General features: G+C 70.0%; 52 protein-coding genes and 1 tRNA gene (1 of these 53 cut by a window edge). 17 read left to right on the plus strand and 36 right to left on the minus strand.

What is annotated here, in order from left to right:
- Window positions 1–254 precede the first annotated feature (254 nt).
- On the minus strand, window positions 255–914 hold the full coding sequence (gene nucS / locus ACFQV6_RS03150) for an endonuclease NucS (protein ID WP_378025775.1): 660 nt from the start codon (window positions 912–914) through the stop codon (window positions 255–257).
- Window positions 915–974: 60 nt separating this feature from the next.
- On the opposite strand from nucS, the gene ACFQV6_RS03155 reads away from it, so the two are divergent.
- From ACFQV6_RS03155 to ACFQV6_RS03170, 4 genes are all read left to right on the plus strand, one after another.
- Window positions 975–1,595: a DUF4126 domain-containing protein gene (locus ACFQV6_RS03155; protein WP_378025776.1), complete on the plus strand. Its 621-nt coding sequence runs from the start codon at window positions 975–977 to the stop codon at window positions 1,593–1,595.
- Between the two features lie 8 nt (window positions 1,596–1,603).
- Entirely contained in the window at window positions 1,604–2,950 is a 1,347-nt protein-coding gene (locus ACFQV6_RS03160) for a hypothetical protein (protein ID WP_378025777.1), read from the plus strand.
- 116 nt (window positions 2,951–3,066) lie between these two features.
- Window positions 3,067–5,685 carry an FtsK/SpoIIIE domain-containing protein gene (locus ACFQV6_RS03165; protein WP_378025778.1) on the plus strand — a complete coding sequence of 873 codons (2,619 nt, stop codon included), beginning with the start codon at window positions 3,067–3,069 and terminating at the stop codon, window positions 5,683–5,685.
- Window positions 5,672–6,424 carry a hypothetical protein gene (locus ACFQV6_RS03170; RefSeq protein WP_378025779.1) on the plus strand — a complete coding sequence of 251 codons (753 nt, stop codon included), beginning with the start codon at window positions 5,672–5,674 and terminating at the stop codon, window positions 6,422–6,424. Before ACFQV6_RS03165 ends, ACFQV6_RS03170 begins: the two co-directional genes overlap by 14 nt.
- Window positions 6,425–6,585: 161 nt before the next feature.
- Here ACFQV6_RS03170 and ACFQV6_RS03175 read toward each other — a convergent pair whose 3' ends face one another.
- Entirely contained in the window at window positions 6,586–7,434 is an 849-nt protein-coding gene (locus ACFQV6_RS03175; RefSeq protein WP_378025780.1) for a 3-hydroxyacyl-CoA dehydrogenase family protein, read from the minus strand.
- Between the two features lie 119 nt (window positions 7,435–7,553).
- On the opposite strand from ACFQV6_RS03175, the gene ACFQV6_RS03180 reads away from it, so the two are divergent.
- A complete protein-coding gene (locus ACFQV6_RS03180; RefSeq protein WP_378025781.1) occupies window positions 7,554–7,904 on the plus strand; it encodes a hypothetical protein in 351 nt (116 codons plus the stop codon).
- Window positions 7,905–7,914: 10 nt separating this feature from the next.
- Here the strand turns inward: ACFQV6_RS03180 and murA are convergent, their stop codons facing one another.
- The gene (gene murA / locus ACFQV6_RS03185) at window positions 7,915–9,204 is read right to left on the minus strand and encodes a UDP-N-acetylglucosamine 1-carboxyvinyltransferase (protein ID WP_378025782.1); all 1,290 of its coding nucleotides are present in this window, start codon (window positions 9,202–9,204) and stop codon (window positions 7,915–7,917) included.
- A gap of 42 nt (window positions 9,205–9,246) precedes the next feature.
- On the opposite strand from murA, the gene ACFQV6_RS03190 reads away from it, so the two are divergent.
- The gene (locus tag ACFQV6_RS03190) at window positions 9,247–9,825 is read left to right on the plus strand and encodes a cob(I)yrinic acid a,c-diamide adenosyltransferase (protein ID WP_378025783.1); all 579 of its coding nucleotides are present in this window, start codon (window positions 9,247–9,249) and stop codon (window positions 9,823–9,825) included.
- 2 nt (window positions 9,826–9,827) lie between these two features.
- Here the strand turns inward: ACFQV6_RS03190 and ACFQV6_RS03195 are convergent, their stop codons facing one another.
- From ACFQV6_RS03195 to glyA, 14 genes are all read right to left on the minus strand, one after another.
- Entirely contained in the window at window positions 9,828–10,634 is an 807-nt protein-coding gene (locus ACFQV6_RS03195; protein ID WP_378025784.1) for a PhzF family phenazine biosynthesis protein, read from the minus strand.
- Between the two features lie 10 nt (window positions 10,635–10,644).
- A complete protein-coding gene (locus tag ACFQV6_RS03200) occupies window positions 10,645–11,118 on the minus strand; it encodes a DUF2550 domain-containing protein (RefSeq protein WP_378025785.1) in 474 nt (157 codons plus the stop codon).
- Between the two features lie 8 nt (window positions 11,119–11,126).
- The gene (locus ACFQV6_RS03205) at window positions 11,127–11,408 is read right to left on the minus strand and encodes a F0F1 ATP synthase subunit epsilon (protein ID WP_378025786.1); all 282 of its coding nucleotides are present in this window, start codon (window positions 11,406–11,408) and stop codon (window positions 11,127–11,129) included.
- A gap of 79 nt (window positions 11,409–11,487) precedes the next feature.
- Window positions 11,488–12,612 carry an LCP family protein gene (locus ACFQV6_RS03210; RefSeq protein ID WP_378025787.1) on the minus strand — a complete coding sequence of 375 codons (1,125 nt, stop codon included), beginning with the start codon at window positions 12,610–12,612 and terminating at the stop codon, window positions 11,488–11,490.
- A gap of 185 nt (window positions 12,613–12,797) precedes the next feature.
- Window positions 12,798–14,237 (minus strand): F0F1 ATP synthase subunit beta, encoded by a 1,440-nt coding sequence (gene atpD / locus ACFQV6_RS03215; RefSeq protein ID WP_378025788.1) that lies wholly within the window; start codon window positions 14,235–14,237, stop codon window positions 12,798–12,800.
- Window positions 14,237–15,169 carry a F0F1 ATP synthase subunit gamma gene (locus tag ACFQV6_RS03220; protein ID WP_378025789.1) on the minus strand — a complete coding sequence of 311 codons (933 nt, stop codon included), beginning with the start codon at window positions 15,167–15,169 and terminating at the stop codon, window positions 14,237–14,239. The genes atpD and ACFQV6_RS03220 overlap by 1 nt, the downstream gene beginning before the upstream one ends.
- 2 nt (window positions 15,170–15,171) lie before the next feature.
- Window positions 15,172–16,743 carry a F0F1 ATP synthase subunit alpha gene (atpA, locus tag ACFQV6_RS03225; protein ID WP_378025790.1) on the minus strand — a complete coding sequence of 524 codons (1,572 nt, stop codon included), beginning with the start codon at window positions 16,741–16,743 and terminating at the stop codon, window positions 15,172–15,174.
- Between the two features lie 76 nt (window positions 16,744–16,819).
- The gene (locus ACFQV6_RS03230) at window positions 16,820–17,641 is read right to left on the minus strand and encodes a F0F1 ATP synthase subunit delta (protein WP_378025791.1); all 822 of its coding nucleotides are present in this window, start codon (window positions 17,639–17,641) and stop codon (window positions 16,820–16,822) included.
- Window positions 17,641–18,189: a F0F1 ATP synthase subunit B gene (locus tag ACFQV6_RS03235; protein WP_378025792.1), complete on the minus strand. Its 549-nt coding sequence runs from the start codon at window positions 18,187–18,189 to the stop codon at window positions 17,641–17,643. Before ACFQV6_RS03235 ends, ACFQV6_RS03230 begins: the two co-directional genes overlap by 1 nt.
- Before the next feature lie 26 nt (window positions 18,190–18,215).
- Window positions 18,216–18,446: a F0F1 ATP synthase subunit C gene (locus ACFQV6_RS03240; protein WP_378025793.1), complete on the minus strand. Its 231-nt coding sequence runs from the start codon at window positions 18,444–18,446 to the stop codon at window positions 18,216–18,218.
- A 73-nt stretch (window positions 18,447–18,519) separates the two neighbouring features.
- Window positions 18,520–19,308, minus strand: a complete 789-nt coding sequence (atpB, locus tag ACFQV6_RS03245; protein WP_378025794.1) for a F0F1 ATP synthase subunit A — start codon at window positions 19,306–19,308, stop codon at window positions 18,520–18,522.
- 14 nt (window positions 19,309–19,322) lie between these two features.
- Window positions 19,323–19,484 carry a hypothetical protein gene (locus tag ACFQV6_RS03250; RefSeq protein WP_378025795.1) on the minus strand — a complete coding sequence of 54 codons (162 nt, stop codon included), beginning with the start codon at window positions 19,482–19,484 and terminating at the stop codon, window positions 19,323–19,325.
- 288 nt (window positions 19,485–19,772) lie between these two features.
- On the minus strand, window positions 19,773–20,288 hold the full coding sequence (locus ACFQV6_RS03255; protein WP_378025796.1) for a hypothetical protein: 516 nt from the start codon (window positions 20,286–20,288) through the stop codon (window positions 19,773–19,775).
- Between the two features lie 81 nt (window positions 20,289–20,369).
- Entirely contained in the window at window positions 20,370–21,659 is a 1,290-nt protein-coding gene (glyA, locus tag ACFQV6_RS03260) for a serine hydroxymethyltransferase (RefSeq protein ID WP_378025797.1), read from the minus strand.
- A gap of 132 nt (window positions 21,660–21,791) precedes the next feature.
- Here glyA and ACFQV6_RS03265 point away from each other — a divergent pair, with 132 nt between their 5' ends.
- The gene (locus tag ACFQV6_RS03265) at window positions 21,792–23,282 is read left to right on the plus strand and encodes an SDR family oxidoreductase (protein ID WP_378025798.1); all 1,491 of its coding nucleotides are present in this window, start codon (window positions 21,792–21,794) and stop codon (window positions 23,280–23,282) included.
- On the opposite strand, the gene ACFQV6_RS03270 is transcribed toward ACFQV6_RS03265, so the two are convergent.
- The 4 genes from ACFQV6_RS03270 to prmC are packed head-to-tail and all read right to left on the minus strand — an operon-like array spanning window position 23,241 to window position 26,348.
- A complete protein-coding gene (locus tag ACFQV6_RS03270) occupies window positions 23,241–24,200 on the minus strand; it encodes an L-threonylcarbamoyladenylate synthase (protein ID WP_378025799.1) in 960 nt (319 codons plus the stop codon). The two genes, ACFQV6_RS03265 and ACFQV6_RS03270, sit on opposite strands and share 42 nt — an antisense overlap.
- Window positions 24,197–24,793: a phosphotyrosine protein phosphatase gene (locus ACFQV6_RS03275; RefSeq protein WP_378025800.1), complete on the minus strand. Its 597-nt coding sequence runs from the start codon at window positions 24,791–24,793 to the stop codon at window positions 24,197–24,199. The genes ACFQV6_RS03270 and ACFQV6_RS03275 overlap by 4 nt, the downstream gene beginning before the upstream one ends.
- Window position 24,794: 1 nt before the next feature.
- The gene (locus ACFQV6_RS03280) at window positions 24,795–25,439 is read right to left on the minus strand and encodes an L-threonylcarbamoyladenylate synthase (protein WP_378026249.1); all 645 of its coding nucleotides are present in this window, start codon (window positions 25,437–25,439) and stop codon (window positions 24,795–24,797) included.
- Between the two features lie 36 nt (window positions 25,440–25,475).
- Complete coding sequence (gene prmC / locus ACFQV6_RS03285; protein ID WP_378025801.1) at window positions 25,476–26,348, minus strand: peptide chain release factor N(5)-glutamine methyltransferase; 873 nt, start codon at window positions 26,346–26,348, stop codon at window positions 25,476–25,478.
- Between the two features lie 86 nt (window positions 26,349–26,434).
- Here prmC and ACFQV6_RS03290 point away from each other — a divergent pair, with 86 nt between their 5' ends.
- From ACFQV6_RS03290 to ACFQV6_RS03300, 3 genes are read left to right on the plus strand one after another with little or no spacing between them, the layout of a single operon-like run.
- Window positions 26,435–27,931: a diguanylate cyclase domain-containing protein gene (locus tag ACFQV6_RS03290; RefSeq protein ID WP_378025802.1), complete on the plus strand. Its 1,497-nt coding sequence runs from the start codon at window positions 26,435–26,437 to the stop codon at window positions 27,929–27,931.
- A gap of 1 nt (window position 27,932) precedes the next feature.
- Window positions 27,933–29,255, plus strand: coding sequence for a hypothetical protein (locus ACFQV6_RS03295; RefSeq protein ID WP_378025803.1), 1,323 nt, complete (start codon window positions 27,933–27,935; stop codon window positions 29,253–29,255).
- A complete protein-coding gene (locus tag ACFQV6_RS03300) occupies window positions 29,252–30,601 on the plus strand; it encodes a PQQ-binding-like beta-propeller repeat protein (protein WP_378025804.1) in 1,350 nt (449 codons plus the stop codon). Before ACFQV6_RS03295 ends, ACFQV6_RS03300 begins: the two co-directional genes overlap by 4 nt.
- On the opposite strand, the gene prfA is transcribed toward ACFQV6_RS03300, so the two are convergent.
- Together prfA and rpmE are read right to left on the minus strand one after the other, a co-directional pair.
- A complete protein-coding gene (prfA, locus tag ACFQV6_RS03305; RefSeq protein ID WP_378025805.1) occupies window positions 30,588–31,676 on the minus strand; it encodes a peptide chain release factor 1 in 1,089 nt (362 codons plus the stop codon). The two genes, ACFQV6_RS03300 and prfA, sit on opposite strands and share 14 nt — an antisense overlap.
- Before the next feature lie 152 nt (window positions 31,677–31,828).
- Entirely contained in the window at window positions 31,829–32,053 is a 225-nt protein-coding gene (gene rpmE / locus ACFQV6_RS03310) for a 50S ribosomal protein L31 (RefSeq protein ID WP_378025806.1), read from the minus strand.
- A 151-nt stretch (window positions 32,054–32,204) separates the two neighbouring features.
- Here rpmE and ACFQV6_RS03315 point away from each other — a divergent pair, with 151 nt between their 5' ends.
- From ACFQV6_RS03315 to ACFQV6_RS03325, 3 genes are read left to right on the plus strand one after another with little or no spacing between them, the layout of a single operon-like run.
- On the plus strand, window positions 32,205–33,287 hold the full coding sequence (locus ACFQV6_RS03315; RefSeq protein WP_378025807.1) for an RNA ligase: 1,083 nt from the start codon (window positions 32,205–32,207) through the stop codon (window positions 33,285–33,287).
- A 12-nt stretch (window positions 33,288–33,299) separates the two neighbouring features.
- Window positions 33,300–34,196, plus strand: coding sequence for an AAA family ATPase (locus ACFQV6_RS03320; protein ID WP_378025808.1), 897 nt, complete (start codon window positions 33,300–33,302; stop codon window positions 34,194–34,196).
- On the plus strand, window positions 34,197–34,814 hold the full coding sequence (locus ACFQV6_RS03325; protein WP_378025809.1) for an RNA ligase family protein: 618 nt from the start codon (window positions 34,197–34,199) through the stop codon (window positions 34,812–34,814).
- On the opposite strand, the gene ACFQV6_RS03330 is transcribed toward ACFQV6_RS03325, so the two are convergent.
- From ACFQV6_RS03330 to ACFQV6_RS03355, 6 genes are all read right to left on the minus strand, one after another.
- Window positions 34,798–35,190 (minus strand): VOC family protein, encoded by a 393-nt coding sequence (locus tag ACFQV6_RS03330; protein ID WP_378025810.1) that lies wholly within the window; start codon window positions 35,188–35,190, stop codon window positions 34,798–34,800. The genes ACFQV6_RS03325 and ACFQV6_RS03330 overlap by 17 nt on opposite strands.
- A gap of 263 nt (window positions 35,191–35,453) precedes the next feature.
- Window positions 35,454–36,623, minus strand: a complete 1,170-nt coding sequence (locus tag ACFQV6_RS03335; protein ID WP_378025811.1) for a nitric oxide synthase oxygenase — start codon at window positions 36,621–36,623, stop codon at window positions 35,454–35,456.
- A 133-nt stretch (window positions 36,624–36,756) separates the two neighbouring features.
- A complete protein-coding gene (rho, locus tag ACFQV6_RS03340) occupies window positions 36,757–38,943 on the minus strand; it encodes a transcription termination factor Rho (protein ID WP_378025812.1) in 2,187 nt (728 codons plus the stop codon).
- Window positions 38,944–39,263: 320 nt separating this feature from the next.
- On the minus strand, window positions 39,264–40,208 hold the full coding sequence (thrB, locus tag ACFQV6_RS03345; RefSeq protein ID WP_378025813.1) for a homoserine kinase: 945 nt from the start codon (window positions 40,206–40,208) through the stop codon (window positions 39,264–39,266).
- 70 nt (window positions 40,209–40,278) lie between these two features.
- Window positions 40,279–41,505: an MFS transporter gene (locus ACFQV6_RS03350; RefSeq protein ID WP_378025814.1), complete on the minus strand. Its 1,227-nt coding sequence runs from the start codon at window positions 41,503–41,505 to the stop codon at window positions 40,279–40,281.
- A gap of 73 nt (window positions 41,506–41,578) precedes the next feature.
- Window positions 41,579–44,836 (minus strand): efflux RND transporter permease subunit, encoded by a 3,258-nt coding sequence (locus ACFQV6_RS03355; RefSeq protein ID WP_378025815.1) that lies wholly within the window; start codon window positions 44,834–44,836, stop codon window positions 41,579–41,581.
- Window positions 44,837–44,875: 39 nt separating this feature from the next.
- Here ACFQV6_RS03355 and ACFQV6_RS03360 point away from each other — a divergent pair, with 39 nt between their 5' ends.
- Window positions 44,876–45,499: a MarR family winged helix-turn-helix transcriptional regulator gene (locus ACFQV6_RS03360; protein ID WP_378025816.1), complete on the plus strand. Its 624-nt coding sequence runs from the start codon at window positions 44,876–44,878 to the stop codon at window positions 45,497–45,499.
- 83 nt (window positions 45,500–45,582) lie between these two features.
- On the opposite strand, the gene thrC is transcribed toward ACFQV6_RS03360, so the two are convergent.
- From thrC to argS, 4 genes are all read right to left on the minus strand, one after another.
- Entirely contained in the window at window positions 45,583–46,632 is a 1,050-nt protein-coding gene (thrC, locus tag ACFQV6_RS03365) for a threonine synthase (protein WP_378025817.1), read from the minus strand.
- Window positions 46,633–46,867: 235 nt separating this feature from the next.
- Window positions 46,868–48,166, minus strand: coding sequence for a homoserine dehydrogenase (locus ACFQV6_RS03370; RefSeq protein ID WP_378025818.1), 1,299 nt, complete (start codon window positions 48,164–48,166; stop codon window positions 46,868–46,870).
- Entirely contained in the window at window positions 48,163–49,548 is a 1,386-nt protein-coding gene (gene lysA / locus ACFQV6_RS03375; protein WP_378025819.1) for a diaminopimelate decarboxylase, read from the minus strand. The genes ACFQV6_RS03370 and lysA overlap by 4 nt, the downstream gene beginning before the upstream one ends.
- A gap of 2 nt (window positions 49,549–49,550) precedes the next feature.
- Window positions 49,551–51,221: an arginine--tRNA ligase gene (argS, locus tag ACFQV6_RS03380; RefSeq protein ID WP_378025820.1), complete on the minus strand. Its 1,671-nt coding sequence runs from the start codon at window positions 51,219–51,221 to the stop codon at window positions 49,551–49,553.
- 85 nt (window positions 51,222–51,306) lie between these two features.
- Between argS and ACFQV6_RS03385 the strand changes: the two genes are divergently transcribed.
- The 3 genes from ACFQV6_RS03385 (at window position 51,307) to ACFQV6_RS03395 (ending at window position 52,929) form a co-directional block, all read left to right on the plus strand.
- Window positions 51,307–52,116: a DUF3105 domain-containing protein gene (locus ACFQV6_RS03385; protein ID WP_378025821.1), complete on the plus strand. Its 810-nt coding sequence runs from the start codon at window positions 51,307–51,309 to the stop codon at window positions 52,114–52,116.
- Entirely contained in the window at window positions 52,113–52,769 is a 657-nt protein-coding gene (locus tag ACFQV6_RS03390; RefSeq protein ID WP_378025822.1) for a DUF305 domain-containing protein, read from the plus strand. Before ACFQV6_RS03385 ends, ACFQV6_RS03390 begins: the two co-directional genes overlap by 4 nt.
- Before the next feature lie 88 nt (window positions 52,770–52,857).
- Window positions 52,858–52,929 (plus strand) — tRNA-Arg (locus ACFQV6_RS03395).
- 267 nt (window positions 52,930–53,196) lie between these two features.
- Here the strand turns inward: ACFQV6_RS03395 and menC are convergent.
- The 3 genes from menC to ACFQV6_RS03410 all read right to left on the minus strand — a co-directional run.
- The gene (gene menC, locus ACFQV6_RS03400; protein WP_378025823.1) at window positions 53,197–54,654 is read right to left on the minus strand and encodes an o-succinylbenzoate synthase; all 1,458 of its coding nucleotides are present in this window, start codon (window positions 54,652–54,654) and stop codon (window positions 53,197–53,199) included.
- On the minus strand, window positions 54,651–55,502 hold the full coding sequence (locus ACFQV6_RS03405; RefSeq protein ID WP_378025824.1) for a GNAT family N-acetyltransferase: 852 nt from the start codon (window positions 55,500–55,502) through the stop codon (window positions 54,651–54,653). The genes menC and ACFQV6_RS03405 overlap by 4 nt, the downstream gene beginning before the upstream one ends.
- A 372-nt stretch (window positions 55,503–55,874) precedes the next feature.
- Window positions 55,875–56,473 carry the 3' portion of an SCO2521 family protein gene (locus ACFQV6_RS03410; RefSeq protein WP_378025825.1) on the minus strand. Its footprint extends 349 nt past the window's final position, so only the last 599 of its 948 coding nucleotides appear in the window; its start codon lies beyond the right edge, outside the window; its stop codon occupies window positions 55,875–55,877.

Consider the following 56,473-nt stretch of genomic DNA (forward strand, 5'->3'; position numbering starts at 1 on the left):
CAGCACGGAGAAGCTACACAGTGGATGGTGAACTCAGCCCTCGGCCCACTCCAATCACGGAAAGTGGGCCAGAACCCATCCCTGCCCCCAAACCGTTCCGGCCGCGAGGGTGAGAGAAACCGCAGGTGGGGGCCACGGGAGGGTGGGCGCGAGCGGGGAGGGCGCACGAGCGGGGAGGACGCACGGGCGCGGGGAGGGCGCACGGGCGGGAGGGCGCGGCGGGAGGAGAGGGCGCGGCGGGAGGAGAGGGCGGGTTAGAAGAGGGTTAGTTCGTTGCGTTCCATGCCGCGGAGTTTGTCGTAGTCGATCACGACGCAGCGGATGCCGCGGTCGGTGGCGAGGACGCGGGCCTGGGGTTTGATCTCCTGGGCCGCGAACACGCCCTTGACCGGGGAGAGGAGCGGGTCGCGGTTCATCAGTTCGAGGTACCGGGTGAGCTGCTCGACGCCGTCGATCTCGCCTCGGCGTTTGATCTCGACGGCGACCGAGCCGCCGGTGGCGTCCTTGCACAGGAGGTCGACGGGCCCGATCGCCGTCATGAACTCGCGGCGGACGAGTGTCCATCCTTCACCGAACGTCTCCGGGTGCGCCGCCAGCAGCTCCTGCAGGTGTGCCTCCACACCGTCTTTCTGCAGGCCTGGGTCCACCCCGAGGTCGTACGAGTAGTCCTGGAAGATCTCCTCGAGCGTGATCCGCAACTCCTCGCCCGCCTTGTTCACCACTTTCCAGACGCCCGGCGCCTCCTGCAGCTTGCAGGGCGGGCTCATCCAGTTCAGCGGCTTGTAGGCACGGTCGTCGGCGTGGATCGACACCGAACCGTCGGCTTTGACCATCAGCAGCCGAACTGCCGGGGGCAGGTGGGCGGAGAGACGGCCGACATAGTCCACGGAGCACTTCGCGATGACCAGGCGCACCGGGCGACACTACCCGACTGCTGACGGGCGGCGTTCGCGTGCCGGTGCCATGCTGGATTCGTGTTCGAAGTATTGACCGGTACCGGCCTGGCCGCATCAGCCGGCCTGAATGCCTACATCCCGCTGCTCACGATGGGTCTGCTGGCCCGCTACACCGAGGCGATCAACCTTCCGGCCGGCTCGGCCTGGTTGGAGAACGGCTGGACACTGGTCATTCTCGGTCTGCTGCTCTCGATCGAGGTGGTCGCGGACAAGGTGCCGATCGTGGATCACATGAACGACATCGTGCAGACCTTCGTCCGGCCGACCGCCGGTGGTCTCGCGTTCGGTGCCGGTTCCGCCTCGGAGACGGTGACCGTCGCCGACCCGGGTTCGTTCTTCACCTCGCACCAGTGGGTGCCGATCCTCGCCGGCGGGCTCATCGCGCTGGGTGTGCACGGCGTGAAGGCCGCCTCCCGGCCGGTGGTGAACGCCACCACTGCCGGTTTCGGCGCTCCGGTCGCCAGCACGGCTGAGGATTTCGGCAGTGTGGTGATGTCGGTTCTGGCGATCCTGCTGCCGATCCTGGTGCTGTTCGGCCTGGTCATCATGCTGTGGGCCGCGTTCTGGGTGCTGCGGCGCCGGCGGCGGCGCAAGCGCGAGCGGATCTCCGGTGTCGAGACCCGCCAGTTGTTTGGTTGACTCTTCCGGTGCCCGCTGTCGCCGTACCCGCTTTTGCCCTCGCCTGGTGGCTGGCCTGTTACCTGATCGGGCGTGATCCACGGCGGTGGGTGCTCCGGTGGCCGGCGGCCGCACTCGGGTCGTACGCGATCGGTGTCGCCGCCTGGACCCTCGCCCCGGGTGGCATGGCCGCCGAGGTCCTGCTCTGCCTGCCGGCCCTCGGTTTCGCCGGTGCGGTGGTCGCGTTGCTGCCGCTGACGCCGCGGGAACGGCGCCCGGTGGACCGCGGCGCCCTGGTGCTGGGCCTGCTCTTCCTGGTGATGGTGATCGCCCTGCCCGGTCTCGGCCGGCTGGTCGCGCTGAGCCCGCTGATCGGCGGGTTGACGCTGCTGTGGCGCCTGCGGTCGCAGGTGACACCGCGGATGCTTCCGGCCGCGCTGACCTTGATGGCGGTGCTGTACGCGGCCGGCCTGGCCCTGCTGCTGTCCCCGGCCGACGTGGGCGGCGGCGCGGCGCTGATCGGCGCGATCGGCGTGGATCTGCTGGTGGTCGGCTATCTGATGGCGGTGGCGCACGCCACGGAGGCGGGTGAGCGGCTGCGCCCGGACCTGCGCCGCTCGCTGGCCGCGGGGATCACCGCTCTGCTGCTCACGGGCGTGCCGGCGGCGGCGACCTTGATGATTGTTTCCGGTCACGATGTGGTGGCGGCTCTGCAGTTCGGGATCGTTGCGGTCGCGGCGGCGCTGGCCGGGCTGGGCGGTCAGGTACGCCGCCTGCTGGACCGGGTGGCGCTGTACGACGATGCTCCGCTGCGCTCCGACCGCGATTCGCTGTTCCTGAACGCGGACGCGCTGTTGCGGCGGCGGGAGCCGAGGCGGCTCAGCACGATCGGCGAGCCGGAGTTCCTGCGGCTGACCCGGCGGGCGCTCAACGACTTCGGTGATCTGGACCGGCTGGCACGCAGCCCGCTGACCGATCTGCCCATGGTGGAGCGGCGGCTGGCGGGACGTGAGGATCAGCCGCGGGCCCGGGCCCGGGAGTTGCGGGCGGTGTTGCGGGAGAACGTCTCGGCGCTGCGGCCGCCGGGCCAGTTCGACACCTCCGACGACTGGCGGTACTACAACGTGCTGCAGTTCTGCTGCGTGCTGGGCCTCAATCCGTACGTGCGGCGGCCGCGGAGCGACGGGATGAGCCGGGAGGCGCGGCAGGCGGTCGACTGGTTCCGGCGGTACGTGCCGCGTGACGTGAACCGGCAGTGGCAGCGGGAGGCGGCGATGATCGTGGCCGAGGCACTCTGGACGGAGGTGGGTGGACGCCATCGTGTCGCGCCAGCACCGCGGACCCCTACGGACGAGATCACAACACGCCAGAGCTAGCGGAGCCCGGCGGACGAGATCACCACACGCCAGAGCCAGCGGAGCCCGGCGGATGAGATCACGACACGCAAGGGCTAAAGGCCCAAACGGGTCGGAAATGGTTAAAATCGCCCACCATGGGCAGTCACCGCAACGCGCTGGTCGCCGCGGTCCGGCAGGAACTCGCCGAGGCACGCGGGACTGCTCGGGCGGTCCTGGCCGCCGCCGAGACCGCGCGTGGTGAGGCGGAGCACCGGCGGCGGCTGGTGCGTGACGCGTACGCCATGTGCCTCAGCCAACTGTCGGCAGCCAGAGAGGCCGCCCGCGACGACATCGAGCGGCGGTTCCGGGGCGAGGCGGGCCGGCTCTCCAGCCACCTGCGCGGCCTGGCCACGGTCAGCGCCGGAGGGGCGGCCGGAGCGCCGTGGCGGCTCTGGGCACCGAGCGAACCGGAACCCGGCGACCGGCCCGGGCTGCTGCGGATCGGCGGCATCACGTTCGACGAGCGCACCGCGCTGCCCGGCCTGATCCCCCTGCTCGACGCGGCCCACCTGCACCTGGACGGGCCAACGGCGGCACTGGACGAAGTGATCACCGGTGTGCTGCTGCGGGTCCTCGGCAGTACGTGCCCCGGCGACGTCCACCTCACCATCTACGACCCCGAGCACCTCGGCGGGACGCTCGCACCGTTCGTACCCATGGGCCCGTCGTTCGTGGGGCCCGGCGGGCTCGGTTCCCTGCTGGACGAGCTCGTCGAGCACATCTGCCGGGTGAACGAGACGGTCCTGGCCGGACGGCACAGCTGCCTCGCCGACCTGGTCGCCGCGACACCGGGACCGCGGCCGGAACCGTGGAAGCTGGTGGTGCTGCTCGCCGACCGGGCCACCGCCGCCGAGCTCACCGGTGCGCAGCGGGCCCAGCTCAACCGGGTCGTGCGTACCGGGGTGTCCTGCGGGGTGCACCTGGTGATCCGCGGGCTCGAGGTGGAGGACGACCCGACGGTGGAGCGGATCACGGTCCGGGACCGGGGCGCCGCCACCTGCACCTCGTTCGGCAAGCTCCCGATCCGGCTCGACCCGCCGCCCCCCGCCGAGCGGATCGCGGCGTTCTGCCAGAGCACCGCCGACCGGATGCGGACCGCCCGGGCACCGGCCCGGCTGGCCGACCTGGAGCCGGCCAAGTACTGGACCGAGTCTTCCCGGCACGGCCTCGTCGCTCCGATCGGGGACAGCACCGACGGCACCCTGATCGAGGTGCCGCTCGGCGACGACCCGCCGCACGCGCTGATCGGCGGGCCGTCCGGCTCCGGCAAGACCAACCTGATCTACGCGTGGCTCGGCTCGCTCGCCACCCGGTACGGACCCGAGGAACTCGCCCTCTACCTGCTCGACTTCAAGGAGGGCGTGTCCTTCGCCCGCTACGCCCCGGGCCCGCGCGACCCCAGCTGGTTGCCACAGGTACGCCTCGCCGGCATCAACGTCAACGGCGACCGGGAGTTCGGCCTCGCCATGCTCCGGCACCTCGGTGAGGAGTTGCGCACCCGGGCACAGGCCGCGAAACGGTGCGACGCCGGGAAGCTGGCCGAACTGCGTGCCGAGGACCCGGACGGGCACTGGCCACGGATCGTCGCCGTGATCGACGAGTTCCAGGTGCTGCTCGACGGCCGGGACGCGGTCGCCGACGAGGCGGTCGCGCTGCTGGAGGACCTGGCCCGGCGCGGGCGCTCGCAGGGCATCCACCTGATCCTCGCCTCGCAGGAGGTGAGCGGCATCCAGGCGCTGTGGGGCCGCCCCGGGCTGATGGGCCAGTTCACGCTCCGGATCGCGCTGCCCAAGGCCCGCCGGATCCTCGCCGACGACAACCTGGCTGCGGCGGTCATCCCCCGGTTCCACGCGGTGGTCAACACCGAGTCGGGGGTGGCCGGGGCCAACCGGGTCGTCCGGCTGCCGGACGCCGGCGACCGCAGCGCGTGGCGGACCCTGCAGCGCAGGCTCTGGCGAACCCGGCCGGCCGGCTGCGAGGAACCGCGGCTCTTCGACGGCGACGCGGTACCCCGGCTGCCGGGCGTCTACCGGCCGTCGGGGCGGGTGCCGACGGCGGACACCCCGGTCGGATCGTCGCCGGGAGCAGTTCTGGGGGAACGGATCGACGTGGCGGCGCAACCGGCGCGGCTGCGGCTCGGGCGGATGCCGGGCCGGAACCTGGCGGTGCTCGGTACCCGTACCGAAGAAGCCTGTGATGTCCTCGCCGCCGCCGCACTCTCCCTCGCCGCGCAGGGTCCCGCCCACTTCAGCGTCGTCTGCCTGGCGCCGGAGGCGGAACGCGGCGCGGCCCGGCTGGTCGCCGAACTGCCGAGCGCCGACTGGTACGACGCGTCCGACGTCCACTTCGACCTGCCCGGCACGGACGTCCCGCACTACGTGCTCGGCTATGCCCTCGACGCCGCCGGCATCGAACACCGGACCGCGCTGCGGACGCTGCTCGCCGAAGGGCCGGAGCGGCGCACGCACGTGCTGGGCTGGTGGCGATCGGTGGCCCGGCTCCGCGACGACCTCGGCGGGGTGGGCGCCCGCTTCGACACGATCGGTGCCTGGGTGGCACTCGACGTCCAGGGTGCCGATCTGGCACCGCTCCATCCGCAGCCCGGCGGGCCGGTCTGGTATCCGCGGGCCCGGCGGGCGCTGTTCTTCGACCGATCCGTGCACCGCACACCCGAAGTGATCATCCCGTACGAGGTGAACAGTGACCACACGTGACCGGCAGCCCCTCGGCCGCGACTACCAGCTGATGGTGAGCGCCCTCGCGGACGTGACCCGTCGCCGCGACGCCGAACTGGACAACGCGGAGCAGGCGTACCAGGACAGTGCCGCGCGAGCGGCCGGCGAGCTGGCCCGCGCCGAGAGCGATGCCATCGCGGCGGACCGCTGGGCGGGTGCGGCGGCCGCGCAGGTGCTGGACGTGGACCGTGAGGCTGCCCGCCTCTGGGACCAGCTGCGCCGGGCGCGCGGCATGCGGGTACGGGCGCTCGGCGAGCTGCCGGAGCCGGCACCTGTCGAGGCACTGCCCCGGGTCGCGTTGCAGCGGCGGCCGTCGACGGAGGACGAGCCGGCGCCGGGCCGGCAGTCGCCACGGACCCTGCTGTCGCGTGCGGCGGACCGGATCGACGTGACGGTGCGCCCGGCGGGACGGCGGTCGCTGTCACGGTGGGCACTTCCGCTGCTGCCGCTGGTGGGCGCGGTGGGTGCGGCGCTCACCGGTTTGATCGCCGCGGGCCTGGTGACATTCGGGGGTACGGGAGTGTGGGGCGGTGTGGTCATCCGGGGAGTGGGGTGGCTGACGTTCCTGGTGGCGCCGTCGGCCGGGGTGCCGGTGGCGGCGTTGCTGGCGCATCGCCGGTTGCAGGCGCGGCTGGACATCGGCGGGATCGGGCTGACGCTGCTCGGCGGGATGGTGGCGGCAACGCTGCTGTCGTTGTCGTTCGCGGCGTCCCGCTGAGCGGCTGACCCTGCGGAGCGCTGAGGCGGCTGAGGCCGTGCCGGAGGACGGCAGCCGCCGCAGGCGGAGAGCGGGACTGCCGGGTTTGGGGACCGCGCTGACCGTACGTCTGCGGTTGAAGGAAGCCGGCACAGCGCAAAGCCGCACCGGCCCCACCCAGATCAGTACGAATAAAACCCTTTGCCGGTTTTGCGACCGAGGTCGCCGGCCTGGACCATGCGCTGCAGAAGCTCCGGCGGGAAGAACTTCTCATCGGCCGTATCGCGATAGATGTTGCTCGCCGCGTTGAGCATCACATCGAGCCCGGTCAAATCGACGGTGGCCAGGGGCCCCATCGCGTGACCGAAACCGAGCTTCATCACCGTGTCCAGATCCGCGGCGCTGACCACACCGGACTCCACCAGCTGGATCGCTTCGACGAGGATCGCGGAGAAGAGGCGGTTGGAGACGAAGCCGGCGACATCCCGCTTGACCTCGACGCACGTCTTGCCGACCTCTTCGGCGTAGTTACGCGCGGACGCCAAAGTGGCGTCGGAGGTCTGGTAGCCGCGGACCAGCTCGACCAGCTTCATCATCGGCACCGGTGAGAAGAAGTGGATGCCGACGACCGATTCCGGTCGGGAGGTCACGGTGGCGATCTGGGTGATCGGGATGGCGGAGGTGTTGGTGCCGAGGATCGCGCCCGGCTTGCAGATCTTGTCCAGGGCGCGGAAGACCTCGTGCTTGGCCTCGACCTTCTCGAAGATCGCCTCGACCACGATGTCGGCGTCGGCGGCCGCGTCGAGATCGGTGGTGGGGGTGATCCGGGCGAGGGCCGCGTCGACGTCGGCCTCGGCGATCCTGCCCTTGGCGGCGAAGCGGCTCAGCGAGTCCTTGATCGCGGACATGCCGCGGTTGAGCGAGGCGTCGTCGACGTCCCGCATGGTGACCTGCCACCCGGCCTGCGCCGAGACCTGGGCGATGCCGGAGCCCATCAATCCGGAACCGATGACCGCGAGACGACCCGCCATGTTCCCCTCCTTCATTCAGGAGTCAGCAGTCTAACGGCGCTACTTAACGGAGGTTCAGCACGGCTCTCGATCGGGGCAAATACGGAGAATTCAGCGAACAGCGGTGCCACACTGTGCGCATGGCCACGAGCGACGGCTGGTACCTCATCGGACCGTTGATCGCCGTCGGACTGGTCGGCTTTCTGGGCGCGGTGTTCTGGCGTATGGGCCTGCAACCCACCGGCCCGGCCGGCGGGGAACCGGCGCGCGACAGGTATGCGGACGGCCTCACGATCTTCGGCGATCGGGAGGATTACGGCCTGCTGTGGCCGGCGGCGGTCACCGACGACACCGAGGTCGCCGACGAGATCCGGCGGCTGCTCGGCGACGCGGGCATCCGGGCCACCACGGCGATCCGGCGGGACGGCCGGGTGAGCGTCCTCGTCTTCTGCGAAGAGGTGGAAGAGGCGAGACGCCTGGTGTCCAGTTGACGCCCGGAGCCTAGAAGTCGAACGTCGGCTCGGGCACGTCGGTCCGCTCCACGTCCACACCGAGACGCGCCAGGTCGGCGACGAAGTCCGGATAGCCACGGTCGATGTGGTGCACCTCACCCACCTCGGTGATCCCGTCGGCGCAGAGTCCGGCGATCACCAGGCCCGCACCGGCCCGGATGTCGGTCGCGCGGACTGGAGCGCCGGAGAGCCGCTCCTGCCCGTTCACCACGGCGTGGTGCCCGTCGGTACGGATGTCGGCCCCCAGCCGGACCATCTCGTTCACGAACATGAACCGGCCGTCGAAGATGTTCTCGGTGATCAGCGAGGAGCCCTCGGCGACCGCCGCCAGGCCGAGCGCCATCGGCAGCAGGTCGGTGGCGAAGCCCGGGTAGGGCAGGGTGACGATGTCGACGTGCCGGGGCCGGTCGGCCATCCGCACCCGGAACTCGTTGTCGCCCGGCTCGACCACGGCACCCGCGGTCACCAGCTTGTCCAGGGCGATGTCCAGGAATTCGGGCCGGACACCCCGTACGGTCACGTCGCCACGGGTCATCGCCGCGCCGAACGCCCAGGTGCCGCCGACGATCCGGTCGCCGACTGTGGTGTGCCGGACCGGCTTGAGCGGCCCGTCGACGCCCTCCACGATCAGCGTCGACGTGCCGGCGCCCTCGATCCGGGCTCCCATCGAGTTGAGCATCTCGCAGATGTCCACGATCTCCGGCTCACGGGCCGCGTTGTCGATCTCCGTGACCCCCTTGGCCAGCACCGCTGCCATCAGCAGGTTCTCGGTGGCGCCGACGCTCGGGAAGTCCAGCCAGATCTTCGAGCCGCGAAGCCCGGCCGGCGCCGAGGCGATCACGAAGCCGTGCTCGTTGGAGATCTCCGCACCCATCCGGGCCAGGCCGGAGACGTGCATGTCGAGGCCGCGGGAGCCGATCATGTCGCCGCCCGGCAGCGCCACCCGGACGTAACCGCGCCGGGCCAGCAGCGGGCCGAGCACGCAGATCGACGCGCGCAGCCGCCGGACCAGGTCGTAGTCGGCCTCGGCCCCCGGCTCGGAGGGCACGTCGATGATGGCCTCGCTGCCGGACAGGCTCACGTCGCAGCCGAGCCGGCGCAGCACCTCGGCCATGATGGCGATGTCGGTGATGCGCGGCACGTTCGCCACCACGCTGCGGCCCTCGGCGAGCAGCGCGACCGCCATGAGCTTGAGCGCCGAGTTCTTCGCCCCACCGACCACGACGTCGCCGACGAGGCGGGCCCCGCCCTTCACCCTGATCACATCCACGCGGGCCATGGTATGGGCCCGCACCCACCTCCGCTCCGTAGGGTGGGTCGCATGGCTGTGCATCTCACCCGCATCTACACCCGTACCGGCGACGCCGGGCAGACCCGTTTGGTCAACAACGAGGTGGCGCCGAAGACAGCGCCACGCATCGCCGCCTATGCCGACGCCGACGAGTGCAACGCCGCGCTGGGTGCGGCGCTCGCCCTGGGCGATCTTTCAGAGGAGGTACGGGCTGTGCTCTCCACGATCCAGAACGACCTCTTCGACCTCGGCGCCGACCTGGGCAATCCGCTGTCCGAGGAGCCGCCGGCGTACGAGCCGCTGCGGGTCACCGAGGAGTACGTCACCCGGCTCGAGGGCTGGTGCGACGAGTTCAACGACAGGCTTACGCCGCTCGACAGCTTCGTTCTTCCGGGCGGCACCCCCGGCGCGGCCCTGCTGCATGTGGCGCGCACCGTGACGCGACGCGCGGAGCGGACGGCCTGGGCCCTTTACGAGCAGGAGCCCTCACGTACGAGTGTCCTGCCCGCGAAGTACCTGAACCGCCTCTCCGACCTGCTCTTCATCCTGTCCCGCCTGGCGAACCCGGACGGCGACGTCAAGTGGGTCCCCGGCGGCGCCCGGACGTGACGCTAAGCGTGCAGCTCGCCGTCGATGACGGTGACGGCGTGGCCGCTGATCTCGGTGCGGTCGCCGCGCAGGGCCACCCGGACGAGGCCGCCGCGCGGTGACGCCTGATACCCGGTCATGTCGTCGCGGCCGAGCCGGGCGGCCCAGTAGGGCGTGAGAGCCGTGTGGGCGCTGCCGGTGACCGGGTCCTCGTCCACACCGACGGCCGGGCCGAAGAAGCGGGAGACGAAGTCGTAGGCGGCTTCGCCGGCGGCCGCTGTGACGATGACGCCGCGCCGGGAGAGCGGGACGAGCGCGCGCAGGTCGGGGACGATCGCGCGGACCGTCTTCTCGTCGGCCACCTCGACGAGCAGGTCGTCGGTGTTCGGGCCGGTGTGGTGCACGGCCAGGATCTCGGTGCCCAGCGCGGCGGCCAGCGCCGGATCGGCCTCGACCGGTGTCAGCGGCGCGGTCGGGAAGTCCATCGTGAGCATGCCGTCCGGGCCGGGCGCCGCGGTCAGGATGCCGCTGCGGGTGGTGAACCGGACCGGGCCCGCCGCCCGCAGGACGTGGGCGGCGGCGAGGGTGGCGTGCCCGCACAGGGCGACCTCGACAGCGGGGGTGAACCAGCGGAGCGCCCAGTCCGCGCCGGAGCCGGGCGGCAGGGGGTGCAGGAACGCCGTCTCGGCGTGGTTGACCTCCGCCGCGACCCGCTGCATCCAGGCGTTCTCGGGGAAGGCGTCTTCGGCGCGGGCCTCGAGGACGACCACCCCGGCAGGGGCGCCCGAGAAGGGCCGATCGGTGAAGGCGTCGACGATTCGGATCCGCATGGGACCCAGGCTAGGCCTGCGGCTCGGTCGGCCGGGGGCCGAACACCGGCCGGCTGCCGAGCGCACCCGGATCGCGCGGCGGACCGGCCTCCAACCAGGAGAGGAACCCGGTCACGGTGGTCTCCGCCATGGCGATCTCGAGCTGGACGCCGGCGGTCTCGCACCGCAGGACCACCCAGTGCCCCGGCATGGTGAGCCGCTCCGGACCGGCCGGGAGACGACGCTCGCGCACCGCGAGGGTTCGCCGGTCGAGCACCCGCTTGGGGCGGATCGCCAGGCTGAACATGCGGTGGAACCGGAGCTCGTCGCCGACGAACTGACCCAGGCCGGCCGACCATCCGCGCCCGGGGACCATCGTGCTGATCCGGACCTGGACCCGAATGGTTCCGCCGCCCTGCCTGAGCAGACGGCGGCGGAAGAAGACGGCGAAGAGAAGTACGAGCAGCGCGACGACGCAGATTCCGGCAATCTCCAGAACCCGCATCGCCGGTGTCAGTGGGTCTCGGGCGTGGCGGGCGTGGCGCTCTCGGCGAGCACCGTGACGCCGTTCGCGTCGATCGAGAGGAAGCCGCCCGCGACGTCGTAGGTCAGCTGCTCGCCACCGGCGAGCTTGACCCGGACCTGTGAGGGCTCCTTGAGCAAGCCGAGCAGCGGCGAGTGGCCGGGGAGGACGCCGATCTCACCCTCGGTCGTCCGCGCCACGAGCATCTCCGCCTCGCCGGACCAGACCTTCTCCTCGACGGCGACGACTTCGACGTGCAGCTGGTTGGCCACGCTGTCTCCCTTTACGCTGCGGAACCGAACGGGTGAAGTCTAATCGGCGCCCCGTCACACCGTGGTACGGGGTGCCGACTCAGCCGTTCCGGCTCACATACTCCGGATTGTCGAGCAGGAATTCGGCGATCCGGTCCTCCCGGACCGCCTGGAAGAACTCGTCGGTGCCCGGCGCGAGTTGCTCGCCCTGATACCTCCCGCCCTGCATCAGCGCCCCGCCGGGCAGCTTGATCAGGGTCATGTCGTCGGTGCTGACGTTGCGCAGCGCGAGACCCCAGTCGAGGACGCTGTGCCCCTCGCCGAAGAAGGTGAGCGAGTCACCGGCGGCGTCCAGGACCTTCAGCAGCGTGGCCGGGTCGGACACCACGTCCTTGCTCATCGCCTGCTTGGCCATCGCCTTGACGAACTGCTGCTGGTGCCGCTGACGGTCGTAGTCCCCGCCGGGCAGGCCGTAGCGCTGGCGGACGTAGTCGAGGGCCTCCCACGCCTGAAGGTGGTAGGTGCCCTTCCGGTAGGTCTTCTGCGGGCCGACGTACGGGTGGTCGCAGCTGTTGTCGGCGCACTCCGGCCGTTTGGGGCGAGGTTTGCCGTCGGGCTGCAGGTGCTCCGACTTGACGTTCTGGTCGATCGTCATCGTGACGCCGTCCATCGCCTCGACGATCTTCTTGAAGCCGCCGAAGTTGATGATCGCGCCGGAGTCGAACTCGCTGATGCCGGTGAGGTTGCTGACCGTCTTGGCGAGCAGCGTGAAGCCCTGCTTCACGTCGTGCCGGCCGTCGCCGACGGCGCTGCCGAAGGACATCGCCGCGTTGATCTTCGAGCTACCGCCGCCGAAGCCGGTCGCCGGGAAGGGCGGGATCTCCACGTAGAGGTCGCGCGGGATGGAGAAGAGGTAGACCTGGTCCATCGAGGCCGGCACGTGGGCCACGATGATCGAGTCCGAGAGCGGCGCCGTCTTCGTGTCGCGCGGGTCGATGCCGGCGAGCAGGATGTTCACCGGGCCCTTGATGTCCGCGGCCGCCTTGGTCGCGCCGGCCGCCGGGCCGCCGAGGATGCTGCTGCCCGAGTCCATCGCACCGGTGTATTTCGCGATCAGGGTCCGACCGGTCACGAGCACGCCGCCACTGGTCACCATCAGCACCGCACCGAACACGGCGCTGAGCCGCGCCCACCACGGCGCACGGCGCTTTCCAGACTTGCCCACCCGATCCTCAATTCCTGTCGGACCCGTCAATCGACCACGAGTAATCGCAGGTCAGGCCCATGCGGCGCCAAGCATACCCAGACGGGAGGACGACTTCACCAGTCCCTTTTGTCCGTTTCAGGACCGAAAAAGAGCCGCACCGGCAGTATCCGCCGGTACGGCTCTCTCACGATGTGAGGGCTGGATCAGCCCTTCATCAGCTCGTGCGCGTTCTTCTCGAGGTCCTCAAGACCACCGCACATGAAGAAGGCCTGCTCCGGGAAGTTGTCGTACTCACCCTCGGAGATCTTCTTGAACGCCTCGATGGTCTCCTTCAGCGGGACCGTCGAGCCGGGAACGCCGGTGAACTGCTCCGCCGCGTAGGTGTTCTGCGACAGGAACCGCTCGATACGACGGGCCCGGGCGACCGTGACCTTGTCCTCCTCGGAGAGCTCGTCCATACCGAGGATGGCGATGATGTCCTGCAGGTCCTTGTACTTCTGGAGGATCCGCTGGACCTCACGGGCGACCGCGTAGTGCTCGGCGCCGACGAACTCCGGTGCCAGGATCCGCGAGCTGGAGGCCAGCGGGTCCACGGCCGGGTAGATGCCCTTGTCGGAGATCGACCGCTCGAGGTTCGTGGTCGCGTCCAGGTGGGCGAAGGTGGTGGCCGGCGCCGGGTCGGTGTAGTCGTCGGCGGGCACGTAGATCGCCTGCAGCGAGGTGATCGCCTTGCCACGGACCGAGGTGATCCGCTCCTGGAGCTCGCCCATCTCGTCGGCCAGCGTGGGCTGGTAACCCACGGCGGACGGCATACGGCCGAGCAGGGTGGAGACCTCGGAACCGGCCTGGGTGAACCGGAAGATGTTGTCGATGAAGAGCAGCACCTCCTGGTTCTGGACGTCCCGGAAGTACTCCGCCATGGTCAGGGCGGTCAGGGCGACCCGGAGGCGGGTGCCCGGCGGCTCGTCCATCTGGCCGAAGACCAGGGCGGTCTTGTCGAGAACGCCGCCCTCTTCCATTTCCAGGATGAGGTCGTTGCCCTCACGGGTGCGCTCGCCGACGCCGGCGAACACGGAGGTACCACCGAAGTTACGGGCCACCCGGATGATCATCTCCTGGATGAGCACCGTCTTGCCCACGCCCGCGCCACCGAACAGGCCGATCTTGCCACCACGCACGTACGGCGCGAGCAGGTCGAGCACCTTGATGCCGGTCTCCAGCATCTCGGTCTTCGGCTCGAGGTCCGCGAACGCCGGCGGCTTGCGGTGGATCGACCAGCGCTCCTGGATGTCCAGCGTCGACGGGTCGACGTTGAGCACCTCGCCGAGGGCGTTGAACACGTGGCCCTTGGTCACGTCGCCGACGGGCACCGAGATCGGCGCGCCGGTGTCGGTGACCTCGGCGCCGCGGACCAGGCCGTCGGTCGGCTGCATCGAGATCGTGCGGAGCAGGTTGTCACCCAGGTGCTGGGCGACCTCCATGGTCAGCGTCTTGGTGCCGCCGGAGAGGGTGACCTCAACGTGCAGCGCGTTGAAGATCGCGGGCATGGCGTCACGGGGAAACTCGACGTCGACGACCGGGCCGATGACCCGGACGACGCGGCCGACAGCGGTCTCCGTCTTGGGCTGAGCTACAGCAGTCATCACACATCACTTCCCGCCGCGGCCAGCGCGTTGGCGCCGCCGACGATCTCACTGATTTCCTGGGTGATCGCAGCCTGCCGCGCGGAGTTCATCTCGCGCGTGTACCGCTTGAGCAGGTCGTCGGCGTTGTCCGACGCACTCTTCATCGCCCGCCGGCGCGAGGCCGACTCACTTGCCGCCGAGTCCAGCAACGCCGTGTAGAGACGGGTGTTGAGGTACTTCGGCAGCAGCGCGTCGAGCAACTCGTCGGCGTCCGGCTCGAACTCGTACGCCGGGCGCAGCTCGGACTTGTCGCCGTCCTCCTGCGCCTCGACCTGCACCGGCGCGAGCGGCCGCGCGTTGGCGGACTGCGTCATCAGGGACTTGAACTCGGTGCTCACGATGTGCAGCTCGTCCACGCCCGCGATGTTCTCCGGCCCGAACGAGCCGTCCGTTTCCGAACCGGCGGCGAACGCCTCGATCAGCGCGTCGCCGATGCGCTTCGCGTCCTCGAACGTCGGGCGCTCGGAGAAGCCGGTCCAGCTCGCGGCGACCTCCCGGTTACGGAACTTGTAGTAACCGACGCCCTTGCGGCCCACCACGTACAGCGCCACTTCCTTGCCCTCCGACTTCAGCCGGGAAATCAGCTGCTCGGAGGTCCGGATGGCGTTGGCGTTGTAGGCGCCGGCCAGGCCCCGGTCACTGGTGATCAGCAGGACACCCGCCCGCTGGACGCGCTCACGCGCGACCAGCAGCGGGTTGTCGACCGAAGCGTTGGACGCCAGGGCGCTCAGAACCTTGGCGATCGCCTCCGAGTACGGCCGGGAGGCTTTCACCCGCTCCTGAGCCTTGGCGATCCGGCTGGTGGCGACCAGCTCCTGCGCCTTGGCGATCTTCTTGGTCGACTTGACGGTGCGGATGCGCCGCCGCAGCGCCTGTACCTGACCGGCCATGACTAGCTACCGCTTTCGCTGGTCTCGGTCGCGCCGCTCTGGAAGACCTGCTTGAACTCCACGACGCCCGACTTCAGGCTCTCGATGTTGTCGTCGCTCAGAAGGTTCGTCGACTCGATCGAGGTGTAGACGTCACTGCGGTTGCGCTTGACCCACTCGAGGAACTCGCCCTCGAAGCGGCGCACCTCACCGACCGGGATGTCGTCGAGCTGGCCGGTGGTACCGGCCCAGATCACGATGACCTGGTCGACGGTCGAGTACGGCGAGTACTGCGGCTGCTTGAGCAGCTCGACCAGGCGGATGCCCTTTTCCAGCTGCGCCCGCGACGCCTTGTCCAGGTCGGAGGCGAAGGCCGAGAAGGCCTCCAGCTCACGGAACTGGGCCAGGTCGAGGCGAAGGCGGCCGGAGACCGAGCGCATGGCCTTGACCTGCGCCGAACCGCCGACCCGGGAGACCGAGGTACCGACGTTGATGGCCGGGCGCACACCCGAGGCGAACAGGTCCGACTCGAGGAAGATCTGGCCGTCGGTGATCGAGATGACGTTGGTCGGGATGTAGGCCGAGATGTCGTTGGCCTTGGTCTCGATCAGCGGCAGGCCGGTCATCGATCCGCCACCCAGCTCGTCGGAGAGCTTGGCGCAGCGCTCCAGCAGGCGGGAGTGCAGGTAGAAGACGTCACCCGGGTACGCCTCGCGGCCCGGCGGGCGGCGCAGCAGCAGCGACACCGCGCGGTACGCCTCGGCCTGCTTCGTCAGGTCGTCGAAGACGATCAGGACGTGCTTGCCGTTGTACATCCAGTGCTGCCCGATGGACGAGCCGGTGTACGGGGCGATGTACTTGAAGCCGGCCGGGTCGGACGCCGGAGCAGCCACGATCGTCGTGTACTGCAGTGCGCCCTGCGCCTCGAGAACGCCGCGGATGCTGGCGATCGTCGAGGCCTTCTGGCCGATGGCGACGTAGATGCAGCGAACCTGCTTCTCCGGGTCGCCGGACTCCCAGTTCGCCTTCTGGTTGATGATCGTGTCGAGCGCGACCGTGGTCTTACCGGTCTTGCGGTCGCCGATGATCAGCTGGCGCTGGCCACGGCCGATCGGCGTCATGGCGTCGATCGCCTTGATGCCGGTCTGCAGCGGCTGCTTCACCGGCTGGCGCGCCATCACGTTCGGCGCCTGGAGCTCCAGCTCGCGGAAGCCCTCGTTGGCGATCTCGCCGCGGTCGTCGATCGGGTTGCCCAGCGCGTCGACCACGCGACCCAGGAAGGCGTCGCCGACCGGGACCGAGAGGACACGGCCGGTGCGCTTGACCGGCTGGCCCTCCTCGATCTTCGCGAAGTCACCCAGGACCACGGCGCCGATCTCGCGGACGTCGAGGTTCAGCGCGACACCCAGCGTGCCGTCGGCGAATTCCAGAAGCTCGTTCGCCATCGTCGAGGGCAGGCCCTCGACGTGCGCGATTCCGTCGCCCGCATCGGAGACGATGCCGACCTCCTCGCGGGAGACCTCGGGCGTGTAGGACGAGACGTAGCGCTCTAGCGCCCCCCGGATCTCGTCCGAGGAGATGGTCAGCTCGGCCATCCTCTGCCTTCTCTGTCTAGCTCGGGACGTCGCCGCCGCCGAGGGGCTTCTCGATAGGAAAATCGAGGGGAAAGGACTATTTAGCGAACGCCTGCTTGGCCGCGTTGAGCCGCCGCAGGATCGTGCCGTCGTAGAGATCGGAGCCGACCCGGACGCTGACACCGCCGATGACCGCGGGATCGACGCCGACCTTCAGCGAGACCTCCCGGCCGTAGATCGCGGCCAGCTTCGCGGCGAGCGACTGCTCCTCGGTGTCGGTGAGCGCCTTGGCCACCGTCACGTAGGCCACCTCGCGGTCCCGCTTCGCAGCGGTCAGCTCGACCAGCCGCGACAGCGAGGTCTCGAAGCCACGACCGCCGAACCCGACCAGCGCGACCTCGACGAGCCGTCCCGTCGCCACGTGGACCTTGCCTTTCAGCAGGTCCTGTACCAGCTTAACCCGGCGCTCCAGAGACGCACCGGGGTCACTGAGCGTGACGGCAAGGACCGAGTCGCCGGAGACGATCTGGCTGAACCGGAACAGTTCGTCCTCGACCTCGGCCAGCTTGTCGTCCTTGGCGGCCGAGGCCAGCAGGGTGTCGACACCCAGCCGCTCGGTCGCGTCGAGCAGGTCCGCGGGCTTGGAGAACCGGCCGTTCGCCAGGGCCGCCAGTACGTTCACCGACGCCTGGGAGACCTTGCCGGACAGCAGTCCCTTGAGCAGGCCGGCCCGGTCCGGGCCGGGCCGCGACGGGTCGGTGAGCGCCCGGCGCAGCCGCGGCTGGGCCCGGAGCAGCCCGGCCACCGACAGGATCTCGTCGGCGACCGTGGCCAGCTGCGCGGGTGTTGCCGAAGCCGTGTTGGCGGTGAGCTGCTCCGACGCGTCGGCGTAGGCCTCGCGGCTCGCGCTCGACGCCATCAGCGCCGCCCGGCCGAGTCGAGGTCGTTGATGAAACGCTCGACAGTGCCGCGGGTGCGGGCCTCGTCGGCCAGCGTCTCACCGACGATCTTGCTCGCCAGGTCGACGGCAAGCGTGCCGACCTCGGCGCGCAGCTCCCGGACGATGGACTCGCGCTGGGCGGTGAGCTGCTCGTTGCCGGCCGCGATGATGCGGTCCGACTCCTCGCGAGCCTTGGCCAGCACGTCCTGACGGATGCCCTCGGCGTCGGCCCGGGCCTCGTCGCGGATGCGAGCGGCTTCGGTACGAGCCTCGGCGAGCTGGGTCTTGTACTGCTCCAGCAGCTCGTTCGCCTCGGCCTGCGCGGCCTCGGCACGCTTGATGCCGCCCTCGATCGCGTCCACCCGCGCCTGGAACGTCTTCTCCATCTGCGGGAAGACGAACTTGATCAGCACGAAGCAGAGCACGGCGAAAGCGATCGAGCCAACGACGATCTCCTGCCACACAGGAATGATCGGGTTGTGCTCGGTGGCACCTTCCTCGGCTGCCGCCAGATAAAGGTTGATCATGTGAACCTCCTAGTCGAGGTTGAAGATCAGAGCTGGCCCTGCCAGATGAAGCCGAAGGCGATGCCCAGCAGGGCGAGCGCCTCGATGACGGCGAAGCCGATCCAGACGTACGGCAGGGTCAGGCGGGACGACTCCGGCTGACGGGCGGTCGACTGGATGTACGCCGAGAAGACCAGACCGACACCGATACCAGGGCCGATGGCGGCAAGGCCGTAACCGATGGCGGCGGTGCTACCAACAACGTCGGCGACAAGCATTCTCTGTTCCTCCTGTATCTCGCGTGGTTGTCACGCGGGACGACAAACGGGGTGTGACTCGTGCGGGTATTACTCAGTGCTCGTCGGCGAGCGCGCCCTGGACGTAGCTCGCGGTCAGCACCGTGAAGACGTAGGCCTGGAGACAGATCACCAGGAACTCCAGAAGGGTCAGCGCGATGGTGAGACCCCAGGAGAGAACCGCGAACGGCGCGTAGATGGCGTTCGCGCTGATCATCGCGAAGCCGCCGAGCGTGAACACCAGCAGGAGCATGTGACCGGCGAACATGTTCGCGAAGAGACGGACCGCCAGCGAGAAGGGGCGGACCAGGAAGGTCGAGAAGAACTCGATCGGCACCAGCAGCGGCAGGATGAACCACGGGGCCGGCGGCTTGAGGGCGTGCATGATGTATTTGCCGACGCCGTGATGACGCATACCGACATAGATGAACATCACATAGCTGATGACCGCGAGAACCGCCGGGAAAGCGATGTGCGACATCGGGGAGATCTGCACCAGCGGCACGATTCCCCAGAAGTTGTTCAGCAGGATGAAGCAGAAGAGCGTCGTGAGGTACGGCGCGAATCGAACACCCGCCGGACCGATCATGTCGACCGCGATGTTGTTCCGCACGAATCCGTAGAGGCTTTCCGCCATCCACTGCTTCTTGGTCGGAACGAGCTGCGGCTTCCGGTACGAGGCCAGGAAGAAGACGATGATGATCGCTACGGCCAGCCAGACCAGCAGCGTGATCTTGGTGAACCAGTAGTTGTTGTGTTCGCCCCACGGCAGGATGCTGGGCAGGTAGAAGTCCTCGACGCTGGGCGGGAATGCCGCCGCGAGGACCGTCGACTGACCGATCACCGTTGCCCTTCCTGTCAGGCGCCGAGCCGGCGCACGATGAGGTACACACCGCCGCCGATACCGAGGACCGAGCCGATACCGGCGAAGATGCCCCTGGTCCCGACGAAGTGGTCGACCAGCCAGCCGATTCCGCCCCAGACCAACATGCCCGCGAGGAGATAAGAGACAGCGACCATGCCGACTCCCGAGTCGGGAGGCAGGTTGGAACCGTCGTCACCGCGGGGTTCTGGGGGAGGTTTCTGGCCGGTCATGACGGCCCGAACGATATCAGCAGGAAACACGAAGCTAAGCGGGACCCCCCGCACAACCACGGTTGTCCAGGCGTCAGGGGTCTCGCAACTGGAACGACACGGTACTCCTGTCACGCCAAATCGGAACACGGCGCGAGCGGCGAGGTCACCGGATCGTGGTCGCTTGACCGACTTGACCCCGTCTGAGCTGGGGAAAGCCGGTGCTGTAGATCACTATCTGACAGTTCTCCCGTAGAGCCACCAGGCCTGCGCCCCGGTCCATACCATCACGCCGGCCACGATTCCCAGCCCCAGCGCGGTCTTTCCGGACCAATCCGACGACACTCCGTAGGCCAGGATAACGCCCAGCAACGTGTATTTCAGGACATACGTCAGAAGCCCCATCGGCATCAGCAGAGCCGGCCGCACCGTGTCCGCCCAGGCGATGACCAGCGTGGACATCGTGTAGCTGACCGTCACGATCAGCACGCCGACGGCCGCGCCGAGGGCGGCGTCCGAGCCGCCGGTGAAGAAGCCCACCGAGGCGGCACAGGTCAGCAGCGCGAAACAGACCGCGGAGATCAAGGGCAGATGTTCGACCCGCCAGCGTGGGTCTGCGGGCAGGGCGGGCAGGTCCGGCAGGGGAAGCTCGTCCTCATCAAAATCATCGGGTACGGCCGGAGCCGTGCCCGCCGGATCGAGACCGTCCCCCGAGCTGCGCTCGGCTGCCGCCGGTCCTCCACGACTCACGCTGTTCCTCCTCCGGCGCTCTTCCGGCCGCTGCTTCGCCGCGGCTCTCTTCCGGCCGCTGCTTCGCCGCGGCGCGGTCGATCACGCCATAGCCTCTTGCTCCGCGTAGAACGGAAACCGCCTGACCAGTGCCGACACTTCCGTGCCCACCCCGGCGAGCTGATCCGCACCGCCCGCCGTCGCCGGGTCGCTGCGCACCGCCACCCCGATCAGCCCGGCGATCTCCCGCATCTCCCCCTCACGCATGCCCTGCGAGGTGATGCTCGGCGTGCCGACCCGGATCCCGGAGGCCACGGCCGGCTTCTCAGGATCGTACGGAATCGCGTTCTTGTTCAGTGCGATCCTCGCACTCGCGCACCGCGCCTCCGCTTCCTGGCCGGAAACGCCCAGGTCGCGCAGGTCGAGCACGGCGAGATGGGTGTCGGTGCCGCCGGTGACGGGACGCATGCCCTCGGCCACCAGCCCCGCGGCCAGCGCCCGGGCATTACGGACCGTCTGCTGAGCGTACCCCCGGAAGGCCGGCATGCCCGCCTCGCGGAACGCGACCGCCTTCGCCGCGACAGCGTGCATCATCGGCCCGCCCTGCGCGAACGGGAAGACCGCCTTGTCGATGCGCTGCGCCAGGTCGGCACGGCAGAGGATCATGCCGCCTCGCGGCCCGCGCAGCGCCTTGTGGGTGGTGCAGGTGACGACGTCGGCATACGGCACCGGCGAGGGCACCGCCCGGCCGGCCACCAGGCCGATGAAGTGTGCCGCGTCCACCAGCAGGTAGGCGCCCACCTCGTCGGCGATCTCGCGGAACCGGGCGAAGTCGATCAGCCGGGGGTAGGAGGTGGCCCCGCAGATGATCAGTTTCGGGCGGTGGGCCAGCGCGAGGTCGCGTACCTCGTCGTAGTCGATCTCCTCGGTGTCCGGGGACACCCGGTACGCGATGGGATGGAACCACTTGCCGGAGAAGTTGGCCTTGCTGCCGTGGGTGAGGTGACCGCCGTACGGCAGGCCCATCGCGAGCACCGGATCGCCCGGCTCGGCCAGCGCCGCATAGGCCGCCAGGTTCGCCGCCGCACCGGAGTGCGGCTGGACGTTCGCGTGCTCCGCGCCGAACAGCTCCTTCGCCCGCTCGACGGCGAGCTCCTCGGCCCGGTCCACCAGCGCGCACCCGCCGTAGTAGCGCCGGCCCGGATAACCCTCGGCGTACTTGTTCGCCAGCGTGGAGCCGAGCGCCGCCAGCACCGCCGGCGAGGTGAAACTCTCGCTCGCGATCAGCTGCAAGGTCTCCCGCTGCCGGGCCAGCTCCCCGACGAGCACAGCCGCGATCTCCGGATCGTCGCGCTCCAGCGCGCCGAAGTCCGGCCCCCAGAAGGTGCCCACCCCTGGCCTCCCGACCTCGAGGTCCCGCCAGTACAAGACCCTGCGAGAAATGAGCATATGGCTTCAAGGGCCCTGCTCGGGGGCACAGTCAATACGGGGTCGCCCCGGATTTGCACAGCGGGAGGGTGAAGGATGCGAAGCCTCGTCACAGGAGCCACCGGTTACATCGGTGGCCGCCTCGCGCCACGTCTGCTCGACGCGGGCCACTCGGTACGCTGCCTGGCCCGCGACGCCAGGCGCCTGCGCGACGCACCCTGGGCGGACCGCGTGGAGATCGTCCAAGGGGATCTCACCGCACCGGAGACGCTGCCGGCCGCCATGGAGGGGGTCGACGTCGCCTACTTCCTGGTCCACTCGCTGGGGCGCAGCGACTTCGAGGAGGTCGACCGGGTCGCCGCCGCCAACTTCGCGGCCGCCGCTCGCGCCGCGGGCGTACGCCGGATCGTCTACCTCGGTGGCCCCGAGCCGGCACCCGGCGACCGCCCGTCGCCCCACCTGCGCTCCCGCGCCGAGGTCGCCCGCATCCTGCTGGAGAGCGGCGTGCCGACAGCGGTGCTGCGCGCCCCGGTGATCATCGGGTCCGGGTCGGCGTCGTTCGAGATGCTGCGCCACCTGACCGAGCGGCTCCCGGTGATGGTCACACCCCGCTGGGTGCACAACCGGATCCAGCCGATCGCCGTCCGTGACGTGCTCCGCTACCTGATCGGCGCCGCGGACCTGCCGGCCGAGGTCAACCGCGGCTTCGACATCGGCGGCGCGGACGTGCTCACCTTCCTCGAGATGATGCGCCGGTACGCCCGGGTCGCCGGCCTGCCCCGCCGCTTCATCCTGCCGGTACGCGTCCTGAGCCCCTGGCTCTCCGCACACTGGGTCGGCCTGGTCACCCCGGTCCCCAACGCCATCGCCCGCCCGCTGGTCGCCAGCCTGGTGCACGAGGCCGTCGCCCACGAGAACGACCTGGCCCAGCTCCTCCCCGGCCCCGAGCCGCTCGGCTTCGACGAGTCGGTACGCCTGGCCCTCGGCAAGATCCGCGACGCCGACGTGGAGACCCGCTGGACCAGCGCCTCCGGCCGGGACGCCGCCGCCGAGCCGCTGCCCAGCGACCCCGACTGGTCCGGCGGCAGCGTCTACGTCGACGAGCGCTTCCGCCCGGTCGCCGCCCCCGCCGACCGCCTGTGGCGGGTGATCGAGGGCATCGGCGGCGAGAACGGCTGGTACTCGTTCCCCCTGGCCTGGTCGGTCCGCGGCTGGCTCGATCGCCTAGCTGGCGGCGTCGGCCTGCGCCGCGGGCGCCGCGACCGCCACCACCTGCGGGTCGGTGAGGCCCTGGACTGGTGGCGCGTCGAGGAGATGGTCCCCGGCTCCCTGCTCCGCCTGCGCGCCGAGATGAGGGTGCCGGGCCGCGCCTGGCTCGAGATGCGTGCCGAACCCGACGGCTCCGGCGGCAGCGTCTACCGCCAGCGCGCCGTCTTCCTCCCCCGCGGCCTGGGCGGACACCTCTACTGGGCTTCCGTCCTGCCCTTCCACGGCATCGTCTTCAACGGCATGGCCCGCAACATCACCCGCACCGCGGAGACCGAGTCACTTCGCGGCGGCGCGGGAGAGGCGGTCACGCACCGCTAGCCAGTCCTCGGTCTGTGGCGGGTCCTGCACGAGAATGGTGGCGACGGCCGCGTCGTCGAGGCGGTGCAGGGCCGCGTACAGGTCGGCGGCGTACTCCCGCGGGTCGGCCGAGAGAGTTTCGGTGCCGTCGTCGCCGGCTCCCTCGTACGTCAGGACGGCGACCGGACCCGCCAGCGTGGACCGATCCACGTCCTGCACGTCCTTCACCAGGAGGACCGTGGCTCGCGGCGCGTAGTGCCGGCGGCTCATGCCCGGTGCGGGCCGGGCCGCGCCGTCCGCGGTCTCGCTGTCCGGCAGCGCGATCGCGCCGGTGACCTCACGCAGTGCGCGCAGGCTGAGCGCGCCCGGGCGCAGCAGGGTGGGCACGGCGGTGGTCAGGTCCAGGACGGTGGACTCGATGCCCCACGAGCAGGCACCACCGTCGAGCACGAGCGGCACGTCCGGGAGGCTGCGGACCACGTGTTCGGCGGTGGTCGGCGAGATGCTCTCGGAGCGGTTGGCGCTGGGCGCGGCGAGCGGCAACCCGGAGGCCTCCAGCAGCCGCAGCGCGACATCGTGTGCGGGGACCCGGATCGCCACGGTGTCGTTGGCGGCGCCGATGCGTGGCAGGTGCCCGGCACGGCGCACGACCAGGGTGAGCGGGCCGGGCCAGAACCGGGCGGCCAGCTCGTCCGCCGCCGCCGGCCACTCGTCGGCCAGCTCCCGGGCAGCCGCGAGACCGGCCACGTGCACGATCAGCGGATTCCAGCTGGGACGGTTCTTCAGCCGGTAGATCTCGCCGATCGCCGCCTCGGAGAACGCGTCGGCGCCGAGGCCGTAGACGGTCTCGGTGGGGAACGCCACCACCGAGCCGGCGCGCAGGATCCGCACCGCCCGGGCCAGCCCCGCGGCGTCCGGGCCGACGATCGCGCCGGTCACGGGAGCAGGAGGTTGGCGAACGGGACGGTGGTGTCCTCGATCTCGTCGCCGATGCGCTGGAACGTCTGGTCGCCGCGGCCCCACGGGTCGTCCAGGTCGTCGGCGGGCTGGGGCTGGGCGTCGCCGCGGAGGTGGGCGACCGCCTCGACGATGGCGACGCCGCGGGCGTGCACCACGTCGGGCTTCGGATCGGCCGGTGGGAGGGCTTCGGCGTCGACCGCGCCGAGCAGACGGCCGAACTCGCCGAGCACGAAGGTGCGCTCGGCGGCCTCCGGGCGCAGGGCCACCACGTAGTCGTACTGGTCGGCGGTGGCGGTGAGGATCAGGTCGGCGTCGTCGATGAAGTCGCCGCGCAGTTTGCGGGCGAGGAAGCCGTCCGGGTCACCGCGGCGGGCGCGGACCTGGCGGGCGGCGGGCGGGTTCATCTCCTCGCCCTCGTGCCAGCCGCCGGTGCCCGCGCTCAGGCTCCGGACCAGCTGCTCGTCGGCGGTGTCACCGGCCCGGTCGCGCACCGCGCGGGCCAGCAGCCGCTCGGCCATCGGCGAGCGGCAGATGTTGCCCATGCAGACGTGCAGAACGGTGAACGGCGCCACGTCAGCCCTGCCCCTCGACGATGTCCGCAACGACGTCACGCAGCTTCTCGAGGGGGATGGCACCGGCCCGCAGCACGAGCGGCACGTCACCGGTCACGTCGACGATCGTGCTCGGTGCGGGATCGGCGGCGGGGCCGGCCTCGAGGTAGACGCGGACCGCGTACTCCAGCTGGTCGCGGGCCTCCTCGGCGGTGACCGGCGCCGGCGAGCCCAGCTTGTTGGCCGTGGTGACGGCCATCGGGCCGACCTCGCGCAGCACCTCCAGCGCTACCGGGTGCAGCGGCATCCGGACCGCGATGGAGCCGCCGGTGTCACCGAGGTCCCACTGCAGGCTGGGCGTGTGCTCCACGATGATGGTCAGCGGGCCGGGCCAGAACGCGTCGGCAAGCTCGCGGGCCGCCCGGGGCAGCGAGTAGACCAGCCCGTCGAGGGTGTGCCGGGAACCGACGAGCACCGGCGGCGGCACCCGGCGGTCCGAGCCGCGCGCGTGGTGCAGCTGCGTGATGGCGTGCGGGGTGAAGGCGTCAGCGCCCACGCCGTACACCGTGTCGGTGGGCATCACGACGAGCTCGCCGCTCTTGGCCGCCTCAACGGCCGCGGCGATGCCACGATCACGGTCGGCGACGGTGGCGCAGTCGTAGAGCATCACGAGATGCAGTGTGCCATGTGACTATCCGCGGTCCTACCGGCGGCGGGCGGTCGCGTACCGGGGGCGGCCGGTGAGGTCGTCGTGGGCGGTCACCTCGCCGAACCGGCCGTCGGCGCGGAGCAGCTCGGGCACCGCCGCGCCGTGCACGTCGTCGTGCTCGATGCCGACGTGACCGCCCGGCTTCAGCAGGACCGCGGCCAGCCCGATCACCGGGCGGATCACCTCGAGGCCGTCGCCGCCGCCGAAGACCGCCTCGGCCGGGTCGTGCCCGGAGACCTCGGGCGGGACAGCGGTGCCGTCCGGCACGTACGGCGGGTTGCACAGCAGCACGTCGACCGCACCGTGCAGTTCGGACAGCAGCCCCGGATCGGTGACGTCGCCCGCCACCACCTCGACCACCGGGTACGCCTCCGCGTTACGCCGCAACCACGTCAGGGCCAGCGGCGAGCGTTCCACGGCGATCACCCGCCCGGCCCGCGTCTCGTCGGCGACGGAGAGCGCGATGGCACCACTGCCGCTGCACAGGTCGACCACCAGGTCGCCCGGCTCGGTACGGTCGATCCCCCACCCCGCCAGCATCTCGGTCTCCGGCCTCGGCACGAAGACCCCCTCGCCGACGCTCAGTTCCAGATGCCGGAACGCCGCGGTACCGAGCAGATGCTGCAACGGGATCCTGCGAGCTCGTTCCGCCACCAGCGAACGCAATCGTGCCGCCTCGCCGGCCCGGATCGAATCGACGAGCAGGAGCCGGCTCCGGGGCACATCCAGCACGTATGCGGCCAGCAGCTCGGCATCGACCCGCGGCGATGCCACCCCCGCCGCACCCAGTTCCGCGACCGCCGCCGCCAGTTCCGGTGCGAGACGGGTTCGATCCGCGGTTTCGCGGGGGTGTTCCTGTTCCGGCATCACGGCATAATCATGAGACGTCGCGCACGCTGAGGATCGGCCGGGTCACCCGGCGGCGCGCCGCAGAAGGCCGTGGGAGGCGCCTGGTGGGTTGGTTGGACCAGCTCGCGGAACACGTCGAGGACCTGCGCCGGGCCGGCGACCTGCAACAGAACGGGCGGTCCGCTCAGGCACTGCCGATCCTCGACGCCGTTCTGTCCGCCGTCACGGACCCCACCACCCGGGCGTATGCGCTGGTCCAGCGCTTCGGCGCCCTGATCAACCTGGGCCGGGTCGCCGAGCTGGCCGGTGCGATGGCAGCTGCCACCCAGGCCGTCCGCGAGGTGCCCGACCCCTACCTGCGCGGCCAGTTGCACGCGTTCGCCGCGCTCGGCGCGCACCTGCAGAGCAATTTGGACCGTGGGGTCACCCATCTCGTGCAGGCGTCCCGTGCCCTGGCCGCCGTGCCCGACCGGGACTCCGAAACAGCCTGGGGCTGGCACGACCTCGCCATGGCGTACTCCTATCTTGGTTTTCACGGCCAGGCGCTGACCGCCATCGAGCAGGCCCGGGAGGTCGGCGCGAGCGCCGGCGTGGCCGCGGAGATCTTCGCCGCGCCGGGCATCCGGCTGCGCAACGCCGTCGCCCTCGATCACCAGGGCGACACCGACGGCTGCCTGCGGGTGCTGCGCGACATCGACGCCGAGTTGTCGCGCTACGTCGCCACCGATCAGCTGCGGCCCGGCAGCCGCGCCGTCTACGGGTACGCGCTGGCCCGCCGCGCCGCCCTCGGCGAGCCCACCGGTGCGGACGCGGCACAGTGGCTGACCGGCGGCGGCGACAGCGTGCGTACGCGTGACCTGCGCCATCTCGGCTCGGTCTGCCTCACCATCGCGGCCGGCAAGCCGGAGCGGGCACTGACCATGTTGGAGACGGTGCCGGTCTCGGCCGAGGTGCTCGGCGCCCCCGAACCGGCCCGGCTGCGCAGCATCTGTCACGCCAGTGCCGGCGACCACGCCGCCGCGCACACCGCCGACCGGTATGCGTTCCGCCTGGCCGCGCAGCGCATCGACCAGCTCCGTGACGGCTACCTGGACGGGGTCGCCGCCCGCCTGGACGCCCAGGAGACCCACCGCGACCCCGGGCGGTACGGCGACGAGACGCTCGTCGACCCCCTGACCGGCCTGCCCAACCGCCGCCAGCTCGAGCGCTACGTCGACTCCCTGCTCGCCCGCGGCGAGCGGGCCGCCGTCGGGGTCTGCGACGTTGTCGGCTTCACCTCGGTGAACATGCGGCACGGCAGGCACACCGGCGACCTGGTCCTGCAGCGGATCGCCGGCGTGCTGCACCGGGTGATGCGCCGCGGCGACTTCGTGGCCCGGTTCGCCGGCGACGAGTTCGTCCTGATCCTTCCCGGCGCCGGCCCGAACCAGGCGGCCGAGGTGTCGCGCCGCATCGGTGCCGCCGCGACCGCCGAGAACTGGCAGACCCTGGTTCCCGGCAGTCCGATCGGGCTGGCCGCCGGATGGTCCGAAGTGGGCACCAACGGTCGCGGGCTCAGCGCCGCACTCGCCGCCGCCGCGGCGAACCGGAAGCCAACCTGAGATGACCATGATCGAGCTCGGTGACGTGACCCGGGACCGGCCCCCACGGGCGGCCGAGGACCGGATCCGACCCCGGCTCGACCGGTTCCGTCTCCGGCAGATCGCGCTGGCCCTCGCCGCGATCGGCGTGCTGGCCTGCGGTGCGGCCGCGCCCGCCGATGAGCCGGGTGTCCGCCGGCTGTGGAGCGGCGACTACGGGCCGGAGAGCATGTTCGCCGTCGCCGGAACGACGTTGTACGTGCTGAACACCGGCGAGCTGACGGCGTACGACCTGGCCGGCGGCAGTGTCCGCTGGACCTGGCGTACCGCGGAGAACCTCATGGGTTTTCGTCCCACCCAGGACGGCGGCCCGGTGCTCGTCGCCGTCGGCTCGTCCGATCCGGGCGAGGAACCCGAGCCGTACCGCACCACTGTCGCGCTCCGCCCCGACACCGGCGCCGAGATCTGGCAGCGGCCCGGTGTGGTGCGGCTGGACACCGCCGAAAGCGTGCTCCTGGTCGGCCACAGTACGGATGGCACCGACCGGCTGACCCGGGTCCGGCTCACCGACGGCGAGCCGATTTGGACCCACCCCGCACCGGGCCTTCAGGAGGTCGCCTTCGACCGCGACGCGGGCCCGGTCGGCCGGCTGGCGTTCAGCACGTCGAGCGGTGACGTGACGGTCCTGCGGTACTCCGACGCGGCGCAAGTCGCGAGCCGCCGGTTCGAGGGCATCGCACCGGACGAGGCAGGCATCGTGTACGTCTCGCTGTCGGTCGACGGCGGGCGGCTTCTGCTGTTCCACAACGAGATCGCGCTCGCGTACACCACAGTTCACGACATGGCGACACTGCGCGAGGTCTTCCGGAGCGCGGCCGACGACAACCCGGTCTCCGGCTGCCAGGCGGTGCTCTGCCGGTTCACCGGGGACGTGTTCACCGCCGTCGATCCTGCCACCGGCCGCGACCTGTGGCAGGAGTCCCCGGTGATCGGGCTCTCCATGGTCTCCGACGACCGCCTCCTGCTCGACCTGGGTGACAGCCGGGAACGCGTGCTGGTGGACAGCCGCACCGGTCGTGAGCTCGCGTCGCGGCTGAGCGGCATCGCGGTCTTCGACCCGGTGCGGCAGGGTTCCGTCCTGCTCCTGCGCCCCAGCATCAGCCCGCTCGGCCGCACCACCGTCGCCCGGGTGAACCTCACCACCGGTGCGCAGAACGTGCTCGGCGCCCTGACGGTGGTGCCGGACCCGCAGAGCTGCCAGACCGTCCCCGGCTACCTGATCTGCCCCGGAGCGGACCGGTTCGTCGTCACGGCGGTGCCGAGCACCCCGGCGGTGCCGTCGTGAGCGTCATCGAACTGGGCGAGGTGGGCGCCGCCGGGCAGGAGCCGGAGAGCCACTCGGCGGGGCCCTGGTTCAACCCGCGGCTGTGGCGGCGCTGGGCGGCCGCGGGCGTGGTGCTCCTCTGCGTCCTGGTCCTGGGTGCGTCGGGACGGCCGGTGCCCCCGCTGGTGCACCGGGTCTGGGACGCCGAACTCGGCATCAGCTACCAGACGACCGTGCGCGAAGACGGCATCTTCGTGTACCAGCTGAAGGTCGACGGCGCGGAGCTCATCTCCTACGAACCGGCGACCGGGGCGGTGCGCTGGAAACGCGGGCTCGACGGAGCCCCGTCCTACCTGGCTCAGGGCATCGAGGCCGGCCTGCTGCTGATCTCCGGCGACGAGGAGTACGCCGAGATCGAACTCGAGGACGGCGGCCAGGGCACGATCGTCTACGCCGGTGCCACGACCGCCATCGACGCGAGGACCGGCGAACAGCTCTGGAAGCAGCCCGGGGAGGTGCAGGTCACCGCGCCCGACACGGTCCTGCTCGGCGAACGGACCAGGACCGGTGACCTCTCCTCGATCCGGGTGGTCCGCGCCCGTGACGGGTCGGACGTCTGGAAACGGACGGTGGCCGGCGCCGAGCAGGCGTCGGTGCAGCAGGACGGGCCGAGGCCCAGCCGGATCGTCACCGCCGACGCGCACGGCAACGTCACCGTCCTGAGATACGACGACGGCGCGATCGTCACCCGGCGGCGGCTGCCGTGGAGCCCGCCCCGGCCGAGCGCCGGGACCTTCAGCTATCTCACGATCGCGAACGACCTGGCGATCGTCGTCAGCCAGGACAACCTGGAGAGCGGCATCACCGCCTACCGGATCGACAACCTCCAGGAGGTCTGGCAGACCCGGGGCACCTCGTACGCCTTCCCGCAGGACTGCGGCCCCGTACTCTGCCTCGCGGAGAACACCGCCGTCTACGGCATCGACCCGCTCACCGGCCGGCGCCTCTGGAACCTGCCCGGCCGTGGCAGTGTCGTGCAGGTCGCCGACAACCGGCTGCTCGCCTCGACGGCCGGCCCCGAGCCGGCACACCAGGTGCTGCTGGAACCGGCCACCGGCAAGCCCGTCGGCGCCGGCGCACCCGGCTCGCCGCTCTCCAGCGCCCTCGGCCAGGAAGCGATCATCCTGGTGAACCGTTTCTACACCGCGGGTGCCTCCACCAGCTCGGTCACCCGCATGGACGTGCAGACCGGCCGGCTGACCCGGATCGGTATGGCGGAGGACGTCGACACCGGCCAGTGCGGCACCTCGGGGCACTACCTGGCCTGCGACTGGTCCGGCCGGCTGGTCGTGACTACTTTCGGCTGAGGTCCGAGTCACCGGCCAGGCGAGCGGCCCGGTCCGCGCCCGCGAGGGCGTCCAGGACCGCGTCGAGCTCGCCACCGAGCACCAGGTCGAGGTTGTACGCGGTGTAGCCGATCCGGTGGTCGGTGATCCGGTTCTGCGGGAAGTTGTAGGTCCGGACCCGCTCGGAGCGGTCCACCGTACGCACCTGGGCCTTGCGCGAGTCGGAAGCCGCCGCGTTCGCCGCGTCCTGTGCCGCCGCCAGCAGCCGGGAACGCAGGATGCGCATCGCCGACTCCTTGTTCTGCAGCTGGCTCTTCTCGTTCTGGCAGCTCACCACGGTGCCGGTGGGAAGGTGGGTGATCCGCACGGCGGAGTCGGTGGTGTTCACCGACTGGCCGCCCGGCCCGGACGAGCGGAACACGTCGATCCGCAGGTCACCGGGCTCGATCTGCACGTCGACGTCCTCCGCCTCGGGCAGCACCAGCACGCCCGCCGCGGAGGTGTGGATGCGGCCCTGCGACTCGGTGACGGGCACCCGCTGCACCCGGTGCACGCCGCCCTCCCACTTCAGCCGGGACCAGACCCCGTGGCCGCCCTCGGGCAGGCCCTTCGTCTTGACCGCGACCGAGATGTCCTTGACGCCACCGAGGTCCGACTCCTGCGAGTCGATCACCTCGATCACCCAGCCGTGCCGCTCGGCGTACCGGGTGTACATGCGCAGCAGGTCGCCGGCGAAGAGCGCGGACTCCTGGCCGCCCTCACCCGCCTTGATCTCGACGATCACGTCCTTGGCGTCGTTGGGGTCGCGCGGGATCAGCATCTCGCTGAGCTTCTCCTCGAGCGCGGGCAGCACACCGGCCACTTCCTCGACCTCCGAGGCGAACGCGGGATCCTCGGCGGCCAGTTCCTTCGCCGCGGTGAGGTCGGCACGGGCCGCCTCCAGCTCCTGGTTGGCGGCGTAGAGGGGCGCGAGTTCGGCGAAGCGGCGACCGACCCGGCGTACCAGTGCCTGGTCGGCGTGGATCGACGGGTCCTCCATCCGCTTCTCCAGGTCCTCGTACTCGGCGAGGAGCATGGTCAAACGGTCGTTGCTCATCGATCTCTCCCAGAAGCGAACCCAGCGGCGAATCAGCGGCGAAACCCAGCAGCGCAACCCACGACGAACCCGGCGAGGCCGGCGGCGGATGAGAGCGGCTCAAATGCCACGGCGCCCGCCCCGGAAAGCCGGGACGGGCGCCGTTGAAGCAGTTACTTCTTCTTCGCGGCAGTGACCTTGGCGTACTTGGCCTGGAACTTCGCAACCCGGCCCGCGGTGTCGAGGACGCGCTGCTTGCCGGTGTAGAACGGGTGGCAGGCGCTGCAGGTCTCGACGCGGATCTCGTCGCCCTTGGCGGTGCTACGGGTGGTGAAGGTGCTGCCGCAGGAGCAGATCACGTTGGTGGTCGTGTACTCCGGGTGGATGCCGCTCTTCATGTCTTCTCGGTCCCTCTCGATCGACGGGTCGCCGGGTCGCCGTCCGTGTGGAAAGCGTGAACCGGAACCCCTACTGGCCGATGTACCAGTCTGCCATGCCTGACGTACCGCACGGAAATCAGGAGGTGCAACTGGATTCGCCCTGGATAACGTGAGCGCCCCTCCCGGAATTCCCGAGCCGAAAGGCACCGCGATGACCCTGCTCAGCGACGTCCTCGATCCGGCCGAACTGGCCGCGGCGGTCGGCGGCGGGCTCGTCCGGCAGCAGCGGCACCCCACCCGCGACCTGGTCGTCTACAACTACACCGAGGCCTGCCAGTACAGCGGCGCCTGGACGCCGGTGACGCTGGCCTGCCGGGGCCTCGTCGTCGACGCGGCGGGCCGGGTCGCCGCTCGTCCGATGGTCAAATTCTTCAACCACACCGAGAGCCGCGCGCCCGTTCTCGACCCCGGTGCGAAGGTCGTCGTCACCGACAAGCTGGACGGCAGCCTGGGTGTGCTCTATCACGACGGTGAAGGCTACGCGGTCGCCACCCGCGGGTCGTTCGCCTCGGACCAGGCAGTGCACGCGACGAGCATTCTGCGGGCGCGCTATGCCGGGTTCGTCCCGCCGGCGGGCATGACCGTCCTCGTCGAGATCATCTACCCGGGCAACCGGATCGTCGTGGACTACCAGGGCCTGGACGACCTGGTCCTGATCGGTGCGGTGGAGATCGCGACGGGCCGCACCTTCGGCGCCGAGGCGGTGCCGGACTGGCCCGGACCGGTGGTGGAGACGCTCGGCTACGCCACGTTCGCCGAGGCGCTGGCCGCGGCGCCCCGTGACGGGCGCGAGGGCCTGGTCGTGCACTTCGTGGACGCCGACGCGCGCGTGAAGATCAAGTACGCCGATTACGTACGACTGCACCGGCTGGTCACCGGCCTCACTGCCCGTACCGTATGGGACGTCCTGGCCAACGGCGGCGACCTGGACGCACTCACGGCGCCGCTCCCGGACGAGTTCCATGTCTGGGTCAGCGGCATCGCCGCGGAGCTCACCGCGGCCGTCGAGGCCCGGGCCACCGCGGTCGAGGCGGCCTTCGCCGAGATCACCGCGGCGCTGCCGCCCGGCTGGGGCCGCAAGGAGTTCGCGGCGGCGGCGCTGCGTACCGAGTTCCGCGGCGAGCTCTTCCAGCGGCTCGACGGCAAGGACTACCGTCCCGGCCTGTGGCAGCGTGCCCGGCCGGCCGGTTGAGGAGACCTGGGGATGACACGACTACTGATCACGCGAGGACTGCCCGCCTCCGGCAAGACCACGTTCGCGCGCAAGCTCCAGCCGGACGTGGTCCGGGTCAACCGTGACGACCTGCGGCGCATGCTGCACGGGCAACGGCTGTTCACCCAGCGGGCCGAGGCGCAGGTGACGCAGGCGCAGCGGGCCGCCGTGGAGGCGCTGCTGCGGGCGCACGGCAGCGTCATCGTCGACGACACCAACCTGCGCGCCAAGACGGTGCGCGAGTGGGCCGAGATGGCGGCCCGTTTCGGCGCGTCGTTCGAGGTGCACGACTTCACCGACGTCCCGGTGGACGAGTGTGTCCGCCGGGACGCCGATCGGCCGGAGGACGAGCGGGTCGGCGAGGGCCAGATCCGCCGCATGCACGAGCGGTACCTGGCCGGGAAGAACCTGCCGCTGCCGGTGCCGTTCGTGGAGCGGGGCGGCCCGGGCACGGTCTACCGGCCGGATCCGGAGCTGCCGGAAGCGGTGCTGGTGGACATCGACGGGACCGTGGCGCTGATGGCGGGGCGCAGCCCGTACGACTGGGGACGGGTGGGAGAGGACGAGCCGAATCCGGCGGTCATCACCGCGGTGCGGGCGATGCACGCGGCGGGACACGCGATCGTCTTCTGCTCCGGGCGGGACGAGGTGTGCCGCCCGGAGACCGAGGCCTGGCTGGACCTGTTCGTCGGGGTGCCGTACGAGGCCCTGTTCATGCGGCCGGCCGGTGACAGCCGGAAGGACTCCATCGTGAAGCGGGAGATCTTCGACCGTGAGGTCAGCGATCGCTGGCGGATCGTCGGGGTGTTCGACGACCGTCAACAGGTGGTACGCATGTGGCGGGCGCTCGGACTGACCGTTTTCCAGGTCGCGGAGGGAGACTTCTAGGTGAAGTATCCGCGGACGTTCCATCTGCCCGACTCGCCCGGTGCGACCGATGATGATCGCATCCAGAGCGATCTGTCCTGGTTGGACGGCGAGCTCGTGGTGACCGAGAAGATGGACGGCGGGAACCTCACCTTCACCCGCGACTCGATGTACGCGCGCTCGCTCGACTCCGGCACCCAGCCCTGGGACCGGCCGGCGAAGGCGCTGTGGGCGATGACCGCCTATCGAATACCCGACGACTGGCGGGTCTGCGGCGAGTCCATGTGGGCTCGCCGCAGCATCGCCTACTCGGATCTGCCCGGCGTCTTCCTGGTCTTCGGCATCTGGGACGAGACGGACACCCTGCTGGGCTGGGACGACACCGTCGACTGGGCGCGCCGGCTGGAGCTGCCGATGGTTCCCGTCCTCTACCGCGGCGGCAGCCTCTCCGAGGCCCGCGCGGCATGGGCGGCCCAGCGCGACCCGGTGACCTCCGAGGGCTTCGTGGTGCGGGCGGCCGGGCGCATCGCCGCCACCGACTTCTCCCACAAGGTCCTCAAATGGGTGCGCCCCGACCACGTCCGCACCCCGGCCTCCTGGCGGCACCGCGACGACTTCGCCGTCAACGAGTTCGCCTGAGCTCCTCCTCGCTGCGGAGCAGGCAGAATTCGTTGCCCTCGGGATCGTGGAACACGACCCATCCGGTGCCGTCCGCCACCCGCAGGTCGTCGACCGGTTTGGCACCGATCCCGATCAGCCGCTCGTATTCCTCGTCCCGCGATCCCTGAACCGGCCGCAGGTCGAAATGGATCCGGTTCTTGCCCTGTTTCGGCTCCGGCACCTCGATGAAAAGCACCCGGTGCCGGCCGTCCGGCGAGATGATCATGCATTCCTCGTCGCCGGGCTCATTCGGATCCTCCGGATCGCCGGCATAACCCAGGACCTGCTGCCACCAGCTGCTCAACGCGAACGCATCAGTGGCGTCCACAGTCGTGTGCGAAACGAACGACGTCATTGCCTCACCCTATGACTTCGGTCGCGCTCCGTTCTTTCGTACGGCCGGCGAAGGGCTCTCGGAACATCGCGTGACTGCGGTTCCGGGCCGCCGCGCGGCCGCCGGGCTGAAGTGTCGGTGCAGGTCACCCAAACCTTTGCGGGGGCAGCCGCATCGGAAGAGGGTGTCGCTTCAGCCCGGCGGTCGCGCCGCGGCCCGCAATGGCGGGAAGACACCGCCGAGTTCCGAGAGCCGTTCGTCGACCGTACGAGAAAAGGGGTTTCCTAAAGCTTGTGCGGGCAACGGCTCGCACCGATGCTCGCCAGATCGGCCGCCTCCTCGTCCAGATAGAAAGCCGGCCGCAGGTCGAGTTCGTCGTAGTAGCGGTGGAACACCGGCGTGAGACCGCCGGACATCGGCGGAACGATCCAGGTCCAGTCCGCCGGGGTCGGCCGGCCCGCCTTCTCCTCGTTGCGGATGTGGGTCAGAAAGCGCTGCGACTCGGTGTGGTGGTCGCTCATCTTCACGCCGGCCCGTTCGAAGCTGTGCAGGACCGCCACGTTGAGCTCGACGAGCGCCCGGTCGCGCCAGAGGGTCGACTCGCGGCTCGTGTCCAGGCCCAGCCGGCGGGCGATCTCCGGCAGCATGTCGTAGCGGTCGGCGTCGGCCAGGTTGCGGGCGCCGATCTCGGTACCCATGTACCAGCCGTTGAACGGTGCCAGCGGATAGTGCACACCGCCGATGGTCAGGCGCATGTTGGAGATCGCCGGTACGGCGTGCCAGCGCAGGCCCAGCTCGGTGAACCAGGCGTGGTCGGGGTGACTGAGCGGCACCTCCCGGATCGCGCGCTCGGGCAGTTCGTAGAGGCGCACACCCTCGCCGGGCGTCTCGATGACCAGCGGAAGCACGTCGAACGCCTCACCCTTGCCCCGCCAGCCGTACCCCTGGACCGCCTTGGTGAAGCCGGCCAGCCGCGGGTCGCCGACCGCCCGCCCGTCCTCGGTACGGTAACCGGCGTAGCGGATGAGCTGCTCGTTCCAGATGCGCGCGTGCTCCCGGCCGGGCTGCGCCGGTGCGAAGATGCTGATCACCGGGCGGATCTGGCCGCTCCCGGCGGTCTGCAGGTGCTGCACCAGCAGGGAGAAGATCTCGTCCGCGGTCCGGGCCCGCCGCCGGTCCAGCACCATCAGGCTGCGCCAGTAGAGCCGGCCGATGCAGCGGCTCGCGTTGCGCCACGCCATCCTGGCACCGTGCGCCAGCTCGTCGGTGGTGTGCACATAGGTGCCGGTGGCGGCGATCTGCGCACGGACGATGGCGAGCCGGGGTTCGACCGGGCCGAGGCGCGGGTTCTCCGTGTAGCACTGCCGGAGGAAGTCCTCCGCCTCACCGGGGTCGGCGGGCGAATTCGGGTTCCACGGCTCCGTCGGATGGTCCCGGTAACCGGGCACGATCATCGAGGGCCTCCGGATTTTCGAGGGATGGGGATACCGGAGGTTCGCATGACCCCGTACAGGGCGAATCAGACAAGTTGTGCGACAAAAGCGACGCGACCCACCCGATTGGGTGGGTCGCGTCGCTTTTGTACGGTTACTCGCCTGGTGTGGACTTGGCAATCTGCATCAGGAACTCGATGTTGGTCCGGGTCTGCTTGAGCCGGTCCAGCAGGAGATCCAGAGCCGCGCCGGACTCCAGCGAGCTGAGCACCTTGCGGAGCTTGTGGATGATCGCCAGCTCCTCCTTACCCATGAGGATCTCTTCCTTACGGGTACCGGAGGCGGAGACGTCCACGGCCGGGAAGACACGCTTGTCCGCGATCTTGCGGTCGAGCTTGAGCTCGGCGTTACCCGTGCCCTTGAACTCTTCGAAGATCACCGTGTCCATCATCGAGCCGGTCTCGACGAGCGCGGTGGCGAGGATGGTGAGCGAGCCACCGTTCTCGATGTTGCGCGCCGCACCGAGGAAGCGCTTCGGCGGGTAGAGCGCCGTCGAATCGATACCACCCGACATGATGCGGCCGGAGGCCGGCGCCGCCAGGTTGTACGACCGGCCGAGCCGCGTCACCGAGTCGAGCAGCACGACAACGTCGTGGCCCAGCTCGACGAGGCGCTTGGCCCGCTCGATCGCCAGCTCGGCGACGGTGGTGTGGTCCTGCGGCGGACGGTCGAACGTGGCCGCGATGACCTCGCCCTTCACCGAGCGCTGCATGTCGGTGACCTCTTCAGGCCGCTCGTCCACGAGCACGACCATCAGGTGGCACTCGGGGTTGTTGTGCGTGATCGCGTTCGCCAGCGCCTGGAGCACCATCGTCTTACCGGCCTTGGGCGGGGAGACGATGAGCGCCCGCTGGCCCTTGCCGATCGGCATGACCAGGTCGATGACGCGGGTGGTGAGGATGTGCGGCTCGGTCTCCAGCCGCAGGCGCTCCTGCGGGTAGAGCGGGGTGAGCTTGTAGAACTCGGGACGCCGGCGCGCCTCGTCGGGCTCCATCCCGTTGATGGTGTCCAGCCGGACAAGCGGGTTGTACTTGTCCCGGCGCTGGTCGCCGCTGCTGTCACGCGGGGCGGAGCGAACCGCACCGGTGACCGCGTCACCGCGGCGCAGGCCGTACTTCTTGACCTGCGACATCGACACATAGACGTCGTTCGAGCCGGAGAGGTAACCGGTCGTGCGGACGAACGCGTAGTTGTCCAGCACGTCCAGGATGCCCGCCACCGGGACGAGGACCTCGTCGTCGGCGACATGCGGCTCGCGGGTCTCCCGCTGGCCGGTGTCACGCTGGTTGTCGTCACGGTCCCGGCCACGGCGACGGTCCCGGAAACGACTGCGCCGGCTCCGGCGGCCACCGTCACCCGAATCGTTGTCGTCATCGTCGTGACCCTGATCACGGTTCTGGTCCCGACCTTGATCACGGCCTTGGTCCCGACCTTGATCACGGCCTTGGTCGCGACCCTGATCGCGGCCTTGGTCGCGACCCTGATCGCGGCCCTGCTCCACGCGCGGGGCGCGGTCACGGTCGCGATCGTTGGACCGCTCAGTGTCACGCTGCTGGCCGTCACGCTGCTGGCCGTCACGCTGCTGGCTGTCACGCTGCTGGCCGTCACGCTGCTGGCTGTCACGCTGACCATCGCGCTGCTGGCCGTCACGCTGGCTGCGCTGACGGTCGCGGTTGCGCTCGCCCCGCTCGGGACGGTCGCCGCGCTCGGGACGCTGCTCGGTGGTCTCGACTGCCGGAGCAGCCTCCGGCGCCACGGCGGGAACGACGGCGGCAGCGGGAGCCTCCGCACTCTCGCGGGGCGCCGACTCACGCTCGCGGGGTGCCGAATCCCGGGTGCCACGCTCGCGGCGGCTCCGGGACGGACGCTCGGCCGCGGGCGCGGACTGCTCGGCAGCCGGGGCGGACGGTGCGGTTTCGGCCGGGGCGGCTGCGATTTGCGGTGCGGGGGCGGCCTCGACCGGGGCCGCCGCCTGGACCGGGGCGGGAGCCGGGGCGACCGTCTCGGCGTTGTTGGTACGCGGACGCGGCGCCGGCTCGGCAGCGGGCGCAGCAGCGGCAGCTCCGCCGCTCTGGCGCTCGGTGATCGCGGCGATCAGCTCGCCCTTGCGCATCCGGGCGGTGCCGGAGATGCCGAGGGAAGCGGCGAGGCTCTGCAACTCGGGCAGCAGCATCGCGGACAGCCCGGTGCCGCCGCGGCGGCGCTTCGTGGCGGTCGCGGTGGTGCCGGCGCCGTCAGCGACGTCAGAAACACCCGACGTCACGTCGGTGGTGTCGCTCAATGGATTCCTTCCGTCGGAAAAAACCCGAGATCACCCGGAGCTTGCAGCCAGGGCCGGGTGCCCTCGGAACCCGCTTCGCAACAGCGGCGCGGGAGTTTCGTGCAGCACGACAGCTCGACGGTGTCCCTGCCCGTCAGGCTTGACGAGTAGGTCTCGGCGAGTGCAGCGATCCATGAGATTGCTGCCCGGCGTATGCCTTGATGAGAGTTGAGACGGGCCATGACAGCCCAGAAATCTCGGGGGTGCGCCGAACCGCAGAGATCGCATGCTTCGCGGCTGTGCCAGTCCTTGCTTCGCGGCTGTGCTAGGTCAGAGCGTAATCAACTCGTGCGACCTGCGGCAACAGGACCCCGCTCGGCGTGTTCCACCATACCCCCTTTCACACAAGCACCGGCGTCATCCACGCCCAGCACTTCGCTGTGCCAGTGCGCGCCCGGCTGGAAATCGCCCGGGACCTCGGTCAACGCCAGCACGGTGGGCCCGGCACCGCTGACCACGGCGGCGACTCCGGCCGCCCGGAGAGCCGCCACCAGGGACGCCGTACCCGGCATCCCGGCGGAGCGGTAACCCTGATGCAGCCGATCCTCGGTGGCCGGGAACAGCAGGGACGGATCCTTGGTGAGTGCGTGCGTCAGGAGCGCCGCCCGCCCCGCGTTGAACGCCGCGTCCGCGTGCGGCACCTCGGAGGGCAAGGCGGCACGCGCGGTCGCGGTGTACCCACGCTCGGCGGGAACGAAAACCGTGGGGTGTACGCCCTCGGCCGGCGTCAGCCGCACCGCCCGCCCACCCGACTCCTCGGTCCAGGCGACGGTGAACCCGCCGAGAAGACAGGGTGCCACGTTGTCCGGATGACCTTCGATCCGGGCCGCGATTCGCAGCGCGGCCGCGTCGTCGAGCAGCCGCAGGCCGTCCCGGACCAAGCCGCGGGCGAGTTGCACACCACCGACGATGGCGGCCGAGGAACTGCCGAGGCCACGCGCCTGCGGAATCCGGTTCACGCACTCGAGCGCCACACCCGCGGGGCGCTCACCCAGCTCGTCGAAGGTCGCCAGCATGGCCCGGAAGACCAGGTGGCTCTCGTCGGCGGGCAGATCATCCGCTCCCTCGCCACGCACCGTCACCGTGAACGAGTCGCCGGTGACCCGGGCGGTCAGGTCGTCGTGGAGCGTCAGCGCCAGGCCCAGCGAGTCGAAGCCGGGACCGAGGTTGGCGCTGGTCGCCGGTGTACTGACGGAGACCGGTTCGGTGACGAAGGACAGGCCCATCGCCACATGCTAGGGCTTGATCAAATAAACGGAAGCGTCCCGGTACCGGTAAAGGGAGAATTAAGCCAATTCACGGGGTCTCGTGTGCCGGGGCGACCGGAGCCAGCCGGCGGGTCGCGATCCGCCAGCCGATCGCGTAGGTCAGCGTGATCAGCGCACAGGTGGCGATGATGACCTTCGGGTCGACGTGGTCGATCACGGCTCCGGCACCGAGCTGGCTGATCGCGATGGCGAGCGTCGCCAGCATCATGTCGGTGGCGAAGACCCGGCCGCGCAGTTCGTCCGGCACCTCCGCCTGCAACGCGAAGTTGGAGAGCACCCAGTTGGTGCCGCCGGCGAAGTGCGCGACGAAGACCAGCGCGAGCACCAGCGGGAACCACGGGGCGAAGGCCACACCGAGGTAGCCGACGCCGTACAGCCCCATCGACAGGGCCAGTCCGGGCAGCAGCCAGGCGGGCCGGTTCAGCACCGGCCGCATCACCAGCGGCCCGATCAGCGCACCCGCACCGCGCAGCGCGAAGAGCAGACCCGCACCGATCGCTCCCACACCGTGAGCGGCCGCGATCAGCGGGAAGACGGTGAGCACGCCGTTGCCGAGCCCGACCGCGGACTTGACGGTGACCAGGGCCCGCAGCCGCGGGCGCGCGGCGATGTAGCGCAGGGCCTCGAACAGCGCGTGCATCGGCCGCTCCGGCGCCTGCGCGCCGCGGGGCGCCTGCATCGGGCGCCGGATCCCGGCGGTGAGCACGGTCCCGGTGAGCAGGCAGATCGCGGTCACGGCAAAGCAGGCGTACGGCCCGAAGGCGCTGCTGACAACCCCGCCCAGCGAGGCACCCACCACGGTCATCGTGCCCCACGCGGATCCCGCCACGGTGTTCGCCGCGGGCAGATCCTCCGCGTCGACCACGTTCGGCAGGGCGGCCGAGGCGGCGGGTGAGTAGAACGCCTTCGACACCGCGATGGCGCCGACCGCGACCAGGGCGAGCGGGGCGGTGGCCGCCGATCGGACGGCGAACAGCAGCAGGACCGACAGGAACGCCGCCGAGTTCGACAGGATCAGGATCTTCCGCCGGTCCATCCGGTCCGCGATCGTCCCGGTGTACGGCAGCAGCAACGCGATGATCCCGGTGTCAGCGGCCAGCACCAGCGCGCCCCAGACGCCGCTGCCGGTCAGCTCCGGGAGCAGCACCAGCAACGGCACCATCACGAACCAGTCGGCACCGAAGACCACCAGCTCGGCACCGAACAAACGCCGGAAATCACGGTTGCGGGTAAGGACCGAGAAGGCGGATGGCACGTACCGCACCCTACCGGGAACCGGAAACGGCCGATGCCCGGCCGCCAGGGCCGGGCATCGGTATCCGCTTCTTCTAGTCGGCAGGTCTCTCCTGCTTGCGGGGCATCTTCAGCACCTCGAACTGGTCGGTGTACCCGCGGAGGGCACCGCCCGCCGGCTTCGGACCGTCGTCCGGCACGCTGACCGGCTCCGTCGCATCGTCCGCCGCCTCGTCCGCTGCCTCGCCGGCCGGTGCCGCGCTGTCCGGCGTGGCACCGCCGCTCTTGCGGAGACGCTTCGCGGCACGCTTGGCCCGCGACTTCTCCTTGCGGTTCTCCAACATGGTGTAGAGCGCCGGGACCAGGACCAGGGTCAGCAGGGTGGAGCTGATCAGGCCACCGATCACCACGATGGCGAGCGGCTGCGAGATGAAGCCACCCTCGCCGGTGAGGCCGAGCGCCATCGGGATCAGCGCGAAGATGGTCGCGATCGCGGTCATCAGGATCGGCCGCAGCCGGTGCCGGCCACCCTCGATCACCGCCTCCTGTACGCCGTACCCCTGGGCCCGGTAATGGTTGATCAGGTCCATCAGCACGATCGCGTTGGTGACCACGATGCCGACGAGCATCAGTACACCGATCAGCGCCGGGACACCCAGCGGGGTGCCCGTCACCAGCAGCAGGCCGATCGCGCCGGTCGCCGCGAACGGGATAGACACCAGCAGGATCACCGGCTGCAGGATGCTGTGGAAGGTCGCCACCATGATGATGAAGACGATCGCGATGGCCGCGAGCACGGCCAGGCCGAGCTGCGCGAACGCCTCCTGCTGGTCGGCGCTGACACCGGCGATCTCGTACTCCGCGCCGGGCGGCAGGTCGAGCGCCTCGAGCTTCTTCGTCAGGTCCTGGTTGACCTGGGTCAGGTTGGAGCCGGTGACCGCGCCGGTGACGCTGGCGGTGCGGTTGCCGTCAGCCCGGGTGACCGCCTCCGGTCCGCCCACCTCCTTGACGTCGGCCACCTGGTCCAGCGGGACGACACCACTGCTGGTGGTGAGCGGCATCGCACGGAGCGCGGCCGAGTCCGCCGGCGGGCTGCCGAAGGAGATGACGACGTCCTGGCTGGTGCCGTCCACGGTCATCTGGCCGGCCGGTGCGGCGCGGAACCTCGACGCGACGGTCTGACCGATCTGCGCCTCGGTGAGGCCGGCCTTCGCCGCCGCCTCGCGGTCCACCACGACGTCCAGGCGCGGCACGCTGGCGGCCAGCGTGGTGTCCACGTCGGCGACGCCGGTGATCTCGCTCATCGCCTGCCGTACCTGCTCGGTGGCGGCCTTGAGCACGTCGTTGTCGGCGGCGCTGACCGCCACCGAGAGCTCGCTGCTGCCCAGCCCGGAACCCTGCTGTCCGATCGAGATCTCACCGGCGCCGGTGAGCTTGTCGAACTCCGCGTTCAGCTCGTCGGTGACCTTCGCCGCGTCGGCGTCCTCGGCGAGCGCCACGCTGAAGGTGGCGGAGCCCGCGCCGCCGCCACCGGCGAACGGGTTGGCGGAGTTACCGCCCACGGTCACCTGGTAGGTCGTGACGTCGTCGCGCGCGGCGATGACCGCCTCGACCTTCTTGGCCGCCGCGTCGGTCGCCGCCAGGCTGGTGCCGGCCGGCAGCTCCTGGCTGACCGTGACGCTGTCCTGGCCCGACTCGTCCAGGAAGTTGGTTTCCAGCCGGGTGGAGAGGGCGAACGTGCCGATCAGGACCAGGATGCCGATCAGCACTGTGGTCCAGCGCCGGGTGGTGGCGAACCGGATCACCGGCAGGTAGCCACGCTGGAGCGGGCTGCGCAGTTCCTTCGCCTCGGCGGCCTTGCGGATCGCCTCGTTGTCGGCACCAGCGGGCGGCGGCTTGAGGAACCAGTACGCCAGGACCGGCACGATGGTCAGCGCCACGAAGAGCGAGGCCACCAGGGCCACCGTCACGGTGATCGCGAAGGACGAGAAGATCTGTCCGACCAGACCGCCGACCAGGGCGATCGGGGCGAACACGGCGACCGTGGTGAGCGTCGAGGCGACCACGGCGCCGGCCACCTCGCGGACGGCGGTGAGGATGGCGTGCACCTTCTCCTCGCCGTACTCGAGATGTCTCTTGATGTTCTCCAGCACGACGATCGAGTCGTCCACCACACGGCCGACCGCGATGGTCAGGGCGCCGAGGGTCAGCAGGTTGAGCGTGTAGTCGCCGAGCCAGAGGGCGATCAGCGCGACCAGCACGGACAGCGGGATGGAGACCGCGGTGACCAGCGTGGACCGGACGCTCATCAGGAAGACGAGGATCACCACGACGGCCATCACGAGGCCGAGAAGGCCCTCGGTGGTCAAGCTCTCGATCGACCGCTCGACGTACGGCGCCTGGTCCGTGATCACCGTCAGCGTGGCGCCGGAGTCCTTCTCCAGGTCGTCGAGGATGTCCCGCACCTCGTGCGAGATCGACACCGGGTTGCCGTCCGGGCGCGCGGTGACCGCGATGCCGAGGCTGTTGACCCCGTCGGTACGCGTGTACGACTCAGCGGTCGGCAGCTTGCGCTCCACCGCGGCGACGTCACCGAGCCGCACCGGACCGCGTGAACCGGTCAGGTAGACGCCCTTGAGCTGGTCGACGGTGGTGAGCGGTGTGCCCACCTGCACGGTCAGCGACTTGTCGCCCTCGACCACCGCACCGGCCGGGATGGAGACCCCGTTCGCCTGGAGCACTGTCGTCAGCGATGCGGGGTTGACCCCGGCGGCGCCCATCTTCGCGAGATCCGGCGTGATCACCACCTGCTCCTCGCGGGCACCGGTGACCTGGGTGTCGCGAACGCCCTCGATGCCGTTCAGCTCCGGCACGACGGTCTCGTTGAGCCGGTTGAGCAGGTCGGCCTCGTCGTCACCACCGGACGCGGCCAGCACGATCGCCGGGATGTCGTCGGTACCGCCGGCGAAGACAGCCGGGTCGACGTTCTCCGGCAGCTGCGACTGAATCCGGTTCACCGAGGTGGTGACCTGGTTGACCGCGGACTCGATGTCCGTGCCGAACTCGAAGAGCACGACGACGCTCGACACGTTCTCGCGGGAGGTCGACGTCACGGTGTCGATGCCGTCGATCCCCTTGACGGCATCCTCGATCGGCTTGGTCACCTGCGTCTCGACGGCCTCCGGCGAGGCACCGGGAAGCACCGCGCTGACGAACGCGGCGGGCAGCTCGATCGAGGGAAAGAGCTGCTGCTTGAGAGATGGGATCGCGTAAAGGCCGAAACCGCTGATCACCAGGGCGATCAGGGCGACGAGACCTCGATTGGCAAGGCTGAGCCGTGTCAGAGCTGACATGGGCACTCCCCCGAGAAAAGTTCGGTCGATACTGATAGTTTGCCTGACACGAACAAATGGTTTTCGATGGGGGTCCCCTGGTACCGTCCCTCATCAGGTGGAAGCCACCACGCCACCGGCACGTCACCGAAGGAGCGGGCGCTGAGCCAGGAAGAAAAGCTCATCGCGGATATCATGGGCGCGCAGATCCGGCTTGAGCATTTGTTCGCCGACGACCGCTCCGACCCGCTCTTCTCGTCACACCTGACGATGTCGCAGCTCAAGATCATGCTGCTGCTGTCACGGCGCGGCACCCTTGCTGGTGGAGAGCTGGCCCGCATGCTCGGCGTCGGCGCGGCAACGCTCAGCGGCATGATCGACCGCTTGGTCGTGCAGGACCTGGTCACGCGCACGGAGGACCTGAACGATCGGCGGGTGCGCCGGATCGGTCTCACGAAAGCGGGCACGGAACTCATCGAGGGCATCATCACGGCAGGCGTGGCCAAACAGCGGGAACTCCTCAGCCGGCTCTCAGCCGAGGAACTGACGATCGTGGCCCAGGCGATGGAACTGCTGGTGCGCGAGGCGGGATGCCAGGCGGCAGCCGCGGCCGAAGCCAGTCTTTCAGACCCGGCCGCGATAACCCCGGCTTCCGGGGAAGCCCAGCGCGATCAGAGCGACTAGCGACTCCCCAGGCGATCAGCATTCGCCTTGCGCGACCCCGCCTCGGCGATCGGCTCCCGTCTCACTCACCCGTGAGGCAGGCGCTACGCCAGGTCGAGGGCCTTCGCGGCGATCAGGGCGTCGTTCGCGATGACGGTCGGGGACGGTGCGGTCGAGATCGCCCACTCCGGGTCCTTCAGGCCGTGACCGGTCACCGTGCAGACCACCCGCGAGCCGGCCGGGATCTTGCCGGCCGCGGCCTGCTGGAGCAGGCCGGCGACACTCGCCGCGCTGCCCAGCTCGACGAAGACGCCCACCTCGCGGGCGAGCAGCCGGTACGCGTTCAGGATGTCCCGGTCGGTGACCGCCGAGATCAGGCCGTCCGAGGCGTCCCGGGCGTCGAGGGCCTTCGTCCAGCTCGCCGGGTTGCCGATCCGGATCGCGGTGGCGATCGTCGACGGGTTCTCGACGACCTTGCCGTTGACGATCGGTGCGGCGCCGGAGGCCTGGAAGCCGTACATCTTCGGCAGTTTGGTGGAGTTGCCGTCGGCCTTGTCCTCGAGGTAACCCATCCAGTACGCGGAGATGTTGCCGGCGTTGCCGACCGGCAGGCAGTGGATGTCGGGAGCGTCGCCGAGCGCCTCGACGATCTCGAAGGAGGCGGTCTTCTGCCCGTGCAGGCGGAAGATGTTCACCGAGTTGACCAGGGAGACCGGGTAGTCCTGGGAGAGCTTGGAGGCGAGCGCGAGGCAGTCGTCGAAGTTGCCGTCGACCTGGAGCAGCCGGGCGCCGTGCACGAGGGCCTGCGCCAGCTTGCCCAGCGCGATCTTGCCCTGCGGCACCAGCACGGCACAGGTGATCCCGGCCCGCGCCGCGTAGGCGGCGGCGGAGGCGCTGGTGTTGCCGGTGGACGCACAGATGATCGCCTTGGCGCCCTCCTCGACCGCCTTGGACACGGCCATGGTCATGCCGCGGTCCTTGAACGATCCGGTCGGGTTGGCGCCCTCGACCTTGAGGTAGACGTCGGCGCCGACCCGCTGGGAGAGGACCGGCGCCGGAACCAGCGGCGTGTTCCCCTCGTGCAGCGAGACCACAGGTGTGGCGTCGGTGACCGGCAGCCGGTCCCGGTACGCCTCGATCAAGCCCCGCCACATGGCCGCACTCCTCACTTCAAGCCGCACGAACGCGCACAGCGTGACGCAGTCACCCGATCTTTGGGACCGAATGCCCACTATTCAGGACGATGGCGGACGGCTTCGACGTTGTCGCCGTCCGGGTCGCGCACGAAGGCGCCGTAGAACCTCGAAGGCACCCCATGGTGCCAGCACCTCGCCGTGGAGCACACCGCCGCGGGCGAGGTCGGCACATCGGATCCCACCCGGTCCAGCACTAGCCGGCGCCGCCCTCGACCCTCAGCACGCTCGCGATCGAACGGACGATGTCCAGACGCGACAGTGCCTCGACAGTGGCCGCCAGGGCCGCGTCGGGTGCGCTGTGCGTCACGATGACCAGCTTCGCGTCGTCCGCGCGGCCGGACTGGCGCACCGTCGCGATGGAAACCTCGTGCTGGGCGAAGACGCCTGCCACACTCGCCAGGACACCCGGCCGCTCGGCCACGTCGAGGCTGATGTGGTACCGAGTGAGGGACTCGCCGATCGGGCGGACCCGCAGCTCGGCGTAGTTGCTCTCGCTCGGGGCGCGGGAGCCGGTGAGCTTGTTGCGCGCCGCCGCGACGATGTCGCCCAGGACCGCGCTGGCGGTCGGACGGCCGCCGGCACCACGGCCGTAGAACATCAGCGGGCCGGCCGCCTCGGTTTCCACGAAGACCGCGTTGAACGCGTCGCCCACGCTCGCCAGCGGATGGCTGAGCGGGATCATCGCCGGGTGCACGCGGACGCTCACCGAGTCCGCACCGCGCTGCGCGATGCAGAGCAGCTTGATCGTGCAGCCCATCTCCTTGGCGCTGGCCATGTCACCGGCCGTCACCCCGGTCATGCCCTCCCGGAACACGTCGGCGGCGGTGACCCGGGTGTGGAACGCGAGTGAGGCGAGGATCGCGGCCTTCGCGGCGGCATCGAAGCCTTCGATGTCGGCGGTGGGATCAGCTTCCGCGTACCCCAGCTCGGTGGCCTCCTCCAACGCCTCGCTGAAGCCCGCCCCGGTGGACGCCATCGACGAGAGGATGAAGTTCGTCGTGCCGTTCACGATGCCGGTGACCGCGGTCACGCGGTCGCCGTGCAGCGACTCACGCAGCGGGCGCAGCAGCGGGATCGCACCCGCCACCGACGCCTCGTAATAGAGATCGGCACCGCCCTCGGCGGCGGCGTCGTGCAGCGCGCCGCCGTCCTCGGCGAGCAGCGCCTTGTTGGCGGTGACCACGCTCTTGCCCGCCCGCAGTGCCTCGACCAGCCAGCCGCGGGCCGGATCGATCCCGCCGACGACCTCGATCACCACGTCCACGTCGTCGCGCTTGACCAGGCCCAGCGCGTCGGTGGTGAACAGCGACGGGTCGACCGGGAGATCACCACGCTCCCGGCCCGGCCGGCGCACCGCGACGCCGACCAGCTCCAGCGGTGCGCCGATCCGGGCGGTCAGGTCGTCGGCCTGCTCGTGCAGCAGCCGGACCACTTCGGTGCCGACGGTGCCGCAGCCGAGCAGTGCTAGGCGGACCTTCTTCGCTGGGCTCATCCAACATCCAATGCAAGCAGGTCGTCCTCGGTCTCGCGCCGCACGATGACGCGGGAGGCGCCGTCGCGCACCGCCACCACGGGCGGCCGAGGAACGTGGTTGTAATTGCTGGCCATGCTCCGGCAATAGGCACCGGTGCCGGGCACCGCAACAAGATCTCCGGGCTGCACGTCGGCGGGCAGGAATTCATCCTTCACGACGATGTCCCCGGATTCACAATGTTTTCCCACAACTCGGGCCAGCATCGGCTCCGCGGTACTGGCCCGGTTCGCCAGCGTGGCCGAGTACGAGGCGTCGTACAGGGCGGTCCGGATGTTGTCGCTCATGCCACCGTCCACACTGACGTAGGTGCGGATGCCGTCGACGTCCTTGACCGTCCCCACCTCGTAGAGGGTGAAGACCGCCGGGCCGACGATGGCCCGTCCCGGCTCGATGGAGAGCCGCGGCACGCTCAGCGACGCCATGTCGCACTCCGACTCGACGATCTTGTTGATCCGCTTCGCCAGATCACCGGCGGTCGAGGGGTCGTCCTGCGTGGTGTACGCGATACCGAAGCCACCGCCGAGGTCGAGCTCCGGCAGCTCCACCCCGCGGGCGTCGCGGATCTGCGCCTGGAGCTCCACGATCCGCCGGGCGGCCACCTCGAACCCGCTGGTGTCGAAGATCTGCGAGCCGATGTGCGAGTGCAGCCCCCGCAGGTCGAGCACGCCCTCGTCGAGGATCCGCGCCGCCGCCTCGAACGCCGCACCGCCGGCCAGCGAGAAGCCGAACTTCTGGTCCTCGTGCGCGGTGGCGATGAACTCGTGGGTGTGCGCCTCGACGCCGACCGTGACCCGGATCAGCACACCGGGCCGCTTGCCCAGCTCGGTCGCCAGCGCGCTCAGCCGGGCGATCTCGTGGAACGAGTCGACGATGATCCGGCCCACCCCGGCGTCCAGTGCCCGGCGCAGCTCGGACTCCGACTTGTTGTTGCCGTGGAAGCCCAGCCGCTCGGGCGGGAAGCCGGCCGCCAGCGCCACCGCCAGCTCGCCGCCGGAGCAGACGTCGAGGAACAGGCCCTCCTCCTCGATGATCCGGACGACCGCCTTGCAGAGGAACGACTTGCCCGCGTAGTAGACGTCGGCGTCGGCGAACGCCGCGGCGAACTCCCGGCAGCGGGCCCGCAGGTCCTCCTCGTCGAGCAGATAGGCGGGCGTGCCGTACTCGGCCACCAGGTCGGCGACGCCGACCCCGCCGATGGCGAGATCCCCGGCCTCGGTGCGACTCACGGTCCGTGGCCAGAGTTGCGGCACGAGGGCGTTGACGTCCTTGGGGGTACGCAGCCAGGCCGGCCCGCGATTACCGAGGTCACCGTGCAGGGCCCCGGCCTCGTGTGCGCGCATGCCTACATCCTCTCCGGAGCCGAGACGCCGAGCAGGCCCAACCCGTTGGCGATCACCGTACGAGTGGCGTCGTTGAGCCACAGCCGGGCGCGGTTGCCGTCACCGATCGGCTCGTCGCCCTTCGGCAGGATCCGGCAGGCCGGCTCGTCGTAGAACCGGTGGTACGCCCCGGCGATCTTCTCCAGCAGCCGGGCCACGTGGTGCGGCTCGCGGTGCTCCGCGGCGAACGCGACCGTCTCCGGGTACTCACCGAGGGTCTTGAGGAGCTCGTTCTCCTTGTCGTTGGTGAGCAGCTCGGGACGGAAGTCGCCCGGCTCGCCACGGGTCAGGCCGACCTCCGCGGCGTTGCGTGCCGCCGACGCGGTGCGGGCGGCCACGTACTGCACGTAGTAGACCGGGTTCTCCCGGCTCGCACTCGTCCACAGGTCGATGTCGATGTCGATCGGGGAGTCGCTGGAGTACCGGGCGAGCGCGTACCGGGTGGCGTCGACGCCGAGTGCCTCGACGAAGTCCTCCAGGGTCACCACCGTGCCGGCGCGCTTGCTCATCCGGACCGGCTCGCCGTCACGGACCAGGTTCACCAGCTGGCCGATCAAGATTTCCAGGTTTTTCGCAGGATCGTCGCCGAAGCACGCGGCCATCGCCTTCATCCGGCCGATGTAGCCGTGGTGGTCGGCGCCCAGCATGATCACGACCCGGTCGAACCCGCGCTTGCGCTTGTCCAGGTAGTACGCGCAGTCGGCGGCGAAGTAGGTCCAGTCCCCGTCCGACTTGCGCAGCACCCGGTCCTTGTCGTCACCGAAGTCGGTGGTGCGCAGCCAGGTCGCGCCGTCCAGCTCGAAGATGTGGCCCTGCTCGCGCAGCCGGTCCAGGGCCTCCTGCAACTCGCCCCGGTCGTGCAGGTCCTTCTCGTTGAAGTACGTGTCGAACTCGACGCCGAAATCACCGAGCGACTTCCTGATCTCGGCGAACATCAGCTCGACGCCGACCTGGCGGAACGTCTCCTGTGCCTGGTCGTCGGAGGTGTTCAGCACGTCCGGGGAGCGCTTGACCACGTCCGCCGCGATCTCCGCGATGTAGGCGCCGCCGTACCCGTCGTCGGGGGCCGGCTCGCCCTTCGCGCTGGCCAGCAGCGACCGGGCGAACCTGTCGATCTGGGAGCCGGCGTCGTTGAAGTAGTACTCAGTGCCGACGTCGGCGCCCGCGGTGCGCAGCAGCCGGGAGAGCGCGTCGCCGACGGCCGCCCATCGGACCCCGCCGATGTGGACCGGGCCGGTCGGGTTCGCCGAGACGAACTCCAGGTTGATCCGTTCACCGGCGAGGCGGTCGGTCCGGCCGTACGCTGAACCGGCCAGCACGATGTCGCGGGCGAGCACGCCCGCCGCGGCGGCGTCCAGCCGGATGTTGAGGAAGCCGGGCCCGGCGATCTCCACCGACTTGATCCCGTCGCGACGGCCCAGCTCCTCGGCGAGCGCGGCGGCCAGCTCACGCGGGGGGACCCCGGCCTTCTTGCCCAGTTGAAGGGCGAGCGTCGAGGCGTAGTCGCCGTGCTCGGGGTTGCGGGGTCGCTCCACCGTCGTCGTCGCGGGAAGCGCGGCGACGTCGATGCCGCGCGTCTCGAATACGGCACGAGCAGCTGAGAGAACGGTGTCAGCAAGGTTGGCGGGAGTCACTCGGCCATGCTATCGGGGGTAGACTTCTGCGTTCGGCGGCCACCCGAGCCCCGCCCTTCCATTTTTGACGAATCGACGAGGCGCGATGAGCATGAGCACGCCGGGGCCCGAACGGGTCCCGTCCACCGTCAAGGTCGACAAGACCACCGGCCAGGGCAAGCCCCCGGCGGGCAAGTCCGGCGGCAACCGGCCAGGTGGTAACCGCCCGTCCGGCAAGGGCGGCGGCAAGGGCCGCAAGCCCGTCACCCCGGTCAAGGTGGCCGGCGGGCGCAACTGGGGACCAACGCTGGTCGTCGGCGTCGTCGTGCTGATCGCCGCGGGCATCATCGGCTACGGCGTGTTCGCCTCGGTCCAGGGTTCGCGGCCCTGGGAGGACCAGGTCGCCGAGATCGACGGTGTCGTCAACTACCGCGCTCAGAAGAACGCGCAGATCGACGACCGGACCCACAAGGAGGGTCCGCAGACCTACGCGACCAACCCGCCGGTCGGTGGCGCGCACAACCAGGCCTGGCAGAACTGCATGGGCGACATCTACAGCCAGCCGATCGCCAACGAGCACGCGGTGCACAGCCTCGAGCACGGCGCGGTCTGGATCACCTACAAGCAGGGCCTCGGCGCTGACCAGGTGTCCGCACTGCAGGCCAAGGTCGAGGGCAAGGACTTCATGCTCATGTCGCCCGTGGCCAACCTCGACAAGAACGTCTCGGTGCAGGTCTGGGGCTACCAGCTCAAGCTCGACGACGCGAACGACGGCCGCATCGACGACTTCATCAAGGCCACCCGTGTGAAGGCCTCGATGGAGCCCGGCGCCCCGTGCTCCGGCGGCAACACCACCAGCGACCCGGTCGCTCCCGCCGCCCCCGCCGCCGGCGCGACGGGTGCCGCAACCGAATGACCTCGGAAGCACTCTCCCCGGGCGCGGTGGACGCGCCCGGGGAGGACGCACCAGGCAGCCGCCGCCCCGGCTACCTCGGCGTCGTCCTGCTCCTCGTCGGCCTGCTCCTAGGAGTGGCCGGCGGCCTGGTCCTCCCCCGTCTCAGCCAGCCCGGCGACGACTCGGTCGAGGCCGGCTTCCTGCGGGACATGTCCACCCACCACGCACAGGCCGTCGAGATGGCGATGATCGCCCACACCGGCTCCGCCACGCCGCAGATCGTCACCCTCTCCAGCGACATCGCCCTCACCCAGCAGGCCCAGATCGGCTACATGCAGGGATGGCTGCGCGACTGGCACCTCGACCCCACCGGCACCCAGCCACCGATGGCCTGGATGCCCAACTCCGCCGGCTCGATCGTCGACGGGCTGATGCCCGGCATGGCCACCTCCGAGCAGATGGCCACCCTGCGCAAAGCCACCGGCAAAGACCTCGACGTCCAATTCCTCACCCTGATGCGCGCCCACCACCTCGGCGGCGTCCACATGGCCCAGGAAGCCGTCGAACTCTCCGACGACGAGAACGTGGACTGGATCGCACAGAGCATGGTGAGCGCTCAGCAGGGCGAGATCCAGCTGATCGACTCCCTGCTCAAGCAGGCCCAGGCAAGCTGACAGACGCGGTTCGGAGAGCTGGTAGGCGACACCGCCGGAACCGGTTGGCAATGGCTCCGGCGGGCCTGCTAGGCTTCTGAATCACTGGGCCCCCGTAGCTCAGGGGATAGAGCGTCGCCCTCCGGAGGCGAAAGCGCAGGTTCGAATCCTGCCGGGGGCACAATTTTTTCTTTCCGTGGTTGGCGTTCGCAAGGCGAATCCCGCACCGCGCTTTCGAAACATAATCTGCGGATGTGTTGGCCTCCGCTCTCCATCACCCCACGCGATACCTTCGCCGGCGGAACTCTTTCTTCGCCTGTTTCATAAAGCTGCGGAGTGCATTCCGCACGGCCCATAGCATCGTGACGCATTCAGGGCGTCAGCGACGGCCTCCACGATGCGGGTAGCAGTCCGTACTGCGCGAATCGCTCGGGAAGCGTGCGAAGCCTTAGAGCAGCGGGGCAAGAGAGGCCGAGGCTTTGCCGCGATCCGGCGCGACCGCAGCCGTCCCATTGTCCGCGGCAAGCTCGGCTTTCCGCGCGGCCGGCTGGACCACAGATCCAGCGTCTCGCGCGGCCGGCTGGGCCACAGATCCGGCGTCTCGCGCGGCCGGCTGGGCCACGGCGTCAGCGTCTCGCGCGTCAGGCTGAACCGCGAATCCAGCGCCGCGCGCGCCCGCCTGGACCGGCTCCTGACCGTGCGCGGACCCGGCCTGCGGCTCCGGTGCGGGGAATCCGAGCCACGGCGCCTCATGAGGGCACACCGCGTCGTGCGGCGCACCCTTGCCGACCGGGATGGCGATCGGCGGCACCTCTCGGGCCGCCCGCTCCAGGATGTCGGGGTAGGGCCGTACGCCGATGCCGGGTTCACCGGGGACCGCGATGTGGCCGTCCTTCATGATGAACGGCGGTGTGACGTCCTGCTGGAAGAACCGGTCCGAGGCCGAGAGGTCCCCGACCAGTGTGAAGTTCGGCAGGGCGGCCAGCGCCAGGTTGGCCGCGCGCCCGATGCCGGTCTCGAGCATGCCGCCGACCCAGACCTGCGCGCCGTGCTCGGCGCAGACGTCGTGGATCTGCTTGGCCGCGAGGTAGCCGCCGACCCGGCCAGGCTTGATGTTGATGATGCTGGCGGCGCCCATCTTGATCGCGGTGATCGCCTCGGCGGGTGAGGTGACCGACTCGTCCAGGCAGACCGGCGTACCTTTCGCCAGGCGGCGGCTGAGCAGGACATGTCCCCAGAGGTCGTCGTAGGGGAACGGTTGCTCGATCATCAGCAGGTTGTATTCGTCCAGCCGGACCAGGTCGTCCAGGTCGTCCCAGGTGTAGGCGCCGTTCGCGTCCACCTGCAGCGGCACGTGGTCGCCGAAGCGCTCACGCACCTGGCGCACCGGTTTCTCGTCCCAGTCTCGCTGGATCTTCAGCTTGATGCGCTGGTATCCGGACTCCAGATAGCCCTCGACGGCGTCCAGGAGCTCGGGGACGGAATCCATGATGCCGACCGAGACGCCGGCCGGGACGATGTCGTGCTCCGCACCGAGACGGCTTGCCAGCGACACACCGGCCAGCTGGAGTTCAGCGTCCAGGATCGCGGTCTCCAGGGCCGCCTTGGCCATCAGGTGACCCTTGATCGCGGTGAAAGCGGACGCGGCGTCCTCCGCGGTCACCTCTGGCAGGTCCTGGATCAGCGGAATGAGGAACCGCCGCATCACGTCGACGGCGGCGTTGAGGTATTCGGCCGAGAAGCACGGCTCCTGCATGGCGACGCACTCGCCCCAGCCTTCGACACCCTCGGGCGTGCGGACACACACCAGCAGGGCATCGCGGTGGTACTCAGTCATGAAGGACGTGCGGAACGGCGCGACCAGGGGCAGCCGCACCACCCGGAGTTCGATCGACTCGACTCTCACGACTCGTACGCCGCGCTCATGCTGCTGGGCAGCAAAACGTACTCGCGGTCCTTGCTCATCCCCACGACCTGATAGCCGTCGGCGAACAGTGACAGGAATCGGTCACGGACCTCGAATCGCATGCGCTTCGCCTGCTCGGGTTCCGCTTCTCGAAGCATCCTGATGTCCTCCGGTACGGCGATCACCTGCGCGCCGGGCACGACAGCGGCGTGCCGGCGGAGCCCGGGATCCCCGGTCATCGCCTCCTCGACCCACTCCGAACGAAGGGGCCACTCCACCAGAAGACGATCGGTGCGGTCGTTGGTGTTGGCTCCGTCGTCCATCCGACCGTAGAAGTCGGGCCGGTACTCGGTGACGCGGGCGCCCAGTTTGCACAGGTTGAAGTAACCATTGCGGGAGACCAGCGGGTCGAACGTCCACGTGACGATGTCCAGGCCGTTGTCCAGGGCCCACTGCCGCTGGTGCCGTTTGAGCACGAAACCCGTGCCCCGGTTGCGGCCGGGCTGGTAGACGCCGGTGATGTGCGAGTGCAGCCGGTCCACCTTGCCGTCGCAGGCGCCGAAGACCCCCACGGTGCACCCGATCAACTGGTCGTCGACATAGGCCCCGGCCACGTAGTTCCCGGAGTGGGCGAGGGTGCGGAGCATGCTGGTGCTGATCACCTCGCCGCGCTCCGCGTCGCTCCCGGCCTCCCAGACGGTCCACAGCAACCGCGCGGCGGCCTCCAACTGATCGCCGGTCCGCAGCATGATCACTTCCGGACTGGCGCCCAGCGAAGCGACCCCGTGGGCATCCGGTGAGCCGGCCTTTTCGGCCCCCACCTCCAGCGCGGATCGCCGCTCAGCCACGGCACCTCCGGTCTTCACCACCGCTACCTACCGTTCATGCGCCGGAACGCAGAGCACAGTCTTTGTCGAGCCTGGAGTCATGACCTTGATCGAATGCCGGGACGGCTGATTACGCAGAAAAGCCGAGGCACGACCTTACGACATGAACGGCAGCGCTCCAAATAGCCTACTCGCCACTTCCGCGCCTGTTCAGTCGCTTTCGAAAAGGGGCATGACGACAATCTCGCTGCTCAACGACCTGGGCGCGGTTGATTGGATCTTTCCAAGATCTTTACCAGGCCGCCCGGCGCGCCGGGTCGTAATGCCCCGAACGTGTCGCTTTCTGGGAACTTACCCCTATGGCAATCCGATGAACCGTCAGCGACGTGCCGTTCACGGAAAGAGTGTGGGCGTCTCGGCCGACCGATTGACCAACGCGGCAGCCATCGCCATCTGATCCCGGATTCGCCGGACCGAGGCGTCCCATTGCCGGGACAGTCCGGGGCGGCCTTCGAGCCCTTCCCACACCGACAGGGCAAACCCGCCCAGCCGGGCGGCCGGCATCCAGAGGTGAAGCAGGTGGTCCACGGCCGGCCTGAGCCGTTGCAGGCTCTGAGCGGGCTCCTCGACACCGATCTGGCTCTGCTCGATGACGGTGAGCAGCGCTGTCAGGAGCCAATCGTGGAGGGCCAGGTCCTCACAGAGGTCGACGATGTCCTCGATCGACTCCGGACCGAGAGCCAGGCGCACCGTACGGAGACCGTTCTCGCGCACGGTGAACCGCACCTTGACGCCCTCGACGTTCGGGTCGATCAGGGCAGCCCAGCGCAACACCGTACGGCGTGCCCGGATCGGCAGTCGGCGGTCCAGCACCGAGGAGCTCTGGACATCGGTCACCAGCCGGTTGCAGAACGCGCCCATCCCCATGGTGGAGACCGGCTTGTCCGCCGTCAGATGCGCGGCGGCCACGCCGAGCAGATCAGCCCGTCCGA

This window comes from Actinoplanes sp. GCM10030250 (assembly GCF_042666575.1).
GTDB lineage: Bacteria > Actinomycetota > Actinomycetes > Mycobacteriales > Micromonosporaceae > Actinoplanes.

What these genes read in the sequence shown, in the direction of transcription:
- ACFQV6_RS03320 (WP_378025808.1), top strand. Translation starts at nt 33,300, where the DNA reads ATGACACGACTACTGATCACGCGAGGACTGCCCGCCTCCGGCAAGACC.
- ACFQV6_RS03370 (WP_378025818.1), bottom strand. Translation starts at nt 48,166, where the DNA reads ATGAGCCCAGCGAAGAAGGTCCGCCTAGCACTGCTCGGCTGCGGCACC.
- ACFQV6_RS03200 (WP_378025785.1), bottom strand. Translation starts at nt 11,118, where the DNA reads ATGCGGGTTCTGGAGATTGCCGGAATCTGCGTCGTCGCGCTGCTCGTA.
- ACFQV6_RS03195 (WP_378025784.1), bottom strand. Translation starts at nt 10,634, where the DNA reads ATGCGGATCCGAATCGTCGACGCCTTCACCGATCGGCCCTTCTCGGGC.
- ACFQV6_RS03330 (WP_378025810.1), bottom strand. Translation starts at nt 35,190, where the DNA reads ATGACGTCGTTCGTTTCGCACACGACTGTGGACGCCACTGATGCGTTC.
- atpD (WP_378025788.1), bottom strand. Translation starts at nt 14,237, where the DNA reads ATGACTGCTGTAGCTCAGCCCAAGACGGAGACCGCTGTCGGCCGCGTC.
- ACFQV6_RS03230 (WP_378025791.1), bottom strand. Translation starts at nt 17,641, where the DNA reads ATGGCGTCGAGCGCGAGCCGCGAGGCCTACGCCGACGCGTCGGAGCAG.
- lysA (WP_378025819.1), bottom strand. Translation starts at nt 49,548, where the DNA reads ATGCGCGCACACGAGGCCGGGGCCCTGCACGGTGACCTCGGTAATCGC.
- rpmE (WP_378025806.1), bottom strand. Translation starts at nt 32,053, where the DNA reads ATGAAGAGCGGCATCCACCCGGAGTACACGACCACCAACGTGATCTGC.
- prmC (WP_378025801.1), bottom strand. Translation starts at nt 26,348, where the DNA reads ATGCCGGAACAGGAACACCCCCGCGAAACCGCGGATCGAACCCGTCTC.
- ACFQV6_RS03385 (WP_378025821.1), top strand. Translation starts at nt 51,307, where the DNA reads ATGAGCATGAGCACGCCGGGGCCCGAACGGGTCCCGTCCACCGTCAAG.
- atpA (WP_378025790.1), bottom strand. Translation starts at nt 16,743, where the DNA reads ATGGCCGAGCTGACCATCTCCTCGGACGAGATCCGGGGGGCGCTAGAG.
- ACFQV6_RS03220 (WP_378025789.1), bottom strand. Translation starts at nt 15,169, where the DNA reads ATGGCCGGTCAGGTACAGGCGCTGCGGCGGCGCATCCGCACCGTCAAG.
- ACFQV6_RS03295 (WP_378025803.1), top strand. Translation starts at nt 27,933, where the DNA reads ATGACCATGATCGAGCTCGGTGACGTGACCCGGGACCGGCCCCCACGG.
- ACFQV6_RS03235 (WP_378025792.1), bottom strand. Translation starts at nt 18,189, where the DNA reads ATGATCAACCTTTATCTGGCGGCAGCCGAGGAAGGTGCCACCGAGCAC.
- ACFQV6_RS03240 (WP_378025793.1), bottom strand. Translation starts at nt 18,446, where the DNA reads ATGCTTGTCGCCGACGTTGTTGGTAGCACCGCCGCCATCGGTTACGGC.
- ACFQV6_RS03180 (WP_378025781.1), top strand. Translation starts at nt 7,554, where the DNA reads ATGGCCACGAGCGACGGCTGGTACCTCATCGGACCGTTGATCGCCGTC.
- ACFQV6_RS03355 (WP_378025815.1), bottom strand. Translation starts at nt 44,836, where the DNA reads ATGTCAGCTCTGACACGGCTCAGCCTTGCCAATCGAGGTCTCGTCGCC.
- ACFQV6_RS03250 (WP_378025795.1), bottom strand. Translation starts at nt 19,484, where the DNA reads ATGGTCGCTGTCTCTTATCTCCTCGCGGGCATGTTGGTCTGGGGCGGA.
- thrC (WP_378025817.1), bottom strand. Translation starts at nt 46,632, where the DNA reads ATGTGGCGGGGCTTGATCGAGGCGTACCGGGACCGGCTGCCGGTCACC.
- prfA (WP_378025805.1), bottom strand. Translation starts at nt 31,676, where the DNA reads ATGAGCAACGACCGTTTGACCATGCTCCTCGCCGAGTACGAGGACCTG.
- ACFQV6_RS03190 (WP_378025783.1), top strand. Translation starts at nt 9,247, where the DNA reads ATGGCTGTGCATCTCACCCGCATCTACACCCGTACCGGCGACGCCGGG.
- thrB (WP_378025813.1), bottom strand. Translation starts at nt 40,208, where the DNA reads ATGGGCCTGTCCTTCGTCACCGAACCGGTCTCCGTCAGTACACCGGCG.
- ACFQV6_RS03280 (WP_378026249.1), bottom strand. Translation starts at nt 25,439, where the DNA reads ATGCTCTACGACTGCGCCACCGTCGCCGACCGTGATCGTGGCATCGCC.
- ACFQV6_RS03335 (WP_378025811.1), bottom strand. Translation starts at nt 36,623, where the DNA reads ATGATCGTGCCCGGTTACCGGGACCATCCGACGGAGCCGTGGAACCCG.
- ACFQV6_RS03390 (WP_378025822.1), top strand. Translation starts at nt 52,113, where the DNA reads ATGACCTCGGAAGCACTCTCCCCGGGCGCGGTGGACGCGCCCGGGGAG.
- ACFQV6_RS03175 (WP_378025780.1), bottom strand. Translation starts at nt 7,434, where the DNA reads ATGGCGGGTCGTCTCGCGGTCATCGGTTCCGGATTGATGGGCTCCGGC.
- ACFQV6_RS03165 (WP_378025778.1), top strand. Translation starts at nt 3,067, where the DNA reads ATGGGCAGTCACCGCAACGCGCTGGTCGCCGCGGTCCGGCAGGAACTC.
- ACFQV6_RS03265 (WP_378025798.1), top strand. Translation starts at nt 21,792, where the DNA reads ATGCGAAGCCTCGTCACAGGAGCCACCGGTTACATCGGTGGCCGCCTC.
- murA (WP_378025782.1), bottom strand. Translation starts at nt 9,204, where the DNA reads ATGGCCCGCGTGGATGTGATCAGGGTGAAGGGCGGGGCCCGCCTCGTC.